Genomic DNA, 55,934 nt, shown 5'->3' on the forward strand with positions numbered 1-55,934 from the left:
GACGCTGCTCGGCCTGTTCCAGCCGCATCTGCTGCATCTGCATTGAGGCGGCTGGGCTCCGCTTGACCTCCGTCACCCTGACAGGGTCACGGAATTGGCTTGCTCAGTGTCATCAACCGCGCATGCGGGTGATCCAGTATTCCAGAGGCGGTCGTGCTTGAGCCGATAGGCCGCGGCGTACTGGGTCGCCCGGTCGAGCCGGGCGACGACAACAGCGGATGAGGACCAAGCTTCACATTCTGTCAGGATGACGGGCGTGAGAGCCGTGCCTAAGGCCTGATGAGATTAGGTTGAGCTGGAACGGCATCGAAAGTTCACCTCTCCCTTGGGAGAGGTCGATTTGCGCAGCAAATCGGGTGAGGGGTTGCGGTCTATCGAGAGAGCAAGAGCCCTCACCCGGATTGCTGCGCAATCCGACCTCTCCCCACCGGGGAGAGGTAAAGCAAGACCGCGCCAAGCCGATTCAACCAAAACTCATCCCGCTTTAGAGCACCTTGCTGGTCTGATGCACGCTTTTGCGGAAGCGGGCGATCAGGCGCAGCGTGCGCGCGGTCCAGCCGACGCCATCGCCACGGATCATGTCGAGGACCCGCTGCTTGACCGGTTCGACCAGCGCGGCAGCCTTGGCGCGCAGCGCCATGACGAAATCATAGAGCGCCTTGAACCAGGGCATCTCCAGCAGTTTTGACCGCGTCACGTCGAACAGGAAGGCCGTGACGCCGACGCCGACGATCTTGGCAAACAGGATCAGCGAAACCGCGCTGAACCAGTACTGGTTCGCGAGCAGCCAGAGCCCGACCAGCTTGAGCGGAAACAACGGGATCAGCGGCACGACGAAGACGATCAGCGTCATCGCCGGCGACAGCGAATCGACCCGGTCGGCGAGCCATTGCTTGAGCGCGCGCAGCGGGATCAATGCGACCACCCGGGCCACGATCGGCTCGAGGTGATCCCACAGCCAAGCCTCGATCAGGAAGATGATCGCAAGCAGGACCCAGAACGGCTGAAGCACGCGGCGCAACATCGCTTTGATCCTAAAGCGCGATGAGACCGGGTTGAATCATCACGCTTCAGCTCCTTGTTTGAGCATGATCTTCTCGGAAAACCGCTTCACACTTTTCCGGATCATGCTCCCTGTTTGAGCATGATCTTCCCGGAAAACCGCTTCACACTTTTCCGGATCATGCTCCCTGTTTGAGCATGATCCTTCCGAAAAACCGCTTCGCACTTTTCCGGATCATGCTGCAGCCCGGCTCGCGCCGGACGTTCGATCACATATGGATGGCGCGCTTGCCCACCGCAAGCGCGGCTTCCTTGATCGCCTCGGATCGCGTCGGATGGGCGTGGCAGGTGCGCGCCAGATCCTCGGCCGAACCGCCGAATTCCATCAGAACGCAGGCTTCGTGGATCATTTCGCCGGCTTCGATGCCGACAACGTGCACGCCGAGCACCCGATCGGTCTTCGCATCTGCGAGAATCTTCACGAAGCCGTCAGTGGTCTGGTTGACCTTGGAGCGGCCGTTCGCGGTGAACGGGAATTTGCCGACGGTATACGCGACGCCGGCCTGCTTGAGCTCTTCCTCGGTCTTGCCGACCGACGACACTTCCGGCGTGGTATACACAACACCTGGAATGACGTCGTAGTTCACGTGACCGGCCTGGCCCGCGATGATCTCCGCGCAGGCAACGCCTTCGTCTTCCGCCTTGTGCGCGAGCATCGGGCCTGCGACGACGTCGCCGATCGCATAGATGCCCTTCACATTGGTCGAGAAGTGCGAATCGATCCCGACGCGGCCGCGATTGTCGAGCGCAACGCCGGCTTCCTTCAGCCCGAGACCCTCGGTGTAGGGCACGCGGCCGATGCACACGAGCACGACGTCGGCTTCGATGGTCTCCGCGGCGCCACCGGCGGCCGGTTCGACCTTGGCCTGCAGCGTCTTGCCCGAGGTGTCGACCGAGGCGACCTTGGCGCCGAGCTTGAAGACAAAGCCCTGCTTCTCCAGGATACGCTGGAATTGCTTCGCCACCTCGCCGTCCATGCCGGGCAGGATGCGGTCGAGGAATTCCACCACGGTGACCTTGGCACCGAGCCGATGCCAGACCGAGCCGAGCTCGAGCCCGATCACGCCGGCGCCGACGATCAAAAGGCTGCCGGGCACCTTGTCCAGCGACAGCGCGCCGGTCGACGACACGATGCGCTTCTCGTCGATCTCGATGCCCTTCAGTCGCGCGATGTCGGAGCCGGTGGCGATCACGATGTTCTTGGTCTCGACGGTCTCGGACTTGCCGTCGCCGGACACCTCGACCTTGCCGGCACCGAGGATCTTGCCGGTGCCCTTCAGCACGTCGATCTTGTTCTTCTTCATCAGGAACTCGACGCCCTTGACGTTGCCGTCGATGCCCTGCTGCTTGAAGTTCATCATCGCCGGCAGATCGAGCTTCGGCGGCGGGACGCTGACGCCCATCTTGGCGAAGGAGTGTCCGGCTTCCTCGAACATCTCGGAGGCGTGCAGCAGCGCCTTCGAGGGCATGCAGCCGACATTGAGGCAGGTGCCGCCCAGCGTCGCGTTCTTCTCGACGACGGCAACCTTCATGCCGAGCTGCGCCGCGCGGATCGCGCAGACGTAACCGCCGGGGCCCGTGCCGATGACGACGAGATCGTAAGAAGCCATGATTGAGGTCCTGTAGCTAAGCTCTGTGACAGTTGGAGGACGCGATCCGATCGGAAGACGCGTCCCGCTGCGTGATCGTGTTCTAGCGACCGCCCGACACGTCGAGGATCGCGCTGGTGACGTAGGACGCCTCGTCCGAGATCAGCCAGACGATGGCGTTGGCAATCTCATCCGCGGTACCGACGCGCTTCATCGGCACCAGATGGGCAAGCCGATGCGCGCGATCGGGCTCGCCGCCGGCGGCATGGATATCGGTGTCGATCAGCCCGGGCCGGATGCCAGCGACGCGGATGCCTTCACCTGCGACCTCGTAGCCGAGGCCGACCGTGAAGGAATCGATCGCGCCCTTGGAGGCGGCGTAGTCGACATAGGTGTTGGGCGCGCCGAGCTTGGCCGCGACCGAGGACAGGTTGACGATGACGCCGCCCTTGCCGCCGTGCCTGGTCGACATCCGCTTCACCGCCTCGCGCGCGCACAGGATGCTGCCGGTGACGTTGACCGCCATCATCTGCTGGATGCGCTCGGCCGACATCTCGTCGACGCGCACGCCGCTCTTGCCGACGATGCCGGCATTGTTGACCAGCGCGCCGAGCGTGCCGAAGCCGTCGGCGGCCTTGAACAGCGCGAGAATATCCGCCTCGCTGCCGACGTCGCATTTCACCGCGATCGCCTTGCCGTTCTTGGCCTCGATCGCGGAGACGACTTCGTCCGCCGCAGCCTGATTGGTGGCATAGCCGACCACGATGCGGTAGCCGCGCGCGGCGGCTGCGAGCGCGGTGGCGCGGCCGATGCCGCGGCTGCCGCCGGTGATGACAACGACCTTGTCCGTCACATTGATCCCCAAACGTGAGTGCCCAATGGATCGCGACGCCCGAACCGATCGGGCGCCGCGCGCGAGATGGTCTTAGAGATCCAGCACCAGGCGGGCCGGATCCTCCAGGCTCTCCTTGACGCGCACCAGGAAGGTGACCGCTTCCTTGCCGTCGATCACGCGGTGATCGTAGGACAGCGCCAGATACATCATCGGCCGCACCTCGATCTTGCCGCCGACCACCATCGGCCGCTCCTGGATCTTGTGCATGCCGAGGATGCCGGACTGCGGCGCGTTGAGGATCGGCGTCGACATCAGCGAGCCGTAGATGCCGCCGTTGGTGATGGTGAAGGTGCCGCCCTGCATCTCGTCGATCTTGAGCTGGCCGTCGCGGGCGCGGCGGCCGTAGTCGGCGATCGACTTCTCGATCTCGGCGATCGACTTGTGGTCGCAGTCGCGCACCACCGGCACCACCAGGCCGCGGTCGGTGCCGACCGCAACGCCGATGTGATAGTAGTTCTTGTAGATCAGGTCGGAGCCGTCGATCTCGGCATTGACGGCCGGGATGTCCTTCAGCCCCTGCACGACCGCCTTGGTGAAGAAGCCCATGAAGCCGAGCTTCGAGCCGTGCTTCTTCTCGAACGTGTCCTTGTAGAGCGCGCGCAGCTTCATCACCTCGGTCATGTCGACCTCGTTGAAGGTGGTCAGCATCGCGGCGGTGTTCTGCACGTCCTTGAGGCGGCGCGCGATGGTCTGGCGCAGCCGGGTCATCTTCACCCGCTCCTCGCGCGCGGCATCGTCAGCCGGCGACGGCGCACGAACCTGCACGGCGGCGGCCGGCTGGTTGACCGGGGTCGGCGCCGAGGCGGCCTTCTCGATCGCGGCCAGCATGTCGCCCTTGGTGACGCGGCCGTCCTTGCCCGAGCCCGGAACGGTGGAGGCGTCGACGCCGCTTTCGGCGGACAGCTTGCGAACCGACGGCGCGAGCGGCGCATCGGCCGGCGGCACCTTGGGCGCGGCAGGCGCCGGAGCGGCAGCGGGCGCCGGCGCGGCGGCCTTGGCGGGAGCCGCAGCGGCGGCAGCGGGCTTGGCCGCAACGGCACCGTCATTGATCTGGCCGAGCAGCGCGCCGACGGCAACCGTCTCGCCGTCCTTGGCGATGATCTCGCCGAGCGTGCCGGCGACCGGCGCGGGCACCTCGATGGTGACCTTGTCGGTTTCCAGCTCCACCAACGGCTCGTCCACCGCCACAGCCTCGCCGGCCTTCTTGAACCAGCGGCCGATGGTGGCCTCGGTCACGGATTCGCCGAGCGTTGGAACGCGAATTTCAGTCATGGTCTTTTCCTCGATAACCCTGCGGTCGCAATAATGAGTCCGGCCACCATCCTCCAAAGCGGACGATCCGGTACTCCGTGACGACAGCGCTTGTGCTGGATGACGCGGGATACCGGATGCCCCGCTCCAGTGCGCAATTGCGCACAAGGCGGGGCATGGTGTTGGTGAAGGTCGTTAGTTCAGCGCGTCGTCCAGCAGCGCCTTGAGCTGCGCCAGGTGTTTCGACATCAATCCAGTAGCGGTCGCTGCCGAAGCCGGACGGCCGGCATAGCGCGGACGCTTGTTGGCTGCGTTGGTCTGGTTCAGCACCCATTCCAGATAGGACTCGATGAAGTGCCAGGAGCCCATGTTGCGCGGCTCTTCCTGGCACCAGACCATCTCGGCATTCTTGAAGCGACCGAACTCCTGCACCAGCGCCTTCAGCGGCACCGGGTAGAGCTGCTCGATGCGCATCAGATAGATGTCGTCGATGCCGCGCTTCTCGCGCTCCTCATACAGATCGTAATAGACCTTGCCGGAGCACAGCACGACGCGACGGATCTTGTCGTCCGGCACCAGCTTGATCTTCTCGTCCGGCAGCATCTGGGCGTCATCGTACAGGATGCGGTGGAACGTGGCGCTCTTGCCGAGTTCGTCGAGCCGCGACACCGCGCGCTTGTGGCGCAGCAGCGACTTCGGCGTCATCAGGATCAGCGGCTTGCGGATCTCGCGGTGCAGCTGGCGCCGCAGCACGTGGAAGTAGTTCGCCGGCGTGGTCGGATTGACCACCTGCATGTTGTCCTCGGCGCACATCTGCAGATAACGCTCGAGCCGCGCCGAGGAATGCTCCGGCCCCTGCCCTTCATAGCCATGCGGCAACAGGCAGACGAGGCCCGACATGCGCAGCCATTTGCGTTCGCCAGAGGAGATGAACTGGTCGAACACCACCTGGGCGCCGTTGGCAAAGTCGCCGAACTGCGCTTCCCAGAGCGCCAGCGCATTCGGCTCGGCCAGCGAGTAGCCGTATTCGAAGCCGAGCACGGCTTCTTCCGAGAGCAGCGAGTTGATGACCTCGTAATGGCCGGTGTCTTCGCCGCCAAGATGGTTGAACGGCGTGTAGCGGCTCTCGTCCTCCTGGTCGATCAGCACCGAATGGCGCTGCGAGAAGGTGCCGCGCTCGGAATCCTGGCCGGACAGGCGGACATGATGGCCTTCCTGCAGCAGCGTGCAGAATGCCAGCGCCTCGCCGGTCGCCCAGTCGATCCCGATGCCGCTGTCGATCGCCTTGGCGCGGTTGTCGAGGAAGCGCTGGATGGTGCGGTGGACGCGGAAACCGTCCGGCACCTTGGTGATCTTGCGGCCGATCTCCTTGAGCACGGCGAGATCGACGCCGGTGACGCCGCGGCGGGCGTCTTCTTCCTGGTCGGCGATCTTGAAGCCCGCCCACTTGCCGTCGAGCCAATCGGCCTTGTTCGGCTTGTAGCCGGCGCCGGCCTCGAACTCGGCATCGAGCCGCGCGCGCCAGTCGGCCTTGGCCTTGTCGACCTCGCCCTCGGTCATCACGCCATCGGCGACCAGCCGCTTGGCGTAGATCTCCAGCGTGGTCGGATGCGAGGCGATCTTCTTGTACATCACCGGCTGGGTGAACGCCGGCTCGTCGCCCTCGTTGTGGCCGTGGCGCCGGTAGCAGAACATGTCGATGACGACCGGCTTGTGGAATTTCTGCCGGAACTCGATCGCGACCTTGGCCGCGAACACCACGGCTTCCGGGTCGTCGCCGTTGACGTGGAAGATCGGCGCGTCGATCATCTTCGCGACGTCGGACGGATAGGGCGACGAGCGCGAGTAGCGCGGATAGGTGGTGAAGCCGATCTGGTTGTTGACGATGAAGTGCAGCGAGCCGCCGGTGCGGTAGCCCTTCAGGTCGGACAGGCTGAAGCATTCCGCCACCACGCCCTGGCCGGCGAATGCCGCATCGCCGTGCATCAGCAGCGGCAGCACCGAGATGCGCATGTCGGGCGGATCACCGTGCTGATCCTGCTTGGCGCGCACCTTGCCCATCACGACGGGATCGACGATCTCCAGATGCGACGGATTGGCGGTCAGCGACAGGTGGATGTTGTTGCCGTCGAACTCGCGGTCCGAGGAGGCGCCGAGGTGGTATTTGACGTCGCCGGAGCCTTCGACCGAGTCCGGATTGGCCGAACCGCCCTTGAATTCATGGAACAGCGCGCGGTGCGGCTTGCCCATCACCTGGGTCAGCACGTTGAGGCGGCCGCGATGCGGCATGCCGAACACGATCTCCTTCACGCCGAGATTGCCGCCGCGCTTGATGATCTGCTCGAGCGCGGGGATCAGCGATTCGCCGCCGTCGAGGCCGAAGCGCTTGGTGCCGGTGAATTTGGTGTCGCAGAACTTCTCGAAGCCGTCCGCCTCGATCAGCTTGTTGAGGATCGCGCGGCGACCTTCGGGCGTGAAGCTGATCTCCTTGTCCGGACCTTCGATGCGCTCCTGGATCCACGCCTTCTGCGCGGCGTTGGAGATGTGCATGAACTCGACGCCGAGCGTCTGGCAGTAGGTGCGCTCGCAGATCTGGACGATCTCGCGCAGCGTGCCGTATTCGAGGCCGAGCACATGGTCGAGGAAGATCTTGCGGTCGAAGTCGGCCTCGGTGAAGCCGTAGGAACGCGGATCGAGTTCCTCACGGTCGCGCGGCGCCTCAATGCCGAGCGGATCGAGCTTAGCGTGGAAATGGCCGCGCATCCGGTAGGCGCGGATCAGCATCAGGGCGCGAACCGAATCGCGGGTGGCCTGATGGACGTCGGCGTCGGACAGCTCGGCGCCCTTGGCCTGCGCCTTGGCGGCAAGCTTGGTGCCGACCGCCTTCTCGACCTGGGCCCAGTTGCCGTCGAGCGCCGAGGTCAGTTCGTCACGCGGCGTCACCGGCCAGTTGGCGCGGCCCCACGAGGCGCCTTCGGCATTCTTCTGCACGTCGGCCGGGGCGTCCTTCAGGCTCTTGAAGAAATCCTGCCATTCGGCGTCGACGGAGGATGGATCCTGCTCGTAGCGGGCATAGAGGTCGTCGATATAGGCGGCGTTGGTGCCCTGCAGGAATGAGGAGAGTGCAAAAGCGGCGTTCGCGTCTTGGCGAGACATGGGGCAGTCCTGGTGATTTTTTCGGTTCGCGCGTAGGAGACGGCGCAAGTGCCGGTCTGGGAAAGCGCGCCGGCTGGATGGATATCCTTTATCCTATCTAGGTCGGATATTCCTGCCTAAAAGAACCAAGAAATGAATATATTTTCAAATCTTATCAATGCCCTCGCGCAGCGTTGATATCCGCCGGCCGGCGCGGTTCCCGAAACGGGAACCGGCAGAAATCAACCCGATCCGCTGGAAAGTACCGCCCGACGGCGGTTACTTCAGCATCTCGGCGAGCGTGTGCCCAAGCCGCGCCGGCGACGGCGACACCTTGATACCTGCCGACTCCATCGCCGCAGTCTTGGAACCGGCGTCGCCCTTGCCGCCGGAGATGATCGCACCGGCGTGGCCCATGCGACGGCCGGGAGGTGCGGTAACACCGGCGATAAAGCCGACCATCGGCTTCTTGCGGCCACGCTTGGCCTCGTCCTTGAGGAACTGGGCGGCGTCTTCCTCGGCGGAACCACCGATCTCGCCGATCATGACGATCGACTTGGTGTTCTCGTCGGCCAGGAACATCTCCAGCACGTCGATGAACTCGGTGCCCTTGACCGGGTCGCCGCCGATGCCGACCGCGGTGGTCTGGCCGAGGCCCTCCTGGGTGGTCTGGAACACCGCCTCATAGGTCAGGGTGCCGGAGCGCGACACGATACCGACCGAGCCGGGCTTGAAGATGTTGGCCGGCATGATGCCGATCTTGCACTCACCGGCGGTCATCACGCCGGGGCAGTTCGGCCCGATCAGCCGCGACTTCGAGCCCGACAGCGAGCGCTTGACGCGCACCATGTCGAGCACCGGAATGCCTTCGGTGATGCAGACGATCAGCGGGATCTCGGCATCGATCGCCTCGCAGATCGCATCGGCCGCGCCCGGCGGCGGGACATAGACGACGCTCGCATCGGCGCCGGTCTTCTGGCGCGCCTCGGCGACGGTATCGAACACCGGCAGGTTGAGATGGGTCGAGCCGCCTTTGCCCGGCGCCACGCCGCCGACCATCTTGGTGCCGTAAGCGATCGCCGCTTCCGAATGGAACGTGCCGTTCTTGCCGGTGAAGCCCTGGCAGATGACCTTGGTGTTCTTGTCGATCAGGATGGACATGGTTCGAGATGCTTTCGCGAGACAGCGGTGAAGGAACTCTATGGTTTGAGCATGATCATATCGGAAAACCGGGGACCACTTTTCCGGATCATGCTCAGTGGATACGCCGGTACACGCCGGTGAGCACGTCGGCCCAGCCTTCCGCGTCAGGCGAGAATTGAATCTTCATGTTGTAGGTGTTGTCGTCGACGACCTCGTAGACGTGACGGGCATTGCCGCGCAGCGAGCCGCGCACCAGGACCAGCGACTTGCCCGCCCAGCCGCCGGAGGCGGGCGACGGCGGGTAGTAGCCGAGCGAATCGTGCCAGAACAATTTGTAGGCCCGGTCGTCGCGGTCGTAGGTGAAGACGCCGTGGGTGGCGAAGCTTTCCTTGCCGTTGCGGGTCTGCACGCTGTCCTGGATCAGATAGAAGCCGTTGAGCGCGATGCGCGCAACGACACGCGAGGTGGCCGGACCGCCGGCGGTCCAGCGCGACGGGTAGACCATCTCGTCGCCGTTCCACTCGCCCGCGAAAACCGCGAGCTTGCGGTGTTCCTCCAGCGGTGTCGGAGCGTCGAGATGATCGGCCATCATCAGCCTCCCTTGACGGCTTTCACGATCTTCTGTGCGGCGTCATCGAGATTGTCAGCGGGCACGACATTGAGGCCGCTCTCGCGGATGATCTTCTTGCCCTGCTCGACATTGGTGCCTTCGAGCCGCACCACCAGCGGCACCTTGAGGCCGACCTGCTTCACCGCGGCGACCACGCCCTCGGCGATCACGTCGCACTTCATGATGCCGCCGAAGATGTTGACCAGGATGCCCTTCACGTTCGGATCGGCGGTGATGATCTTGAACGCGGCCGCGACCTTCTCGACGCTGGCGCCGCCGCCGACGTCGAGGAAATTCGCCGGCTCCATGCCGTACAACTTGATGATGTCCATCGTCGCCATGGCAAGGCCGGCGCCGTTGACCATGCAGCCGATCGTGCCGTCGAGCGCGACGTAGTTGAGATCGTATTTCGACGCCTCGATCTCCTTGGCGTCTTCCTCGGTCTCGTCGCGCAGCGCGACCACGTCCGGGTGACGATAGAGCGCGTTGCTGTCGAACGACACCTTGGCGTCGAGCACGCGGAGCTGGCCCTGCTTGGTGACGACGAGCGGATTGATCTCCAGCATCGCCATGTCCTTGGCGGCAAACGCGGTGTAGAGCTGGGCCGTCAGCTTCTCGGCCTGCTTGGCAAGATCGCCCTTCAGCTTCAGCGCCTCGGCGACCGTGCGGCCGTGATGCGGCATGATGCCGGTGGCGGGATCGACCGAGAAGGAGACGATCTTCTCCGGGGTCGAATGCGCGACGTCCTCGATGTTGACGCCGCCTTCGGTCGACACCACGAAGGAAATCTCCGAGGTCTCGCGATTGACCAGGAGCGAGAGGTAGAACTCCTTGTCGATCTCGGAGCCTTCCTCGATGTAGAGGCGGTTGACCTGCTTGCCGTGCGGGCCGGTCTGCACCGTGACCAGCGTCGCGCCGAGCATCTGCTTGGCGTACTCGTCGACCTCGGCGACCGATTTGGCGATGCGGACGCCGCCCTTGTCGCCAGCTGAGGCTTCCTTGAACTTGCCCTTGCCGCGGCCGCCGGCGTGGATCTGGCTCTTCACCACCCAGATCGGACCCGGAAGCTGCTTGGCTGCCGCGTCAGCCTCTTCCGGTTTCAGCACCGGAACGCCGCGCGAGATCGGCACGCCGAATTCATGCAGCAGTGCCTTGGCCTGGTATTCATGGATATTCATGGAACGACGCTCCCAAACCCTCGTGCGGCGAACTTAACGTCAGCCCTGACGCTGGCATACCATATACCAATGCTCGCGCAACTACAAAATCCGCCAGAATTTCATCACCTTGCACCCGACAGGCGATCGGAATCGCCTATCGGGCCATTGCCGATCGAGATTACTTGCCGAGCAGATCGGGCGCGATCTTCTTGCAGGCGTCGACCAGGCCCTGCACCGCACCGACCGACTTGTCGAACGCCTCGCGGTCCTTGCCGGCCAGCTCGATCTCGACCACACGCTCGACACCCTTGGAGCCGATCACGGTGGGCACGCCGACATACATGTCCTTCACGCCGTACTCGCCGTTGAGATAGGCGGCGCAGGGCAGCACGCGCTTCTTGTCCTTCAGGTAGCTCTCGGCCATCGCGATCGCGGACGCGGCCGGCGCGTAGAACGCGGAGCCGGTCTTGAGCAGGTTGACGATCTCGGCGCCGCCGTTGCGGGTGCGATCGACGATCTCGTCGATGCGCGCCTGCGAGGTCCAGCCCATCTTGACGAGGTCGGGCAGCGGGATGCCGGCAACGGTCGAGTAGCGGGTCAGCGGCACCATGGTGTCGCCGTGGCCGCCGAGCACGAAGGCGGTGACGTCTTCGACCGAGACGTTGAATTCGTCGGCCAGGAAGTAGCGGAAGCGCGCCGAGTCGAGCACGCCGGCCATGCCGACCACCTTCTTGTGCGGCAGGCCGGAGGCCTTCTGCAGCGCCCACACCATCGCATCCAGCGGGTTGGTGATGCAGATGACGAAGGCGTCGGGCGCGTACTTCTTGATGCCGGCGCCGACCTGCTCCATGACCTTGAGGTTGATCGACAAGAGATCGTCGCGGCTCATGCCGGGCTTGCGCGGCACGCCGGCGGTGACGATGCAGACCTTGGCGCCGTCGAGCGCTTCATAGGAATTGGCGCCGACCAGGTTGGAGTCGAAGCCGTCGACCGGCGACGACTGCGCGATGTCGAGCGCCTTGCCCTGCGGCACGCCCTCGGCGATGTCGAACAGCACGACGTCTCCGAGCTCCTTGAGGCCAACGAGGTGCGCCAGCGTTCCGCCGATCTGTCCGGAGCCAATCAGTGCAATCTTGTCGCGTGCCATGGGAAATCAGTCCTTTGAACTGGTGCAGGAGGGAGGGTAGTCGGTTGCAAGGGTGGTTATCCCTTTCGAATGATCCATTCAAGTCAGGGCCTGCCCGATCGCAGGCCCTGCCTTGAATTCGATCAGGCATGCCAGCGACATCCGCCCGGAGACACGAAAAGTTGCTCCGAACCGGACCGCGCGCAAGACCAAAATCCAAGGCCGAACTTCAAGTCTCGACCAGGCCGGTCGACGCGCCGCTGGCCGAGGAGTCCTTCCGGCCGTGCGGCAGCGCCAGGTAGGACTCCGAACTCATCTCGATCAGGCGCGAGGACGTGCGCTTGAACTCCATCGCCTCAACGCCTTCGTCCGCAAGGTACAGCGACACCGGATCGGCCGCGGCCGAGGCCATCAGCTTCACGGCGTTGTCATAGAGCGTGTCGATCAGCGAGATGAAGCGCTTGGCGGCGTTGCGCTCGGCGTAGTCCATCACCGGAATGTGGTCGACCAGGATCGTGTGGTAGTCGTGCGCGAGCCTCAGATAGTCCGACGCGGCAAGCGGCTTTTCGCAGAGTTCGGCAAAGCTGAAGCGCGCGACGCCGTGCGACGAGCACGGGACGTGCAGCACGCGTCCCTTGATCGCGATGTCGCGCGACTTGCACGGCGCGTTGCCGGTCATCTTGCGCCAGGCCGCATCGAGCTCGGCATCGGCTGCTTGATCCGCCGGCACCAGCCACATCTTGACGCCGAACAATTTCTCCAGCCGGAAGTCGGTGCGCGCATCGAGCCGCAGCACGTCCATGTGGTCGGAGATCTGCGCGATGAACGGCAGGAACAGCGCGCGATTGAGACCGCCCTTGTAGAGATCCTCAGGCGCGACGTTCGAGGTCGCGACCACCACGGTGCCGAGATCGAACAGCTTGGCGAACAGCCGCCCGAGGATCATCGCATCGGCGATGTCGGTGACGTGGAATTCGTCGAAGCAGAGCAGCCAGGCTTCGTCGAAGATCGCCTGCGCGGTGAGCGCGATCACGTCGCCGTCGGCGATCTCGCCGCGCGCGATCTGCTGGCGGTAGCCGTAGATGCGCTCATGCGCCTCGGCCATGAATTCGTGGAAATGCGCGCGGCGCTTGTGCTCGACCGGGCTCTGCTGGAAGAACAGGTCCATCAGCATGGTCTTGCCGCGGCCGACCTCGCCATGGACATAGAGGCCGCGCGGCGGCTTGTCGTCCTTGTCGCCGCCGAACAGCCGTCCGAGCAGGCTCTGCTTGCGCTGCGGCTTGTAGCTCGCGAGCCGCTCCTCCAGCGCGCCGAACGCATCGGCGGCGGCGGCCTGCGCCGGATCAGCCTCGATCGCGCCGGAGGCGACCAGGGCGTTGTAGTGTTCGAGAAAGGAACTTGGCGAGGTGGACAGCATGAGCCCACCTTACGGCCCTAGTGCGCGGCAAATTGCAAGCCGTGAATTGTGCCAATGGGGTATGCAAGCGAAAGCCCTTGCATACCGGCCGGCCGCACGGGCCTCTCCGGCGTCAGGAAACGCGATCAGGAAACCCTACGCGCAGAGCTCGTAAGCATCCTCGACCACGTAGGGGCCGCCCCCCGTCGACGCGCGCGACGAGAACAGCACGAAGCGATCCGCCAGGAAGGTGCGGCTCGGGAAGTAGCCGCGCACGGACAGATAATCCGCGACGTCCTGGCTCGACGCATCATGCAGACGCGCGAGCGTGACATGTGGAGTGAATTTCCTGCCCTCGGGATCGAGCCCCATCCGCTGCATCATCCGCTCGAGTTCGGCCTGCAGTTCGATCAGCGGCCGGCTCGGCTCGACGGCGGCAACCACCGCGCGCGGCTTGCGTCCGCCGAAGCTCGACAGGCCCTGCAGTTTGACCTCGAACGGTTTGCGGTTCACCCGAAACAGCATCGTCGCGATCTCGTTGGCCCAGAGACCATCGATATCGCCGATGAAGCGCAGGGTGACGTGATAATTTTCGGGATCGATCCAGCGTGCGCCGGGAAGGCCACCACGCAAGCTGGAGAGGGATTGGCCGATATCGGCCGGAATTTCCAGACCAGTGAACAGACGCGGCATCGCTATAATCCTCGATGCTTGGCGCGGGTTTTGGGAGCCCGCACCCTGTAACAAGCCCGGCGACGAATCACCGATGCTTATTTGTACCCGAGATATGTGACTCTGCGAAGCACGAGGCGTTAACAGCTCGTAAACCTACGGACGCAACGCGGCGCGCTGCCTGTGTTTCAACTGCGTTGCCCTGATAATGCGCCGAGAAATGCCTCCACCGTAGGCAGGATATTCTTCACGACGATGTCCACACCTTCCGCGGTCGGGTGCATGCCGTCGGCCTGATTGATCTTCGGATTGGCCGCAACGCCATCGAGGAAGAACGGATAGAGCGGCACGCCGAAGGATTTCGCCAGATCCGGATAGATCGCATTGAACTTCGCCGCATACTCGCTGCCATAGTTCGGTGGCGCCAGCATGCCGCACAAGAGCACCGCGATCTTGCGCGCCTGCAACTTTGTGATGATGTCGGACAGCGCGGCGCGCGTCACCGCGGGATCGATGCCGCGCAAGGCGTCGTTGGCGCCGAGCTCGACGATCACGGCATCGGTTCCATCGGCCACCGACCAATCGAGCCGCTCGCGGCCGCCCGAGGCGGTATCGCCGGACACCCCGGCATTGGTCATCTCGACCTTTATCCCCTTGGCTTCCAAGGCTTTTTGTAGTCGGACCGGAAATGCCGCCTGGGCCGGAAGGCCGTAACCGGCGCTCAGGGAATCGCCCAGAACCACCATTTTGATCGGTCTCACCGGACCTTTCCCCTGGTCTTGCGTCTGCGCGCTCGCCGCCGTCATCAAGCCCATAAGCAACACGAGTATGTGCACGAAGATTCGCAACCGGGCCTCGACCGCAGCGGCGGAAGTGCCATATGACCGAACCATGGACAGTCTCATCGAATCCTCTTCACTGACCGACGTCGAGCCGGACACCATTGCCGTCAGGAACGTCAATCTCTCGCTCGGCACCGGCGCGGCACGGGTTCATATCCTCAAAGATATCAGCCTTCGTGTGGCAGCGGGTGAGGCCATCGGCCTGATCGGCCCGTCGGGCTCGGGCAAGTCGACCTTGCTGATGGTGATGGCGGGGCTCGAACGTCCTGACAGTGGAGAAGTGGTCGTCGACGGCACCTCGTTCAATGCCCTCGACGAAGATGCGCTGGCACGCTTCCGCGGCCGCCAGGTCGGCATCGTCTTCCAGTCGTTCCACCTGATCCCGACCATGACCGCGCTGGAGAACGTCGCGGTGCCGCTCGAACTCGCCGGCAATCCGGATGCCGCCGCGCGCGCTGCGCAGGAGCTGCAATCGGTCGGGCTCGGCGAACGGCTGCATCACTATCCGACGCAGCTCTCCGGCGGCGAGCAGCAGCGCGTCGCGATCGCACGCGCGCTTGCGCCCGATCCCACGATCCTGGTCGCCGACGAGCCGACCGGAAATCTCGACGAAACGACCGGCAAGCAGATCGTCGATTTGCTGTTCACCAAGCACGCCGAGCGCGGCATGACCCTGGTGCTGGTGACGCATGATCTCGCGCTCGCGCAGCGCTGCGACCGCGTGGTGCGGCTGCGCTCCGGCCGGATCGACGGACAATCAGCCACATGAGCTTTGCGTCCGAAGTCGCGGTGCAGAGCCGCGCGTCGTCGCTTGCCTTCCGTTACGCGCTGCGCGAGTTGCGCGGCGGCCTGCGCGGATTCTACGTCTTCATCGCCTGCATCGCGCTCGGCGTGATGGCGATATCAGGCGTCGGCTCGGTTGCCGCCAGCCTTGGCGACGGCCTGTCGCGCGAGGGCCGCACGCTGCTCGGCGGCGATGTCGCGTTCTCGCTCATTTCGCGCGAGGCCAAGCCCGACGAGGTGGCGTATCTGCGCACCCGCGGCGAGGTTTCGATTGCAGCCACGCTGCGCGCGATGGCCCGCAGCAGCGTCGGCAAACTGGCGCTGGTCGAGCTCAAGGCGGTCGACGGCAGATATCCGATGCTCGGCGAACTGACGCTCGAGCCGAACATGCCGGTCGCCGATCTGCTCGCCGAGCGCGACGGCGTTTTTGGCGCGGCGGCCGACTCGACCTTGCTGGCGCGGCTCGACCTGAAGCTCGGCGACCGCGTCAGCATCGGCAGCGCGACCTACCAGATCCGCAGCGTCGTCGTGGCCGAGCCCGACAAGCTCGCCGGCGGCGTCGGCCTCGGCCCGCGCTTCCTGATCAGCGAAGCCAGCCTGCGCGCCACCGACCTGTTGCAGCCCGGCAGCCTGGTGCGCTGGATCTACCGGGTGAAGCTGCCCGACGGCGCCAACGACGATCGCGCCACCACCGCACTGATCGACGGTGCGCGCGCCGCGGCACCGGAGGCCGGCTGGGAGGTGCGCAGCCGCAGCAACGCCTCGCCGCAGCTCGAGCGCACCATCAACCGTTTCACCCAGTTCCTGACCCTCGTTGGTCTTGCTGCGCTCTTGGTCGGTGGCGTCGGCGTCGCCAATGCGGTGAAGAGCCATATCGACCGGCGCCGCGACGTCATCGCCTCGTTCAAGGCGCTCGGCGCCACCGGGCGCGACGTCTTCACGATCTACTGCACGCAAGTGGTGGTGCTGGCGGGAATCGGCTCGGTGATCGGCCTGGTGCTCGGCGCCGCGCTACCCTTCGTCATCGTCGGCCTGTTCGGCAAGCTGCTGCCGCTGCCGGTGGTGCCTGCCCTGCATCCCGACGAACTCGCGCTCTCCTTCATCTACGGCCAGCTCACCGCGCTGGCGTTCGGGCTGTGGCCGCTCGGCCGGGTCCATGACGTGCCGGTCGCGGCGCTGTTCCGCGAGACCGTCGCCAGCGAGTGGCACCGGCCACGCTGGAGCTATCTGGCGCTGATGGCCGTGGTGGTCGCGCTCCTGATCGGCGTCGCGATCGGGCTCGCCTATGACAAGCGGATCGCCACGGTGTTCGTCGCCGCCTCGATCGCGGTGTTCCTGCTGCTGCGCGGGATCGCCGAGATCCTGATGGCGGTGGCGCGGCGGCTGCCGCGCAGCCGCATGACCATGCTGCGGCTCGCCATCGCCAACATCCACCGGCCGGGCGCGCTGACGCCGTCGGTGGTGTTGTCGCTGGGGCTCGGGCTCGCGGTGCTGGTCACCATCACCCAGATCGACGGCAATCTGCGCCGACAATTCCTGGCCGCGCTGCCGGAGCGGGCGCCGTCGTTCTTCTTCATCGACATCCCCTCCACCGAAGCGGGCCGCTTTGCCGCCTTCCTCGGCCAGATCGCACCGGGCTCAACCGTCGAGGACGTGCCGATGCTGCGCGGGCGCATCGTCGCCGCGCGCGGCGTCAAGGCCGACCAGCTCAAGCCGTCGGTCGATTCCGAGTGGGTGCTGCAGAGCGACCGCGGCCTGACCTATACCGGCGAAATTCCCAAGGGCTCGAAGATCGTCGAGGGCGAATGGTGGGGCCCGGACTACAGCGGGCCTCCGCTGGTCTCGATGGAGAAGAAGATCGCCGACGGCCTGGGCCTGAAGATCGGCGACGAGATCGTGGTCAACGTGCTCGGCCGCGACGTTCCGGCGAAGATCGCCAATCTGCGCAACATCGACTGGCAGGGCCTCGGCATCAATTTCGTGCTGGTGTTCTCGCCGAACGCCTTCAAGGGCGCGCCGCACAGCCACGTCGCGACCCTGACGGAGCCGCATGCGAGCTCGACCCAAGCGAGCTCGACCGACGACGCACGCATCATCAAGCAGGTCGCCGACACGTTCCCGATGGTCACCAGCGTCCGGGTCCGCGAGGCGCTGGAGACGGTCGGCAGCGTCGTCAGCAACCTGGTGCTGGCGATCCGCGGCGCCAGTGCCGTGACGCTGATCTCGGCGATCCTGGTGCTGGGCGGCGCGCTCGCCGCCGGGCACCGCCACCGCGTCTATGACGCCGTGATCCTCAAGACGCTCGGCGCCACCCGGGTGCGGCTGCTCGGCGCCTACGCGCTGGAGTATCTGATGATCGGTTTTGCAACCGCGATTTTTGGGGTGATCGCCGGCTCGGTCGCGGCCTGGCTGATCGTGACGCGGCTGATGACGCTGAGTTTCATCTGGCAGGCCGGCAGTGCCGCCGCGGTCGTGGTCGCCGCGCTGGTCGTCACGGTCGGCCTGGGGCTGGCCGGCACGCTGCTCGCGCTGAACCAGAAGCCCGCCTCGGTGTTGCGGAATTTGTGACAATTTGTAGCGGTGGCGGCGCCGTTTTGCCTAATAATGCTAGGCCAGAGCGACATTCAGCCGCGCGTGGAAGCTTGCCTCGGATGTGTTAATTTCCCACATATCAATCGGGTCGGATGGCCGGTTTGAATGACACGGAATTAATGCTCCGCAAACCGCACCATCTGAGTTAGATTTACGACCGGCGCCGCAAATCCCTTGCGCTCCACCGGGACCAACCACGGGAATTCGACCATGTCGGACCTAGACCGCAATTACGCTTCTCCTTTCGGCCGGGCCGCCGGGCGCATTGACGCTGCGGCCGTCGACGCCGGTCTGCGCGCCTACATGCTGCGCATCTACAACTACATGAGCATCGGCCTCGCCATCACCGGCCTGGCCGCGCTCGGCGTCTACATGGGCGCGGTGACGACCGACCAGTCGGCCGCCGTCGCCAAATTCGGCAACGCCTATCTGACGCAGTTCGGCTACGCGATGTTCGTGAGCCCGCTGAAGTGGCTGTTCATCCTCGCTCCCTTGGCGATGGTGTTCGTCATCTCGGCCGGTATCAACCGCCTGCAGCCCGCGACCGCCCAGCTGCTGTTCTGGGTATTCTCGGCGCTGATGGGCCTGTCGCTGTCGTCGATCTTCCTGGTGTACACGCACACCTCGATCGTGCGCGTGTTCTTCATCACCGCGGCGACGTTCGGTGCGCTTAGCCTCTACGGCTACACCACCAAGCGTGACATGAGCGGCATGGGCTCGTTCCTGTTCATGGGCCTGATCGGCATCATCATCGCGAGCCTGGTCAACCTGTTCCTGGCGAGCTCGGCGCTGCAGTTCATCGTCTCGGTGGTCGGCGTGCTGGTGTTCGCGGGCCTCACCGCCTGGGACACCCAGCGGCTGAAGAACGACTACATCTACGGCTACGCCTCGCAGGGTGGCGTGATGGCGGAGCGTGCGGCAATTACGGGTGCGCTGTCGCTCTACCTGAACTTCATCAACCTGTTCACGCTGCTGCTGCAGCTGCTCGGCCAGCGCGACTAAGCGCCTCGAGCGAACCGATCGATCCAAGCCCCGGCCTCACCGCCGGGGCTTTTGTTTTGCGCAACTGAAAACACGGCTGCGAAGCCGGCCGGCGCGGCTTACACCAGCGACAGCTTGCGATCGATGACGAGCAGCACCCGCTCGAGTTCGTGGCCACGGCGCAGGATCAGGCCGGTCGGCGAAATCACGCTGTACATGCCCTGCTTGCGCGCCAGCCGGGGATCCTTCTCGATCCGGTAGATCGGCATCTCGGACGCCCGCCGGAACACCGAGAACACGGCGCGGTCCTTCAGGAAGTCGATCGCATAATCGCGCCACTCGCCATCGGCGACCATGCGGCCGTAGAGATTGAGAATGCGGTTGAGTTCAAGTCGATTGAATGTCACGCGGTTGGCTTGGGGGATCGCTGCGGCGGGGCGCGCCGCGGCGCGACTCCCGCTCGGATCGGTGTCCTCCGAGATCAAACTCATCGAGCGCCTCCTTGTCATCCCGGTGACGATCGGGTTCCGAAGGCCGGTGCCCCCAACTTCGGGATCGTCACGAGAGTGACATGATTGCGCTAAGCGCCGGGGCCCGCAAGGGCCCATTCGCAACGCAACCAGGCCTTAACCACGGTCAGGCGCGACGGATTGTCCCGAAAACCGAAGAGTCACGGGAACGTTAGCAGAATCATATTGCTGCCCCACTTCCGCCCATCGCCTGCCCCGCTGCCCTGCAAAAAGATAATCCTGCGTTGGCCCGGTCCTTTCGGTTCCGGATTCCTCAGCCCCCAGCCCCCCGGGGCCGTCGGGATCGGGCCTGTTCGCAGGGGAGTTAATCCCAACACTGGGCCAACGAAAGTTGGTCCTTTTTGTTTTTGGGGACCTGCTCGACCGCACGCGATCGAGATGCGTGCGCAAGCCTTCAGCGCTCGCTCTTCAGCAAATCATCGGATGTATGTTGGTCGCCGCGCCAGCCTGCGCGCGGCCGCGCAGACGGCAACCCGCGCAGCAACGCGCTAAAGCGCGATGAGATTGGGTCGAATCGTCATCGCGCTTTAGCTCTTTGTTTGAGCATGATCTTCTCGGAAAACCGCTTCGCACTTTTCCGGATCATGCTCTAGTGAAGCGAGGTGAATGCGGCGCCGAGCATCGGTCCCGGCTTGTCGCGATTGCCGTCCTGGACGTACACCGCCGCGGCATCGACCCCATCGCGCGTGATGTTCTCCAGCGGCACCGTCCAGCTGCCGGACGAGCCGTTCCAATCGCCGACCTTCAGGAGATTGCGCACCACATTGTGGTAGGTGATCTCGTGGCCGCGGTTCTCGCCGCGCGCGATCGAGATCGGCACCGACTTCGAGATCGAGCAGATCCAGACTTCGCCGCGCGACACCGCGGGAGACTTCGATGCCGCGACCGACACGTTGATCTGCTTGCCGGTCAGCGTCATCGTCACCGGCACCGACATCACGGTGCCGCCCTTCTCGGTGCTCTTGATGGCGTCCTCGATGCTGGCGCGATCGCTGCCGATCACATGCGCGGAGCCGTTGACCACGGCCTGCGGCGTGTAGACGTCGCGATCGCCGCGCATGTGGGAATAGGCCTTCTGGCGCGCGCTGAAGCGCGAATCGGCCAGCGTGTCCTTCCAGCCGAGATAGTCCCAATAGTCGATCGGCATGCTCAGCGCGATGACGTTGGGGTCCTTCGCGAGATCACCGATGATCTTGTCCGCGGGCGGACAGGACGAGCATCCCTGCGAGGTGAAGAGTTCGACGACTGCACGCGGATCGGCGTGAGCGGGGCGTATGATCGCGACGATCGCGCAGATACCGAGCGCACCGGACCATCGCGAAATCGAATTATAGGCCATCATCGCTGTCATACTGCGAACCAGTCGTGATGATTTCCATCCGTAATTGTACGGAGCATGAAGTCTGTCCCTGAACTTGCGTGCCCCAAAACGCGAGAAAGCGGCCTTTTCATAGGCCGCCTTCTTTTTAGCCGCCACTCACTAAGCAGTGAGGCACGGATCACAATTCCGCGTTGGAGCACGGCCCAAATAGACCATGCTCCAACAAAAGGCCCTTTAGGCCGCGAGTTTGCGCAGCACGTAATGCAGGATGCCGCCGTTGCGATAGTAGTCGAGCTCATCCAGCGTATCGATGCGGCAGAGCAGCGGGACATCCCGCTTGCCGCCGTCGGCGGAGACGATCTCGGCGGTCAGCGTCTGGCGCGGCTTCAGATCGCCCTGCAGCCCACGGATCGTGACCTTCTCGTCACCCTTGAGGCCGAGCGAGGACCATGAGGTGCCGTCCTGGAAGGTGAGCGGAAGCACGCCCATGCCGACCAGGTTGGAGCGATGGATGCGCTCGAAGCTCTGGCAGATCACCGCGCGCACGCCGAGCAGGCGGGTGCCCTTGGCGGCCCAGTCGCGCGACGAGCCGTTGCCGTATTCGGCGCCGGCGAACACCACGAGCGGCACGCCTTCCGCCTGATACTTCATCGCGGCATCGTAGATCGACATCTGCTCGCCGTCGGGCCAGTGCTTGGTCAGACCGCCTTCCGGAATATTGCCGTCGGCGCCCTTCAGCATGAAGTTCTTGATGCGGATGTTGGCGAAGGTGCCGCGCATCATCACTTCATGGTTGCCGCGCCGCGTGCCGTACTGGTTGAAGTCGGCGGGACGCACCTGGTGCTCGCTGAGGAACTTGCCGGCGGGCGAGGTCAGCTTGATCGATCCGGCCGGCGAGATGTGGTCGGTGGTGATCTTGTCGCCGAACATCGCGAGGATGCGCGCGTCGACCACGTCGGTGACCGGGTCGGGCTGCTTCTTCATGCCTTCGAAATAGGGCGGATTCTGCACATAGGTCGAGCTCATGTTCCAGCGATAGGTCTCGCTTTCCGTGGTCTTGATCTTGCGCCAGTTGGTGTCGCCCTTGAACACGTCGGCGTACTTCTTCTTGAAGATCGTCGCGGTGACGTACTTCTTCACGAAGGCGTTGATCTCCTTGGCGGTCGGCCAGATATCCTTGAGGAACACCGGCTTGCCGTCCTTGCCGATGCCGAGCGGCTCGACCGCGAGATCCTTGGTCACGGTGCCGGCCAGCGCGTGCGCGACCACCAGCGGCGGCGAAGCGAGGTAGTTCGCCTGCACGTCGGGCGAGACGCGGCCTTCGAAGTTGCGGTTACCCGACAGCACGGCGGCGGCGACGATGCCGTTTTCGTTGATGGACTTGGAAATATCTTCCGGCAGCGGGCCGGAATTGCCGATGCAGGTGGTGCAGCCGAAGCCGACCAGGTTGAAGCCGACCTTGTCCAGATCGGCCTGCAGGCCGGAATTGGCGAGATACTCCGCGACCACCTGGCTGCCCGGTGCGAGCGAGGTCTTCACCCACGGCTTGGCCTTGAGGCCCTTGGCGGCCGCCTTGCGCGCCAGCAGGCCGGCGCCGATCAGCACGCTCGGGTTCGAGGTGTTGGTGCAGGAGGTGATCGCGGCGATCACGACGTCGCCATGGCCGAGATCGAAGTCGCGGCCCTCGACCGCGTAGCGCTTCTGCTCGCCCTCGGGCTTCTTGTATTCGCCGACCAGCGCGGTGGCGAAGCCGGTCGACACCGCCGGCAGCGCGATGCGGCCTTCGGGGCGCTTCGGTCCGGCCATCGACGGCACGACGTCGGCGAGGTCGAGCGTCAGCGTGGTGGTGAACACCGGGTCAGCGGACTTGGCGGTGCGGAACAGGCCCTGCGCCTTGGCATAGGCCTGCACCAGCTTGACGCGATCCGCCTTGCGGCCCGAGGTCTTCAGGTAATCGATGGTCGCGGCATCGACCGGGAAGAAGCCGCAGGTCGCACCGTATTCGGGCGCCATGTTGCCGATCGTCGCCTTGTCCGCGACCGACAGGAAATCGAGGCCCGGGCCGAAGAACTCGACGAACTTGCCGACCACGCCGAGCTTGCGCAGCATCTGGGTGACGGTCAGCACGAGGTCGGTCGCGGTGACGCCCTCCTTGAGCTGGCCCTTGAGCTTGAAGCCGACCACTTCCGGCAGCAGCATCGACAGCGGCTGGCCGAGCATGCAGGCTTCCGCCTCGATGCCGCCGACGCCCCAGCCGAGCACGGCAAGGCCGTTGACCATCGTGGTGTGCGAGTCGGTGCCGACCAGCGAGTCCGGATAGGCGACCTCGAAGGTGCCGGTCTTCCTGCCGACCGTCATCTTCTCCTTCTTGGTCCACACCGTCTGCGCGAGATATTCCAGATTGACCTGATGGCAGATGCCGGTGCCGGGCGGCACGACCGAGAAGTTCGAGAACGCCTTCTGGCCCCACTTCAGGAACTCGTAGCGCTCCTGGTTCTGCTTGTATTCCTCGGTGACGTTCTTCGCGAACGCCTTGTTGTCACCGAAGAAGTTGACGATGACCGAGTGGTCGATGACGAGATCGACCGGCACCAGCGGATTGATCTTCTCGGCATCGCCGCCGAGGTTCTGCATCGCGTTGCGCATCGCCGCGAGATCGACCACGGCCGGAACGCCGGTGAAATCCTGCATCAGAACGCGCGCCGGGCGGAACGCGATTTCGTGCTCGAGCTGGCGCTTCTTCAGCCACTTCGACACCGCAACGATGTCTTCCTTCTTGACGGTGCGGCCGTCCTCGTTGCGCAGCAGGTTCTCGAGCAGAACCTTCATCGAATACGGCAGCTTCGAAATACCCTTCAGTCCGTTCTTCTCTGCCAGGGGCAGGCTGTAATAGACGTAGGACTTGGCGCCGACCTTCATGGTCTTGCGGCATTTGAAGCTGTCGAGTGAGGTCATGCGAGGAATCCCAATTCTCAGTTATACCCGGCAAGGGTAACTAAACACCGGCGAACGACACTGGCCGAGGGATGGCCCGGAGGGTGGCTTGCGGCCGCCGATTGTGTGTGCTGCATCAAGTTCCGGGCTTATAGAACCTTTCTAGAAGCACCGCCACACCGACAAGTGTGCGACGGCGTTGCGCGACCCAAAAATTCTCACGCGGTAGCGAAAGATTTCAGAGGGCTGTGACAAGACGAACCATGCGGCTCTCGGGACGAAATCTGAAATGCGTGCGCGGCGGGCGCGAGGTGTTCTCCAACCTCGATTTGTCAGCCGCAGCAGGCGAGGCGCTTGCCGTCACCGGCCCCAACGGCGCGGGCAAGACCTCGCTGCTGCGCGTCCTCGCCGGGCTATTGGTTCCGGCCGAAGGGACGATCACGCTCGAGGGCGGCGACGCCGAGCTCAGCCTGCCCGAGCAGGCTCACTATCTCGGCCATCGCGACGCCTTGAAGCCGGCACTGAGCGTCATGGAAAATCTTTCCTTCTGGCGGGAATTCCTCGGCGGTGAGACCAAGGATGCCGGCGGGTGCCTGGCAGCCGTGGGGCTCGACCACGCCGCGCATCTGCCGGCGGCCTACCTCTCGGCAGGCCAGCGCCGCCGCCTCTCGATCGCTCGCCTGCTCTCGGCTCGCCGGCCGGTGTGGCTTCTCGACGAGCCGACATCGGCGCTCGATACGGCCGGACAGGCGTTGTTCGTCGCCCTGATGCGCGACCATCTCGCCAGCGGCGGCCTGATCGTCGCAGCGACCCATCTGCCGCTCGGCATCGACGCGCGCGATCTGCGGATGGGAGGGACGGCATGAGCAAACCCTCCCATCTCTCGTCGCAGCGCTCAGGTCTCTCCGTCCCCTCCCCCCTTGCGGGAGGGGGTCAGGGAGAGGGGTGCCACACGATGCGCTCTGTCCTTGGATTTCACCACGATGAGCGATCGAGATTGTCGGAGCAGCGATCGCGTCGACGATCTCGCCCGGGGCCACCCCTCTCCCCCGCCCTCCCCCGCAAGGGGGGAGGGAGCGCACCGATCGCGCAGAACGATATCGGCTCACGTAGCGATCACCGCGGAGGCACTGCATGAGCGCGCTGGCCGCATTGATCCGGCGCGACATCCGGATCGCGCTGCGTGTCGGCGGCGGGGCGCTGATCGGGGTGCTGTTCTTCCTCACCGTCACCGTGCTGATGCCGTTCGCGGTAGGTCCGGATCTCGCGCTGCTGTCGCGGCTCGGCCCCGCCATCCTCTGGCTCGGCGCGCTGCTGGCGAGCCTGCTCACGCTCGACCGGCTGTTCACGGCCGATCACGAGGACGGCTCGCTCGACCTCATCGTGATGAGCCGGACGCCGCTGGAACTGGCCTGCGCGGCCAAGGCGCTGGCGCACTGGATCGCCGCGGGCCTGCCGCTGATCATCGCCACCCCGGTGCTCGGCCTGCTGCTCAATCTCGACGGCACGGCGACACTTGCCGTTGCGGCGACCCTGCTGGCCGGAACGCCGGCGCTGACCTTCACCGGCATGATCGGCGCGGCATTGGCCGTGACGCTGCACCGCGGCGGACTGCTGCTGGCGGTGCTGGTGCTGCCGCTGTCGATCCCGGTGCTGATCTTCGGCGTCGCAGCCTCGCAGGCGGCGATATCGGGGCCGCTGCCGTTTGGAACACCGTTCTCGATCCTCTGCGCGCTGTCGCTTGCCAGCCTCGTGATCGGCCCGTTTGCGGCCGCTGCCAGCCTGCGGCACGGGCTGGATTGATATGAGCCAGATCAAATCTTTTCGAGAGGAATTGGGCCAATTGCCTGCGACACAGCGGACGACTATCAGGGTGCCATGAAGCTGACCGAGACGCTGACCGACCTCGCCAACCCGACCAGGTTTCTGGCGCTGACTGCGCGCATCCTGCCGTGGCTCGCAGGCGCGACCGCGATCCTGCTCGCGATCGGGCTCTACCAGTCGGCGGTGGCGCCCGATGACTACCAGCAGGGCGCCACCGTGAAGATCATGTTCATCCACGTACCGAACGCGTGGCTGTCGATGTTCGTCTGGGGCGTGATGAGCGTCGCCGCACTCGGCACGCTGGTGTGGCGGCATCCGCTCGCCGACGTCGCCGCGAAAGCCGCGGCGCCGATCGGCGCCGCCTTCACCTTCCTCGCGCTGGTCACCGGCTCGCTGTGGGGCCGGCCGATGTGGGGCACTTATTGGGAGTGGGATGCCCGCCTGACTTCGGTGCTGATCCTGTTCCTGATGTATCTCGGCCTGATCGCGCTGTGGCGGGCGGTGGAGGATCCCTCGCGCGCGGCGCGGGCGGCGGCGGTCCTGACCCTGGTCGGCGCGATCAACATTCCGATCATCAAGTTCTCGGTCGACTGGTGGAACACGCTGCATCAGCCGGCTTCCGTGCTGCGCATGGGCGGCTCGACGCTCGACAAGGCGTTCCTGTGGCCGCTCTTGGTGATGGCGATCGCGTTCTCGCTGCTCTTCATCACCCTGCACCTCGCGGCAATGCGCAACGAGATCCTGCGCCGGCGCGTGCGCAGCCTGCAGATGATGCAGGCCAGCCGCGTCACGTTCACGAACGAGGGTGCAGGCAGCGCGTCCAACGAAATCGGAGCGGCGTGACGATGTCGCTTGGTCCCTACGCCCCCTTCATCGTGACGTCCTATGCGCTGGTCGCCGCAGTCGTGCTGCTGCTGATCATCTGGATCATCACCGACTATCGCCGCCAGCAGGCACGCCTCAAGGAGATCGAGGCCAGCGGCGTCACGCGCCGCTCCGGCCGCCGCGCGGCAGACACAAGATGAGCGAGCAGGCGACCAGCAATCCGCCGCAAGCCCGCCGCCTGCTGGTGGTGCTGCCGCTCGTGATCTTCCTCGGCCTCGCCGGGCTGTTCCTGCTGCGGCTCTATGGCGGCGATCCCTCGAAAATTCCGTCGGCACTGATCGGCCGGCCGGCGCCGCAGACCGCTTTACCCGCGCTCGACGGCCTGGAGAAGGACGGCGCGCCCGTCCCCGGTCTCGATCCCGCCGCGTTCAAGGGCAAGGTCTCCATCGTCAACGTCTGGGCGTCCTGGTGCGTGCCCTGCCACGACGAGGCGCCGCTACTCACCGAGCTCGGCCGCGACAAACGCTTCCAGATCATCGGCATCAACTACAAGGACTCGCCGGAGAATGCGCGGCGCTTCCTCGGCCGCTACGGCAACCCGTTCGGCATCGTCGGCGTCGACGGCAACGGCCGCGCCTCGATCGAATGGGGTGTCTACGGCGTACCCGAAACCTTCCTGGTCGGGCGCGAGGGCACCATCGTCTACAAGCTGGTCGGACCGGTGACGCCTGAGAACGTCAACAGCGTGCTCAAGGTCGAGATCGAGAAGGCGCTGCACGCCGGACAGTAAGCGCACCGACATTCAGCGTTGCCGTGAACCGCTGCTGAACGGCGAGCGAAAATGCCTGCGGCAAAATACTTCGACACGTTTATCTGCGGTTCATTTCGCGGCCACGGCAACGCCACGAATGCACCCCCAACTCAGCAGCGTTGACATCAACGTTCCTCTGGAGGGGACATATGCGCAAGACCACACTCGCTTCACTTCTCGCCACCGCACTTACGCTCGGCATGCTGACGGCCACGCCGTCGATGGCCCAGGGCGTTCAGCCGGCTACGCCTGCCGCCAAATCGGAAGTCAGCAAGATGGCTCCCGCGCCGAAGGCCGTGACGCCCGACGCGAAGACGACGGGGATGGCGAAGGACGACCTGCTCGACGTCAACAGCGCCAGCGCCGACCAGCTCGACGCGCTGCCCGGTGTCGGCAAGGCCTACTCGGCCGCGATCATCAAGGGCCGTCCCTACAAGGGCAAGGATGAACTGGTGCAGAAGAACATCCTGCCGCAGGCGACCTACGACAAGATCAAGGACAAGATCATCGCCAAGCAGAAGAGCTGAGAAGCATGATCCGGAAAAGTGCGAAGCGGTTTTCCGAAAAGATCATGCTCAAACAAGAAACCAAAGCGCGATGACGATCCAACCCAATCTCATCGCGCTTTGAGGCCTCGGACGCAGCGCGGCGCAATCGCCCGCGCTGCGTTCCGATCTACTTCCGCAAATCGCCGGCGTCCGCCTCGCTGGTTTCCAGCGAGACCGGCTCAAGGTGATAGCGCTTGGTCAGCGGCATCTGCGCGATGGCGAAGATCATGGTCAGCGGCGTCACGCCGAACACCTTGAAGTTCACCCAGAAATCCGTGGTCTGGGTCCGCCAGACGATCTCGTTGAGGATGGCCATGCCGGCGAAGAACAGCGCCCAGCGCATGGTGAGGATGCGCCAGCCCTGCGGCGTCAGATTGAACATCTGGTCGAACATCACGGCGATGAAGGAACGGCCGAACAGCAGCCCGCCGCCGAGCACGGCCGCGAACAGGCCGTAGATGATGGTCGGCTTGACCTTGATGAAGGTCTCGTCGTGCAGCACCAGCGTCAGGGTGCCGAACACCAGGACGATCGCGCCGGTCACCAGCGCCATGATCGGTACGTGTTTCGTCACCACATAGGATGCGATCATCGCCGCCACGATCGCCACCATGAACGCAGCCGTGGCGACGAACAGGTGGTACTTGGCGTTCGCGACGAAGAACACGAGCAGCGGACCGAGCTCGGTCGCAAGCTTGAACAGCGGATGTGGCTGGGTCTTGTCCATTAACCCTCGGTGCTGGTTTGAGGCATGATTTTCGGGATCATGCCTCGATCCCGGCAATCGCCTTGGCAAAATCCTTCGCGGTGAAGGGCGCGAGGTCCTCAACGCCTTCGCCGACGCCGATGAAATGCACCGGCAGCTTGTGCTTCTCCGACAGCGCAACAAGGATGCCGCCGCGTGCGGTGCCGTCGAGCTTGGTCATCACGAGGCCGGTGACGCCTGCCGTACGATGAAACGCCTCGACCTGCGACAGCGCATTTTGTCCCACCGTGGCGTCGAGCACGAGCAGCACCGCGTGCGGTGCCGACGCATCGACCTTCTTGATGACGCGCACGACCTTTTCGAGCTCGTTCATCAGCTCGGACTTGTTCTGCAACCGGCCGGCGGTGTCGATCAGCAGCACGTCGCGCGTCTGCTCCTTGGCTGCGGTCAGCGCGCTGAAGGCGAGGCTTGCCGAATCCGAGCCTTGCGCGCCCGCAATGACCGGCGACTTGGTACGCTCGCCCCAGACCTTGAGCTGCTCGATCGCCGCGGCGCGGAAAGTGTCGCCGGCGGCCAGCATGACCTTGCGGCCCTCGGCCGAGAGTTTCGCCGCCAACTTGCCGATCGTCGTGGTCTTGCCGGAGCCGTTGACGCCGACGACCAGGATGACGAACGGCTGCTTCGAGCCATCGATCTCGAGCGGCTTCGCCACCGGCGCCAGCACCTTCTCGACCTCGGTCGCAACCACGCCCTTGACCTCGTCGGCGGAGATCGCCTTGTCGTAGCGGCCCTTGCCGACCGCCTCCGCAATGCGGACCGCGACATCGGTCCCGAGATCGGCGCGCAGCAGCACATCCTCGATATCGTCGAGCATGGCGGAATCGAGCTTGCGCTTGGTGACGAGGTCAGCGACCGCGGTCCCGATCGAACTCGAGGTCCGCTTCAGGCCGCCCTTCAGGCGCTGCCACCAGCTCTGTTTTGGAGTTCCTGCAGTGGTATCGTTCATGGCGCGGACGTGTTAGCCGTTTCGGCTCACAAACGAAAGTCTCGACGAATTGATCGATGTTCCCCAATTGACCGCGGAAGAAATCCTGGGCCGGGTGCTCCACCGCGACGGGTTGATGCTGGTGATCGACAAGCCGGCCGGCATGCCGGTGCATCGCGGCCCCAAGGGCGGCCCCAATCTGGAGGCCTCCTTCGACGCGTTGCGGTTCGGCCTGCCGCGGCCGCCGGTGCTGGCGCATCGGCTGGACAAGGACACCTCCGGCTGCCTCGTCCTGGGACGCCACCGCAAGGCGACCGCCTCGCTCGGGCTGCTGTTCAAGCACAGCAAGATCTCGAAGACCTACTGGACCGTGGTCGAGGGCGGCCCGGCCGAGGATGAAGGCACCATCGACATGCCACTCGGCCGGCTCAACGCCGAGCGCGGCTGGTGGCAGAAGCCGGATCCGGACGGGCAGAAGGCGATCACCAACTGGAAGGTGCTGGGGCGCGGCGAGGGCCTCGCCTGGCTGGCGATGGAGCCGGTCACCGGCCGCACCCATCAGCTGCGGGTGCACTCATCAGCGATGGGCTGGCCGATCGTCGGCGACAATATCTATGGCAATGGCCCCCGCTTCGGCGAGCCGACCCTGCATCTGCATTCCCGCGAGATCGGCATCCCGATTTCCCGCAACAAGGACCCGGTCCATGTGGTCGCGCCGGCGCCGGCGCATATGCACCAGCGGCTCAAGGCATGCGGCTGGAACGGAGAGTGATCTCCGTGGTTTTACGGACCGTTATCCTTTACGGAACTTTCAGCTCCATCCGGTAGTCCTGCAGGCGGCTTAGAAAAGCGCATCACGACGGGCTCAGGACGAGCAATGCTGACTGCCGAGCAGGCAATTGTCGACGAAGTCGAGGCGGCGATACGCGCCGGCTCCGCCGAAAAATGCATCGCCACCGCCAAACGCGTCACCGACCTCTTCCTCACCTCCGCCGGCAGCTTCAACAGTGAACAGGTCGAGCTGTTCGACAACGTGCTCGAACGGCTGGTCAAGACCATCGAGCTCCGGGCGCTTGCCGACATCAGCGCCCGGATGGCGCTTGCCGAGATCAGCGAGCAGCTCGCACCGGTGACCCAGGCACCGCCCGCGATCATTCGCCGTCTCGCTGGCAATGACGAGATCAGGATCGCGCGGCCGGTTCTGCAGGAGTCGTCGCGGCTCAGTGCGGACGATCTGATCGAGATCGCGCAGACCAAGAGCGAGCAGCATCTGCTCGCCGTCGCCGGTCGCTGGTGGCTGAAGGAAGTCGTCACCGACGCATTGCTGGCGCGTCGCTTTGCCAGTGTGAGCCATCGCCTGGTCAACAATCCCGGCGCCAAGGTATCGCCGGACGGATTTGCCGTCATCCTCGCGCAGGCCGAGCACGATCCGGTCCTCGCCGTCGAGACCGGCATCCGCGCCGATCTGCCGTCGGAGCTCCGGCTTCAGCTGCTGCGCCGCGCAACGGAGGAGGTTCGCAGCCGTTTGCTGGAACGCGCCCCGCCGTATCTGTTCGAGGAGATCCGGCACGCGATCGCCGCGGTCGCCGCCGGCGTCGAGCGCGACATGTCGCAGGTCCGCGATTTCACCGCAGCCAGGCGTCACATCGCAAGGCTGAAGGACAACGGCGACCTCAACGAGGCCGCTTTGCTCGGCTTCGCCAGGCAGCGAAGATATGAAGAGACCGTTGTTGCGCTAGCGGGCCTCGCACAGTCGAGCATCGAGGTGATCCGCTCCCTGATGCAGAGCCTGCGCAGCGAAGGCCTGCTGGTGCCGTGCCGCGCGGCCGGCCTGAGCTGGGAGACCACCGTCGCGGTGATGGAATGCCGCTATACGACCGGCTCGATGGGGCCGGTCGAGCTTGCCCATGCGAAGGGCCAGTTCATGAAAATGACCCGCGAAAACGCCGACCGCCTGCTGCGGTTCTGGCAGGTTCGCGCGTCGCAACCGGCAAGGCCCGGCGGACGCACGCACTGAGTGCGCTACGAATGAGCTTTGCTAAGCTCTATCCATCCTACACCACCCCTCTATTCCCTCGTCATTCCGGGGCTCGCGAAGCGAGAACCCGGAATCCATTCTTCGACGAACTATGCGGCCCCATGGATTCCGGGCTCTCGCCTTCGGCGAGCCCCGGAATGACGATGGAGAGACGCGCGCCGTCATGTCCGGCCACGGTCAGTCGCCGCACCATGCCCGGCACATCGCCATCGATCGCGACCGGCAGGAAATGTTCGGTGCGGCCCTGCCGCTCGCTCTCGATCAGCACCTCGCGCGTCGCGCCGACTTCGGCCCCGAGCCGACGCACCAGCGCAGCTTCGCCTGCCGCGCGCAGCCGCTTGGCGCGCTCCCTGATCGCCTCGCCTGCGACCTGCGGCATCCGTGCCGCCGGCGTGCCGGGGCGCTTCGAATAGGGAAACACATGCAGGAAGGTGAGGTCGCATTGTTCGACCAGATCGAGCGAGCGCGTGAACATATCCTCGGTCTCGGTCGGGAAGCCCGCGATGATGTCGGCGCCGAAGGCGATGTCCGGCCGCAGCCGGCGCACCTGCGCGCAGAAATCGATCGCGTCCTGGCGGGAATGCCGGCGCTTCATCCGCTTCAGGATCATGTCGTCGCCGGACTGCAGCGACAGATGGAGATGCGGCATCAGCCTGATGTCGTCGGCGATGACATCGAGCAGGTCGCGATCGGCCTCGATCGAGTCTATCGACGAGATGCGCAGCCGTCGCAGCTCGGGCACGTGGCGCAGGATCTGCCGGGTCAGCTGGCCGAGCTTCGGCGCGCCCGGCAGGTCGGCGCCATAGCTCGTCAGATCGACGCCGGTCAGCACGATCTCGGCGTGGCCGCGCTCGACCAGCATGCGGACCTGATCGACCACCGCGCCCATCGGCACCGAGCGCGAATTGCCGCGGCCATAGGGGATGATGCAGAAGGTGCAGCGATGGTCGCAGCCGTTCTGCACCTGCACGAATACCCGCGGCAGCCCGCGCGCGTAGCCGTCGAGCAGATGCGGCGCCATCTCGGTCACCGCCATGATGTCGGCGACCGCGACCTTCTCGCTGGCGCCGATATCGAATGCAGCGCGCGTCGCCTGCCAGGCGGCGCCGCGCAGCTTCTCGTCATTGCCGACGACGCGATCGACCTCGGCCATCTCGGCGAATATTTCGGCCTGCGTCTGCGCCGCGCAGCCGGTGACCACGATGCGCGCATTGGGCCGTTCGCGTTTCAGCTTGCGGATCGACTGCCGGGCCTGTGCCACCGCCTCGTTGGTAACGGCGCAGCTGTTGATGACGATGGTGTCGGCAAGTCCCGCCTGCTCGGCCTCGCGGCGGATCACTTCGGATTCGAAGGCGTTGAGGCGACAGCCAAAGGTGACGACATCGACGCCCATAACCGATCCCCAACGCCCTGATCAGGCGACGCTGGCGAACAGCGCCGGATCGAAGCGGCCCTCATATTCGAAATCGGCGGTGCCGGTCATCAGCACGTGATCGTCGCGCTCGCGCCACTCGATGCCGAGCTTGCCGCCGGGCAGCGTGATCTCGACGATCCGGTTGGCGCGCTTCAGCCGCGCCGCCGCGACCGCCGTCGCACAGGCCGCCGAGCCGCAGGCCCGGGTGAGGCCGGCACCGCGCTCCCAGGTGCGGATCGTGATGTGGTCGCGATCCACGATGTGCGCGAGCGTGATGTTGGCGCGTTCCGGGAAGATCGGATGGTTTTCCAGCAGCGGCCCGAACCGTTCGAGGTCGTAGGCGTTGACGTCGTCGACCCAGAACACCGCGTGCGGATTGCCCATCGAGACCACCGAGGGGGAATGCAGCACCGGATTGTCGATCGGCCCGACCTGCAGCTCGATGTAGCGGGTGTCGCGAAATTCCTCAGCCAGCGGAATGTCCTGCCAGCCGAACTTCGGCGCACCCATGTCGACAGTATAGAGATCGGGCGTCGGCCCCTGCCAGCAATTGAGCAGGCCGGCGCGGGTCTGGAACGTTGCCGTGGTCTGGCCAGTCTTCTCGAAGATCCGCCGCACCACGCAGCGCATGCCGTTGCCGCAGGCGCCGGCCTCAGAGCCGTCATTGTTGTAGATCGTGATGTACGCCTCGGTGCCGTCGAGCCGCGGCGGCTGCAGCACCATCAACTGGTCATAGGGCGCTCCGGCCGGCGAGGCCACGGCGCGCGCCTCCGCCGCCGAGACGACTGCCCGACCTGGTGCCTCTGAATCGCGCAGGTCGACGACGACGATCTCGTTGCCGATGCCGTTCATCTTGGCGAATGCGTGATTGGCGAGCGCGCTCATCGATTTTCCCAAATTCTGCCCGGTTATATGGCGAGAGGTGGCCGATTAGCCAGCCTGAATGGCCCTATGACACATCTGTCATGGGACGAATGCAGAACTCGCGTGTTAGGAATATCGCACCTCGCGGACCGTGCGCGCCGGGACAGATCGAGCGGCCGTCTGAGGAAGGGGATGGAGAAATACCAATGAACCGTATCAACACGCTCCGCGCGGCCCTGGTCGCGCTGCTCCCTTTGGCCGCGATCGCACTGGCAAGCCCGGCGCCTGCCCAGTCGCCGTCCGCCTCGCCCGCTCCCGCGGCGAGCCCGAGCCCGACCCCCGCCCCGACCCCGTCGGCAACGCCCGTGCCACCGCCGGCCGAGACCAAGTCGCCGGCTGACAGCCCGGCCGCGTCGCAATCTCCGACGCCGCCGCCGGCCGCCCCGGTCCAGACCGCCGACCCGTTCGGCGAGTCGTTCACCTTGGAGCCCAAGAAGGTCGTGATGCTGAAGGGCACGGCCAATTGGGATTCCGCCTTCGACGCGCTGATCGAGGCGTTCAAGCAGCTCACCGCCCTGCTCGACAAGGACGGCATCAAGCCGTCGGGCAACCCGATGATCGTCTACACCTCGACCGACGACACCGGCTTCACCTTCATCGCGGAAATCCCGATCGATCAGGACGCGAAGAACCTCGGCAAGAACATGAGCATGGGCAATTCGCCCGACGGCAAGGCGCTGAAGTTCGTCCACCGCGGTTCCTACGACAACATGGACAACACCTATGAGGCGATCACCAATCACCTCGACGACAAGAAGCTCGAAGCCAAGGACACCTTCATCGAGGAATACATCACCGATCCGCTGAAGACCGCCGAAGACAAGCTTGTAATCAACGTCTACGTACCCTTGAAGTGAGCCCAATGACCCATCGCCTTCCGTTCGCCGCCGCTCTCCTCGCAACCACCCTGCTCGCTGCACCCGCAATGGCCGATTCCGACTTCCCGCCGGCGATCTCGGTCACCGGCGAGGCCACCGTATCGGCGGCGCCCGACCAGGCGCAGCTCGACGCCGGCGTCACCACGGACGCCAAGACTGCGCGCGAAGCCTCCGACGCCAACAATGTGACGATGGGCAAGGTGCTGGCGGCGCTGAAGGCCGCGGGGATCGCGGAGAAGGACTACCAGACCTCGCGGCTGTCGCTGCAGCCGCAATTCGCCAACCGTCCGCCGTCGTCGCCGAACGCGCCGCCCAGCATCGTCGGCTACCATGCGAGCAACCGCGTCACGATCAAGCTGCATGACGTCAGCAAGGTCGCCGGCGTCATCGACGTCCTGGTCGGCGCCGGCGCCAACGATATCGGCGCGCTCAATTTCTCGGTGTCGCAGGCCTCGAAGCTGCTCGACGACGCACGCGAAAAGGCGATCGCCGACGCCCGCCGCAAGGCCGAGATCTACGCCAAGGCCGCCGGCGTCACGCTCGGCGCGCCGCTGAACATTTCGGAAGTCGGCTCGGCGCCGGTGCCGATGTTCCGCGCCAAGATGGCCACGGCCGGATTCGCCGCGGCACCGACGCCGGTCGCGCAGGGCGAGGAAACCCTGACGGTGAATGTGAGCGTGTCGTGGGCGATCAAGGAGAAATAAGAGTTACTGTCGTCCCGGCGAAGGCCGGGACCCATAACCCCAAATATTGATTGTTGCGCGACGCTGGGGCTGCGCTTCCGTTCGCAACCAAACTCGGTGGTAATGGGTCCCGGCCCCCGTGCGCAATTGCGCACTAGGCCGGGACGACAGCTGCTAAATCTCGAACACCTGCCCCGGCTTCAACGCCACGAATTTCTCGCGCGGCACTTTCGCCGCATCCAACGCCTCGCCGAGCGCGATCGCGGGCGCGTCGATCGCTTCGTCGGTCAATTGGAACGTACCGTGGTGATGCGCCAGCGCCTGGGCGGCGCCGCAATCGGCCAGCGCCTTCACCGCATCCTCCGGGTTCATGTGCTGGTCCTGCATGAACCAGCGCGGCTCATAGGCGCCGATCGGCAGGATCGCGAGCCTTAAGGGTCCGTGCGCGTCGGCCACACGGCGGAAATGCCGGCCGTCGCCGTAGCCGGAATCGCAGACGATGTAGAGCTTGCCGGCCGGCGTCTCCAGCACGAAGCTCGCCCACAGCGCCTTGTTGCGATCGAACAGGCCGCGCGCCGACCAGTGCCGCGTCGGCACCAATGTCGCGGCAACGCCGTTGCCAAGCTCAACGCGCTGGTACCAGTCGAACGCCTCGGCCTTGATCGCGGTGTCGGACGCACGCATCGTGATGTCGTTCCCGAGCGGCGTTACCACGCGAGGGCCGAACGCAGACGTCAGCTTCGAAAGCGTCGCAACGTCGAGATGATCGTAATGGCCGTGCGACACCAGCACGACATCGATCTTGGGCAATTTCTCGAACGCGATGCCGGGATCGTTGTGCCGCTTGGGACCTGCGAAGCTGAACGGCGAGGCGCGCATCGACCACACCGGATCGACCAGGATGTTGAGGCCGCCAGTCTGGATCAGCCAGCTGGCATGGCCGACGAAGCACAGCCGCACCTTGTCGCCCTCGACGCGCGGCGGCGGCGTATCGGCATGGGGGCTTGGCGCCCATTCCGGCCAGACCTCGCGCTTGCGGCGCCCCCCGAACTGCCAACGCAGCACCTCGCCCAGCGATTTCGGCGGCGAACCATCCGGATCAAAGAAGTGCAGGCCGTCGAAGTGATCCGAGACGGGGCCGTCATAGGTTTTCATGTAAGTCATCCAGATCGAGGGCACGCCGATCGCAGCGGCGGCTCCGGTCAAGGTTGCAAGAACGCGGCGGCGGGTGATGGGCAAGCGGGTTCCCGAACAGGAGGCAGGCTCCGCTTATATGGGTGACCGCGGCGAATTCGGAACCAGCTCGGCAAATCGACGTGATTTCAGTATCTTAAAGCTGGAGCTGCGCCGACTGCGGCGAAACTTTCCTTGACTTTGCCGCCCCGGCAGCGTTTAACGCCGCGACTTTCTCGGAAAGCTTCGTCTTTTCGACCCGCCGACTGGTCCTGGAGGCCAGAGGCCCACGCCCGACAGCGCGATGCGCCCTCGGGCGCGAAAGTGTTTGGACCATCGTCTTGGTACACCGTCTTGGCACGGTGCCGAGGCAGACTATGTGGTCATCACGCGCGAACGCGCGGGGATGGCCCGAAGCGAGTGACGCGCGCTCACGGGCGCAACGAAGGACAACGGCATTGTTCGACAATCTGTCGGAACGGCTTGGTGGCATTCTCGATCGTCTGACGGGGCGCGGTGCGCTGACCGAAAAGGACGTCGATGCCGCGATGCGCGAGGTGCGCCGCGCGCTGCTCGAAGCCGACGTCGCGCTCGAGGTGGTCCGCAGCTTCATCGACCGGGTCCGCGAGCAGGCGATCGGCGCCACCGTCGTCAAGTCGGTGACGCCGGGCCAGATGGTGGTCAAGATCGTCCATGACGAGCTGGTCGCCACGCTCGGTTCCGACGGCCAGACCATCGACATCAACTCCGTGCCGCCGGTGCCGATCATGATGGTCGGTCTGCAGGGCTCCGGTAAGACCACCACCACCGCCAAGCTCGCACGCCGCATGGTCCAGCGCGACAAGCGCAAGGTGCTGATGGCCTCGCTCGACGTCTACCGCCCGGCGGCGATGGAGCAGCTCGCGGTGCTCGGCCGCGACCTCGACATTCCCACGCTGCCGATCGTCGCGGGCCAGATACCGCCGCAGATCGCGAAGCGCGCGCTCGAAGCCGGCAAGCTCGGCGGCTACGACGTCGTGCTGCTCGACACCGCCGGCCGCACCACGCTCGACGAAGACATGATGAAGGAGGCGGCCGAGATCAAGGCCGCCGCCAACCCGCACGAAGTGCTGCTGGTTGCCGACTCGCTCACCGGCCAGGACGCGGTCAACCTCGCGCGCGCGTTCGATGAACGCGTCGGCCTCACCGGCATCGTGCTGACGCGCGTCGACGGCGACGGCCGCGGCGGCGCCGCGCTGTCGATGCGCGCAGTCACCGGCAAGCCGATCAAGCTGATCGGCACTGGTGAAAAGACCGACGCGCTGGAAGACTTCCATCCGAGCCGCATCGCCGGCCGCATCCTCGGCATGGGCGACGTCGTCTCGCTGGTCGAAAAGGCCGCCGCCAACATCGACGCCGAGAAGGCCGCGCGCACCGCCGAGCGCATGCGCAAGGGTCAGTTCGACCTCAACGACATGCGCGAGCAGCTGCAGCAGATGGCCAACATGGGTGGCATCGGCGGCCTGATGGGCATGATGCCCGGCATCTCCAAGATGAAAAACCAGATCGCGGCCGCCGGCATCGACGACAAGATTCTGAAGCGCCAGGTCGCGATCATCGATTCGATGACGCGGCAGGAGCGCAAGAACCCCGATCTGTTGAAAGCGAGCCGCAAGAAGCGCATCGCGGCGGGCGCCGGCCAGAGCGTCGAACACGTCAACAAGCTTTTGAAGATGCACCGGAACATGGCCGACATGATGAAGGCCATGGGAAGCGGCAAGCGCGGCCCGCTGGCCGGCATCGCGCAGGCGATGGGCTTTGGCGGCGGTATGAAGCCGCCGTCGCCGGAAGAGATGAAGGCGCTCGCCGAGAAGATGCAGGGCGGCGCCGGCGGCGGCCTGCTCAATCTGCCGAAGGATCTGCCGGCCGGGCTGCGCGGCGGCCTGCCGAACGTGCCGGGCCTGACCGGGCTTTCCGGCAAGCCGATGCTGCCGGGCCTCGGCGGCTTTCCGGGCAAGAAGAAATGAGGAATTCGTCGCGACGGCTCAGATGCCGGCGCGACGCGGAATGCCAATCAATCGAACACATCGACCTTTGAAGGAGAACTGAATGTCCGTTGTTATCCGCCTCGCTCGCGCAGGCACCAAGAAGCGTCCTGTCTATCACGTCGTCGTCGCCGACTCGCGCTTTCCGCGCGATGGCCGCTTCATCGAGCGTCTCGGCCACTTCAATCCGCTGCTGCCGAAGGACAACGAGGCCCGCCTGAAGCTCGACATGGAGAAGGTGAAGGCCTGGCTCGCCAAGGGCGCGCAGCCGTCGGATCGCGTGACCCGCTTCCTCGACGCCGCCGGCGTCAAGAAGCGCGCGCCGCGCAACAACCCCGAGAAGGCCGTGCCACGCAAGGAGCGCAAGGCGCAGGCCGAAGCCGCCGCCAAGGCCTAAGCTGAACGGCGACCACGGTGGCTGCCCCGGTCTGTGTCGCCCGTATCGGCGCTGCGCATGGCGTGCGCGGCGCCGTCCGGCTGTGGACCTTCACCGAAGATCCGCTGGCCGTCAGGGATTACGGCCCGCTGATGACCAAGGACGGCGCGCGCCAGTTCGAGGTCATGCATGCGCGCGAGGCCAAGGACCATCTGGTGGTGACGCTGAAGGGCGTCGCCACCCGCGATGACGCCGAACGGCTCAACGGCCTCGAGCTCTACGTGCCGCGCGACCGGCTGCCGGACACCGATGACGGCGAGTACTACCACACCGATCTGATCGGGCTCGCTGCGGTGACGACGGCAGAGCAGCCGCTCGGCAAGGTGATCGCGATCCATAATTTCGGCGCCGGCGACATCATCGAGATCGCCCCGCCGCAGGGCGCGACGATGCTGCTGCCCTTCACCAATGCCGTGGTGCCGACGGTCGATCTTGCCGGCGGCCGCGTCGTGATCGACATGCCGCAGGAAATCGACGGCGACGATCCGTCGGCCGCCTGACCTGCAATCACCCTCAGCCCGTCATCCGGCCCTGTTGCTCGAGCCAATCGCAGAACACCGCGCTGTGCGGATCGTTGCTGCGCCCCGCCGGAAAATAGGCGAAATAGCTCCGCGCCGGCAGGCTGATGGCAGGAAACGGCGTCACCAGGCGGCCCCCCGCGAGATCGTCCGCGATCAGCGCGGTCGGTCCCATCGCGACGCCGAGGCCATCGAGCGCGGCCTGGATCGTCAGGTAGAAATGATCGAAGGTCAGCGCCGCTGCCGGCTCGAGCGCGGAGTGCCCCGCTTCAGTCAGCCAGTCGCGCCACAGCCGCGGCATCGAGGTGACATGCAGCAGCGTGTGCCGTGAGAGGTCCGCGATCTCGTGCAGCGGCAATTGCTCCAGCAACGACGGACTGCACACCGGCAATCTTCGCTCCGACACCAGGAAGCGGGACGAGAAGCCGTGAAACGTATCCGGCCCGCCGCGGATCACGACGTCGAAGGATTCAGGCAGCGCGTCGACCGGATCATTCGACGTGCTCAAGCGCACCTCGATATCCGGATGCTCGGCGCGAAACCGGCTCATCCGCGGCAGCAGCCAGCGCAGGCTGAAGGTCGCGAGCGCATTGACGCGCAACACCGCGACAGCGGCATCGCCGCGCCGCTCGCGATGCTGCTGCACGGCCGCGGAAATCCGGTCGAGCGCCGGCGCGAATTCCGCAAGCAAGGCCGCGCCCGCCGGCGTCAACACCACGCGACGCACCGAGCGCCGGAACAGCGCCGGCGCACCCAGCCATTCCTCGAGCAGGCGGATCTGCTGGCTGACCGCGCCATGAGTCACACTGAGCTCGGCAGCGGCTTCCTTGAAGCTGCCGAGCCGTGCGGCGGCCTCGAAGGCACGGACCGCATTGAGCGGCGGCAGGCTGCGGCGTGGGACGAACATGTCCACCTAATACCAGATTTTCTAACGCATGATCCGATTATTACTGATTTGTGACAAGCGCTTTGCCGACGCATAGTGCTTGCAAGCTTCTTGTATTTCTTCTCTTTCCGGAAATCTCTCCCGATGCCCAGCTGCGCAAACTTTAGATTTTCTGGCTCCGGACGGCTGCAATGAGCGTATCCGCCGAAGCCGGCGCATCCTCCTCCGGCAGCGTCAGGGCAACCCGCACGCTGACGGTGACCGGGCTCAACCATGCCCTCCACGACGGCTATACCGACCTCATCTACGTGCTGCTGCCGGTCTGGCAGGCCGAATTCGCGCTGAGCTACGGGCTGCTCGCGCTGCTGCGCGGGCTCTATGCCGGCGCGATGGCCGGCTTGCAGATTCCAGTCGGGCGGATCGCGGAGCGGATCGACGGCAAGATCATCCTGATCGCGGGCACCGCACTATCGGCGCTCGGCTACGTGTGCGCGGGATTCTCCGGCGGCGTGATCGGACTTGGCCTGGCGCTGGCGCTCTCCGGCGCCGGCTCGAGCACGCAGCATCCGATCGCATCCGCTGCGGTGTCGCGCGCCTATGGCGCGGGTGCGCGCGGGCCGCTCGGCATCTATAATTTCTCGGGCGATCTCGGCAAGGCGGCGATCCCGGCGCTGACCTCGATCCTGCTGGTGATCATGTCGTGGCGGCACACGCTGCTGGTGCTTGCCTTGGCGGGCCTCCTGGTCGCGGCCTGCATCGCGCTCTGGATGCCGACGGTCGGCAAGGGCGCCGAGCACAAGCCAACCGCCACATCGCGCCACGAAGGTGCGGGCCGCGGCTTCCATTGGCTGCTCGCGATCGGAATTCTCGACACGGCGGTGCGGATGGGCTTTCTCACCTTCCTGCCGTTTCTGTTGCGCGACAAGGGCGCCGCGCTGCCGACCAACGGTCTCGCGCTGGCACTGGTGTTCATCGGCGGCGCCGCGGGAAAATTCAGCTGCGGCTGGCTCGGCGCGCGCGTCGGCACGCTGCGCACCGTGCTGATCACCGAAGGCGGCACGGCAGCGCTGATCATTGCGGTGCTGGTATTGCCGCTGGCGCCGGCGATCGCGCTGCTGCCGCTGCTCGGCGTGATGCTCAACGGCACCTCCTCGGTGCTCTATGGCACGGTGCCCGAGCTGACGCCGCCGCATCAGACCGAACGCGCCTTCGCGTTGTTCTACACCGGGACGATCGGATCGGGCGCGATCGCGCCTGTTATCTACGGCCTGCTCGGCGACGCACTCGGTCCGACACTGGCGACGGCTGCAACCGCGCTGACGGCACTGGCGATCTGTCCGCTCGCGGTGGCGCTGGCGCGGCATCTCGCCGGCGAAACTAACACGCGCAGCGCCGACGCCTGACGCCGCATTTTGCAGCGTCGATCTGGCGCGGTCGCGTCCGCGCAGTACATAGTCCGTTGTCGATGAGGACGGCCAACGGAAAGCAAAACAATGACAAGCACGCACAAGGCCTGGCGGCTGCACGCCCATAATGACCTCCGCTTCGAGGATGTGCCGACACCGAAGCCCGCACCCGATGGCGTCGTGGTCCGGATCGAAGCCGGCATGGTGCTGTCCTACACCAATAAGCTGCTGTCGGGCGCGCTGCCCTACAGCCTGCCGCCGATGCCGTTCGTCCCGGGCACCAACGCGATCGCGCGCGTCGTCACGACCGGCGAGAACGTCACGCATGTGCGGAGCGGCGACCGCGTGTTCCTCAGCCCGCATCTGCGCGGCGACGTGCCGGATCGTGATCCGCCGCAGATCCTGATCGGCCTCACCGCGACAGTGACGACGCCGGAGGCGTTCGCGTTGCAGGCACGCTGGCGCGACGGCGTATTTGCGGAGATCGCGCATTGGCCGGCCGCCTGCGCCACGCCGCTCACCAATCTCGACGACAAGCCGGCAACCGAGCTGATCGGATTGGCAAAGCTGATCGTGCCGTTCGGCGGCTTGCAGCGCTCCGGCCTGCGCGGCGGACAGACCATCATCGTCAACGGCGCGACCGGCTATTTCGGCTCGGGCGGCGTGATGCTCGCGGTCGCGATGGGCGCAGGCCGCGTCGTCGCCGTCGGACGCAAGCAGGCCGCACTCGAGCAATTGCGCGATGCATTCGGCCCGCGGGTCATTCCCGCCGTCGTGAGCGGCGATGCATCGGCCGATCTTCAGACCATCCGCCGTGCCGCCGGCGGCAGCACCGATGTCGCACTCGATTTGCTCGGCGCCGCGAAGAGCACCTCGACCACGCTGTCCTGCCTGCGCGCGCTCAAGCGCGGCGGCCGCATGGTGCTGATGGGCAGCGCCGAAGTGCCGCTTGAACTGTCCTTCCGCGAGATGCTGGCCAATGACTGGGAGGTGGTCGGGCAGTTCATGTACGATCGCACTGCGCCGGGCCAGCTTGCCGCCCTCGCCGCCGAGGGCGTGCTCGATCTGCGCAAGATCAACGTCGCGACCTTCGCCCTCGCCGACTTCCGCCGTGCGGTGGACGCGGCCGCGATGATGCAGAGCCTCGATCTGACGGCCGTGGTGCCGTAACCCGCAATCAAAAGACAACATTAAATTTAGGCAAGGTCGCAACCGGAATGCCGACAAATGCTTGCGCCGGATTCCCGGCTCAGGCACGCTGTGGTTGTTTGAGCAAACTTGTACCAACCCTCCGCGACGCGCTGGATTTCGTCCATCGTTGATCTTCAGGCATCAGAGACATTCAATGTTGCGCAGCCCTGTCTTCGCGACCATCGCTCTCCTTGCGACGGTCGGCCCCCTTTCGGCCCAGACGCCGGCCCCATCACCACCAGCGGCTGCAGCGCCTGCCGCTGAAACGCCGAACAGCCCGGAACCGATGGAAGACGCCCAAACCGGCGATCACTGGACCTACCAGGTGCGGGACGACATTACCGGCGACATCAAGTCGACCACCACCTACACCGTGACCGACGCCTCGGCTTCGGAGATCAACATCCGCTTTTCGTTGCTCGGGAATCCGGTCGTTGGCTACCAAACATTCGACCGAACCTGGGATCTGACGAACAATGGCATCTGGCGATTTTCGCCCAATGATGGCACCGGCATCCGGCCGCCGCTTACGGTGGGCAAGAGCTGGTCATTCAAGAACACCGCGCTCAACACCAAGGCCGGTAACAGCCTGAAGCGCTCCGGGACGGCCAAAGTTGTCGCGCAGGAAAGCGTGACGACCAGCGCAGGCACGTTCGACACTTTCAAGATTGAAACCACCCTACAGGAAGACAACGCCGCTGACGCAACCAAGAAGCTGCAATTCGTGCTGGAGACCTGGTACGCGCCTGCCATCGATCATTGGGTCAAGCGCAGCTCGATCACGCGTTCGGACGGACGAATCCGGGACAAGAGCACGGCGGAGCTGGTCGATTATGGCCGACGCTAGATCAGCCGCTGGATTGATACGCCATACGGACCGCGCCGATCGCCGGCCATTTGGACGAGGGAAAGTTATGCTCCGCTACGCCGCCATTGCAGCGATTGGCCTGTTCGCCAGCCAGGCCTCAGCACAACAATCGCCGGGTGGCGCCGAAGCGACAGCTGCACCGTCGTCGACTGCCAAGCCGGCCGTCGTCATGGAAGAGCCGTTGCCGGGCGACTTCTGGACCTACGAGACGAGGGATGAGATCAGCGGCACCGTGAGCGGCGTTCGCAACAACCTGGTGACCGAGGTGACCCCTACCGAAATCAGCGTCCGCTACAGCGTCAAGGACAAGCCGATCGAGGGGCTTTATGTCTACGATCGATCCTGGAATCTGAAGAGCTCGGATTCCTGGACCTACCGACCGCATGAGGGCATCGGAATCCATGCGCCGTTGAAGGTCGGCGCGACCTGGCACTCCGAAGGTGACAACGTCAACACCAGCAATGGCAGCACCTGGAAGAACGCCGTCCACTCCAAGGTCGTTGGTCAGGAATCTGTGGTCACGAAGGCCGGCGTCTTCGAGACATTCAAGATCGAAACCACCATTTCCAGGCGCCCGACCAACGATCCGACTCGAAAGGTCGAGATTGTCGAACAATCCTGGTACGCGCCGGCGGTCGATCATTGGGTCAAGCGCACGTCCGTGACGCGCAGCAACAACCACGTGATGGCGAGCAACTCCATGGAGCTGGTGGAATACGGCCGCAAGAAATAGCCCGGCCCCGCTGAGTTCGCGCTGCTCCGGCGGACCGAACGTTGATGCAGAGCCTCGACCTCACGGCCGTGGTGCCGTAACCAGAGGCCATGACATCGCAAGAGACCCCGGCCGAAGCGACACCATGGCGCGCCACCGTACTGACCCTGTTCCCGGACATGTTTCCGGGGCCGCTCGGCGTCAGCCTGGCCGGCAGGGCGCTGGCGTCGGGCCTCTGGGCGCTGGAGGCGCACGATATCAGGGCGTCGGCGACCGACAGGCATCGCAGCGTGGACGACACGCCGGCAGGCGGCGGTCCGGGCATGGTGCTGCGCGCCGACGTGCTGGCGGCGGCGATCGACGCCGCTGACGTCGCCCCAGGCCGGCCGCGCCTGCTGATGAGCCCGCGCGGTCGGCCATTGACCCAGACCCAGGTCATGGAACTTGCCGCCGGGCCCGGCCCCCTGATCGTCTGCGGCCGCTTCGAGGGCATCGACCAGCGGGTGATCGAGGCGCGGGGGCTCGAGGAGGTCTCGATCGGCGATTATGTGCTGTCCGGCGGCGAAATCGCCGCGATGACCCTGATCGACGCCTGCGTCCGCCTGCTGCCGGGGGTGATGGGGAAGCTGGCCTCGGGAACCGAGGAGAGCTTCTCCGAAGGACTACTGGAATACCCCCAATACACCCGTCCGCAGGAGTTCGAGGGCCGCCAGATCCCGGAAATCCTCGTTTCCGGCGATCATGCCAAGGTCGCGGCCTGGCGGCTGGCCCAATCCGAGGCCCTCACGGCGGCCCGGCGGCCCGATCTCTGGGCCAGGCGTGCCGGCCAAAAAGCCGCGCCGCGACGGACAAAAAACACGACAGACGGGTGACAAACCCTGCGCTTTGCCTTATAGGCACGGCCTAATCCGCACACGCGCAGGATAGATGGACGTTTGCGCAGCCCGCCAAAGGCTGGGCGCGCCGCCGATGGAGATTTCGATGAACCTTATTCAGCAGCTCGAAAAAGAGCAGTTCGACAAGCTCGCCGCCACCAAGACCATTCCGGAATTCGGGCCCGGCGACACCGTCATCGTCAACGTGAAGGTGGTCGAAGGCGAGCGCACCCGCGTGCAGGCCTATGAAGGCGTTTGCATCGGCCGTTCCGGCCAGGGACTCAACGAGAGCTTCACCGTGCGCAAGATTTCGTACGGCGAGGGCGTCGAGCGCGTCTTCCCGGTGATGTCGCCGATGATCGACTCGATCAAGGTCGTGCGTCGCGGCAAGGTGCGTCGCGCCAAGCTCTATTACCTGCGCAACCTGCGCGGCAAGTCGGCCCGCATCGTCGAGAAGCAGGACCGCCAGACCGCCGTCGGCGAGTAAACGTTTCCCTTAAAAGGGGATGTGACCAAAAGCGCGGGGCCTGCCCCGCGCTTTTTCGTTGCGGCATACCTATCTGACGTAGCACCCCGCGCATCGATCGATTGTCGCGGGCGCGAGCCCTGTGTTAGAAATTTAGAATGGTTCCGGATCAAGCAAACCAGTGCTGCCCAAGTCAGACCTGCAAGCGCGTCGTGATCGACGATCGCTCGCGGCTGCCCGGCCGCTTCTTCGGGCGGTTTGCGACGTCGGCAACGTCTGAGCTTAGACGCGCAGCGTAACGCTGCCTGGACGCTTTCGCCTGCTCGCGCGCTCAAGACGCGCTCACACCATTCAACACTGAATTTCTTCTGGAGCTGAAGCTCATGTCAAGACCGACCACGCTGTACGACAAGATCTGGAACGACCATCTGGTCCATGAGGCCGAGGACGGCACCTGCCTGCTCTACATCGATCGCCATCTGGTGCACGAGGTGACCTCGCCGCAGGCGTTCGAAGGCCTGCGCGCCGCCGGCCGCAAGGTGCACGCGCCCGAGAAGACGCTCGCGGTCGTCGACCACAACATCCCGACCACCGATCGCTCGAAGCCGAACCCCGACCCCGAGAGCATCGAGCAGATGCGGGTGATGGCGGAGAACGCCAAGGAATTCGGCATCGAATATTACAACGAGTTCGACAAGCGTCAGGGCATCGTCCACGTCATCGGCCCGGAGCAAGGCTTCACGCTGCCCGGCACCACCATCGTCTGCGGTGACAGCCACACCTCGACGCATGGCGCGTTCGGCGCGCTCGCGCATGGCATCGGCACCTCAGAGGTCGAGCACGTGCTGGCGACGCAGACGCTGATCCAGAAGAAGGCCAAGAACATGCGCGCGATCGTCGACGGCAAGTTGCCCGAAGGCGTGACCGGCAAGGACATCATCCTGGCGATCATCGGCGAGATCGGCACCGCCGGCGGCACCGGCTACGTGCTGGAATATGCCGGCGAGGCGATCCGTGCACTGTCGATGGAAGGCCGCATGACGGTCTGCAACATGTCGATCGAGGGCGGCGCGCGCGCCGGCCTGGTGGCGCCCGACCAGAAGGCGTTCGACTTCCTGCGCGACCGCCCGAAGGCGCCGAAGGGTGCCGCCTGGGATGCCGCGATGCGCTACTGGGAGACGCTGCGCTCCGACGAGGGCGCGCATTTCGACCACGAGCTGCGGCTGGACGCGGCCAAGCTGCCGCCGATCGTGACCTGGGGCACCAGCCCCGAGGACGTCATCTCGATCACCGGCTTCGTGCCGGATCCGGACAAGATCGCGGACGAGGCCAAGCGGCTCTCCAAGCATCGCGCGTTGAAATATATGGGCCTGACCGTCGGCACCAAGATCACCGACATCAAGCTCGACCGCGTCTTTATCGGCTCCTGCACCAACGGCCGCATCGAAGACCTGCGCGCTGCTGCGAAGGTCGCCGAAGGCAAGACGGTCAACGCCAACGTCAACGCGATGATCGTGCCGGGCTCGGGCATCGTGAAGGAGCAGGCGGAAGCCGAAGGCCTCGACAAGATCTTCATTGCGGCCGGCTTCGAATGGCGCGAGCCGGGCTGCTCGATGTGCCTGGCGATGAACCCGGACAAGCTGAAGCCGGAAGAGCGCTGCGCCTCGACCTCGAACCGCAACTTCGAGGGCCGCCAGGGCTTCAAGGGCCGCACCCATCTGGTGTCGCCCGCGATGGCCGCGGCCGCCGCGATCGCCGGTCACTTCGTCGACGTCCGCGACTGGCGGTAAGGCAAGCGCGGTTTTTGCCTCAAGCTCGAGCCGTTGCGGAAACGGCTCGTTAACGGCGCGCACGCACACTGCCTCCTTGCGAAACAAGCCTTCGCTGGGAGTGCGTGCCGTGGCCGACAAACCCGAATTCGTCGATATGATCAGCGAGGCGACGCGGCAGAAGCACCGCCGTCGCGGAGCAGCGCGCATCATCGATCCGCTTCCCGAGGTCAAGGAGACCTCCCGCCTCAGCCATTGGCCGCCGGAGCGGTGGACGCAATGGCGGATGGAGAACCTGACGCCCTGGAAGATCAAATCCTGGAAGCTGAAAAACTGGGATTAGCCTGAAAAGTGAACGGGCGCCGCGAGGCGCCCGCTGTCGTTTTCAGGCGTCACCAGTAGACCCGGTACGGCCGCCAATAGTGCCGGTGATGCCACCACGGCCGGCAGATTCGGCGCGGCCCGTAATAGGTCCAGATCACCCGGCAACGATGGTGATGGTAATAGGCCGGGTAATAATAGGGATAGTAGGACGATCCGTAGAAGTAGCGGCGATGGTGGAAGTGCCGCCGGTAATAGGGCCGGTAGCCGTAACGGTAACCGCCGCCATGGAAACGGTGGTAGCCACCATAATGGCGATGGAAGCCGCCATAGCGATAGCCGCCGTGAAACGCCGGCGCGGCGCGGAAGCCGCCACCATGGAAGCCGCGGAAACCGCCGCCATGGAAACCACCGCCGTGAAATCCACCGCCGTGGAAACCACCGCCATGAAATCCGCCGCCGCCGTGACCGCCGCCACCGCCATGCCGAACCTGGGTCGTCATGGCATCGGCCGCAGATTTTGCCGCGGGCACGGTGCCCGGGCTCGCCACCGACAGCGCTTCGGCGCGTTGCTGCGAGGCGATCGACAATGCCAAGACCGCGGCCGCCGCAACACCGAGACGGCGCAGCAGCCCGCACCGCAAAGTGCTCTCCCTCATCTCTGATCCTCCCTGACAACAGCGATGACAGCCGCGCTGCATGGCAGCCGGTCGCATTGCGTTCATTGCAGTCGCTCCCGGCACGACGCTAGAAACGCGCAACTGAATGCGCCATGAACGCGCAAGGCGCGTGCGGCAAAAAGTCCGGAGGGGAACGTCGGTGACTGTCTATGTGATCGTGCAACTCAAGATGACCGACCGCGCCGCTTATGATCGGTATCAGGCACGCTTCTTCGATGTGTTCAGGAAGTTCAACGGGCGGCTGCTGTCGGCCGACGAACATCCCGCGGTCCTTGAAGGCAATTGGGACCGCGACAAGCTGGTGCTGATGTCATTCCCTGACGAGGCGGCATTCCGCGCCTGGTCGGAATCGCCCGAATACGTCGAGATCTCCCGGGATCGCAAGGCCGGTGCGCAAGGCATTGTGCTGCTAGCGAAGGGCTTTGCACCATGACACTGCCGAAGCGGCTCCGATTGGAGCCGCTCTCCTGTTGCGCCATTTGTGCCGCGCATCGTGCGACGTGGTTCGTCACCAGTACGGGCCGAACCCGAAGCCAAAGGTGAACGGCGCCGGCGCCGCGTAGGGGTAGGGCTGATAATAATAAGGCCGTCCATAGTAATAGGAGCCGTACGGCCGATAGGCCGGATAGGGCTGGTAGTACGGTCGGTAATAGGAACGGTAGCCGCGGTGATAATGGTGGCGGTGGTGATGGTAATGGCGATGATGGCGCTGGGCGCTGAAGTCCGTCGCCTTGCCCGCTTGCCCTTGTGCCGCAGCCTGCGGCTTGGCTGATGCCGCGGCCTTTGCCGAGGCCGGCGCCGTCAACGCGAATGCACAAGCGACAGCGGCAACACCGATCCATCTCATCATGATCAACTCCTGCAGATTGCGATCGAGATCATCTCGCGCGCGCGAATCTGCCGGTTTGATGGCTGAGAACGACGACAGGCCCGCTGCTCACGGGCCTGTGTCTCAACTGCGCTGATACGCCGCGCGATCAGCGGCGCCAGTGGCGGCGATGGCCCCAGCCACGGTGATGCCCGCGATGCCAGCCGCGGTGCCAGCCATGACCACGACCATGGCCATAGCGTACCTGCGTGGTGGTCTGGTTCGCATTGTCCTGAACCGTTGCGGCGGTGCCTGGCGTCGTGAGCGACATCGCGCTCGCGCGCTCGGCCGGCGCCGCCAAGACCAGCACGGCACCGATCGCCGCAAGCCCCAGAACCTTCATCACCTTCATGCGCTAATCTCCTTGATTGCTGGATGTCACGTCCTGCAACGACGACTCGCATTCGAATCGACCCCCGTTGCCGCGACGCAGATCGCAAGCACAATGCGGATGACGTGAGCGGGAAGTGAATAACTGCGCCACGATGATGAATGCCGCTGACGCGCTCAGGTTCCGCCGCAGCGCGTGATTTTTCGCGCGCTCGCGAAACCCGGCATCGGCTACCGTCGTATCTTGCGTGTTTCTGTTGCCGGAGATTGCCGTGATGCAATCGAACGTGAGCGGCCACCTGACATCTGCCGTAGGCACTGCTGTACAGGTTCCGGCAGACTCATCAGCAACGAGGCGACGCTTCGGATACCTCGCGCTGCTCGCGTCGGCGATCTGGCTGGTATCCGACATCGCAGCGGCATCGCAAGGCCCGGGCACCGGCACTGGCACCGCCGGCCCGCTGACGCGGCTCGCCATGGCCATCATCGTCTATGGCGCATCGGCGCTCGTGGTCGGTGCCGGACTGATCCGCGCGCTACGCAAATGACCCGAAATGTGCGCCGCTTCGGACCATGCTCTAGCCGCGCTTGTACTGCCGCAGCCGGAAGGCGAGCGCGATGTAGAGACAGCCGAAGAAGATCGCAAACCAGGCAATCATCCAGACTACCGCCAGAGCACCGGCGCCTGGCTGCACCATCAGAATGACGCCGAAGGCAATCGACAGGATTCCGTTGAGGATGAGCAGCCATTCGTTCTGCAGCACGCTGCGCAGCGCGATGGCGCCCCAGATCTGGGTTGCACCGATGACGATGGCCCAGGCGGCGATAAACATCAGCAGCACGACCGTGGTCATTCCGGTGTACCAGAACGCCACCACGCCGGCGAGGATGCTGGCGATGCCGCTGAGGCCCAGCCACCAACGCGGGCCGGCGTCGCCGCCGGAGGCGTTGAGGGCAGCCCATATCGCAATCACACCGTCGCTCAGCGCGTAGGCGCCCCACAGCCAGGTCAATGTGATCAGCGTCAGGCCGGGCCAAATGATCGCCAGAATGCCAAAGGCGACGGCGGCCAGGCCGCGCAACAGCAGAAGCCACCAATTATCCGCGAGTGAGCGCAACAGTCCAGGAAGAGGAAGATCGTTCCCCGGTCCGCTCCGAGCATGCGTATCAGCCATCATACGTCTCCATCGGGTTCTATCGGAGGCGCTTGCCGTTGCGGCAATCGCCTCCGTTGGGAAGCGATTCAGTTGGCGTATTCGAACGCGGGCGATGCCTTCAAGGCGTCCTTGGTCGCGCCGGGCAGGATCAGCTTTTCGCCATCCAGCTTGAACTGCGAGACCGGAACGGCGACGTTGTGCTTGGCGACCGCCAGGAACCCGCCGGCATTGATGATGGCGTAAGAGACCGACTTGTCGGGCGTGACGATGATGTCCTCGATCGCACCGATGCGCTCATCCATGTTGTTGTAGACCGGATGCCCCAGGATCAGACGCTTGGCGCTCCAGCCGACCGTCACGTCGCGCAGTTCGCCGTAACTGACGCCGAGCAGCGTCGATCCGGCGACTTGTGCCAGGGCAACGACCGGCATCGTCAAACCGATGCCGACGATGAAAACCATAATCCTACGCTTCATGAGAATCTTCCCGATGTGGTCACGTTGGTTATTGACCGGATCGGGGCCCAGTTGACGGGCCCCGCACAGCAGCGATGGGTTATTTCGCCGAAGCCGCGTCGGCATCCTGGCGGGCAAGCCAAGCCTCGAGCGAAGCCTCCTCCGCCTCGTCGAGGGCGGCGACGGCAACGTCCGAAGCGGCTGCGGCATACCGTTCGGCCTTGGCGGCGCGATCCTGCAGCTTGCTGAGTTCGCGGTTCGCCTTCCATTCGGCGATCCTGTCGCCGGTGGCGGTCTTCTTCTGATCGGCCCACTCCTTGATGTCGGCCTGAGCGGCCGCGATCTTGCTGCGGCCTTGTTCGACGCGCTTGTGAACCCGGTCGAGATGGCTCTGCACGTCCTGCTCGACGTGTGCCGCCTTGCCGCTGATCTTTGCCTTCAGACCCTCCAGGCCGCTGTCGGCCATGGTGAGCTTTTGCCGAAGATCTTCGCAGAACTGATCGATGCGTTCGCCCATTTTGAGCCTCCTGTCACGAGTCGGGATCGCAATCAGGAGTAGACGGCCGCGCGGTTCGCGAAACGGTTGGATCCGGCCAAACAACCGGTGCCATCCGGCCAATCGTTCGGCCGATCAGGCCGGCATCGCGGCTTTGCCGGAAATATTCCTGTAGGCTTGCGGTGCCGCGTTGGTCCAGCGGCGGAACGCCTGCCTGAAATTGGCGGCATCGCTGAAGCCCAGCGACTCCGAGATGGCCTCGACGGTCAGGTCGGTATCGCGCAGATATTTGATGGCCATGTCCATTCGCAACTGATCCACCAACTCGCGAAACGACGTGCCCTCCTCGCGCAGCTTCCGTCGCAGCGTGCGCTCGCCCATGTTTACGTCGTGGGCGATCTGAGCAAAGTTGAGCGGTCGCATCAGATTGGTCAGGAGGACGCGCCGGACCTTGCCGGCGACCCCGGCGCCAAGCTTGAGCTCATCCATCAGATGATCGCACAGCCCGACCACCGTCGCGTAGGTGATCTCGTTCCCAAGCCTTGGCGTGCCATCGAGCCAGGTCGCGTCAAACACGATCCGGTTGTCGGGTTGGCCGAACGACACCGGACATCCAAAGACTTCCGGATACTTCGCCGCATCGTCGGGCCGAGGGTATGTCACGTGGAGCTCTCTTGCCGCAAACGACGAGCCCATGACGTCGCGCTGAAGCGAGATGCAAATGCCGAACTGCGTTTCCAACACGAACCTGTAGAGGGAGGCATCCATGCGCGAATGCGGCATCGGATTGATGGTCCAGACTCCGCAACCGCCCTCTTCCTTGAAATGAAGTTCGGCGAGCGGCGTCGCGAGCTGATGGTACTTCTCGGCAAACTGCATGGTCTGGCGATAATCCATGCTGCTGAGGATCGCGAACCCATACATCCCATATGCCGAGAGATGAAACCGCAAGCCCGCGTGATATGAGAAGTGAGGATCGTGCGAGAGCCTGTCGGCGTTGCGGTAGCCCTCAATCACCTGATTGAGCGAGATCCGCGTCGCGGGCGAGGAGATTGCCTCACTGGAGAGGTGCACGCCTGCAAGCGCATCCCGCGCAGGGATTCCCTCCGCGGCCAGCGCGTCGATGATCATGGCGAGCTTGATGACCGGGTAAACCTTGTCGTCCGGGCCCGGCGGGATCATCGCGGCATCGGCCAAGCTGACGCCCAAGTCCTAGCCCGGCCGCCAGAAGCAGTTCATGCGCGGCGTGATCACGGTGCCGCTCGGCCGGTGCTCCTGCACATAGGTCGCGGTGCAATCGCGCACGGCGTTCGGACCGGGATTGTAGCGCGGGATCACATCCGGTTCCCAATGATCGGGCCGGGAGCGGTAGATCGGTACGCGCCTCAACCGGCGGTGCTCGACCACCCGCTCGCGTGCGACCGGCGCCGTCTCACCGATGCGCGCTTCAGCCGCCGCACTCTGCGCCCGGGCCCCTTCGGCCGGAAGCAGGAGCCCGACTGATGCTGCCAACAGCGCTGCCGCCACGATCCTTTTCATCACGCCACCCGAGCCCCGATTATCGGCCGCACGGTCTCCCATTGCGCCGCCAAGGTCAACTGCACTGGCGCCGCCGATAGCACTCGCGCTAAAGGAGTGTCATGTGGACCACAGCAAAGGCCCCCTCGCTGGCCGAGATGGAAGCCATGGCGCACGAGATTTTCGAGCGCCTGCCTCGGACGTTCCGGGCCCTCTGCGAGGGCCTGATCATCCGTGTCGACGACTTCCCGACCGACGAGGTGCTCGACGAGATGCAGGCCGAGAGCGAATTCGACTTGCTCGGCCTGTTTCACGGCATCGGCCTGCCGCAGCAGAGCCATGGCGACGTGGCCCGGCTGCCCAACCTGGTCTGGCTCTACCGCCGGCCGATCCTCGACTATTGGGCGGAACACGACGAGACCCTCGGCCACATCGTGCGCCACGTGCTGATCCACGAAATCGGCCACCATTTCGGCCTCTCCGACGCCGATATGGAGGCGATTGAGGCCGATGCGGGGTAAAGCGTTTTCGAGCGAAGTGGCCCCCGGTTCGCGTGAAGAAAACGCGTCAAAACAAGAATCTGGAGCCCGTTCCGCTCCATCGGAGCGGAATGGGCTCCAGCTTTGCAGAAATGAGCCTTTTACCGCTGTCACATTCGCGATAAACAACCGGCCCGTATCCCCTAGTTTTTGCCCGGGAAGAGCACCGATGGACAAGTTCACCACGCTGGAAGGCGTCGCGGCACCGCTGAAGATCATCAATGTCGACACCGACATGATCATTCCGAAGCAGTACCTCAAGACCATCAAGCGCACCGGCCTTGGCAAGGGGCTTTTCTCCGAGCAGCGCTACAAGGATGACGGCAGCGAGAACCCCGATTTCGTCCTCAACCAGTCCGCCTATCGCAATGCGAAGGTGCTGGTCGCCGGCGACAATTTCGGCTGCGGCTCGAGCCGCGAGCACGCGCCCTGGGCGCTGCTCGACTTCGGCATCCGCTGCGTGATCTCGACCTCGTTCGGCGACATCTTCTACAACAACTGCTTCAAGAACGGCATCCTGCCGATCCGCGTGTCGCAGGAAGACCTCGACAAGCTGTTCGACGATGCCGAGCGCGGCGCCAACGCGACGCTGACCATCGACCTCCCCAGCCAGGAGATCCGCGGCCCCGACGGCGGCAAGGTCAAGTTCGAGATCGATCCGTTCCGCAAGCACTGCCTGATCAACGGTCTCGACGACATCGGCCTGACGATGGAGAAGAAGAAGTCGATCGACAGCTTTGAAGCCAAGCTCAAGGAGCGTGCCTGGGCTTGAGCTCGGCGCATGATCATCGCGCCCCGGTGCCGTCAGGCGCCGGGGCTTTTCTTTGCAGCGCTACCCGTTCGCACACCAGTGATAGCTGACGCGCATGCTGCCTGACATCGTCACCTTCTGGCACGGTTCGATGGACGCGCTGCGCCGGACCTGCCTGCGCTCGCAGCTGGCGGCCGGGCACAAGGTCACCGTCTATAGTTTCGATCCCGTCCCCGGCCTGCCCGATGGCGTCGGCAATGCCGCAGCCGAAGCGGTGTTGCCATATGCGTTCTCGGAGAGGCTGCGTCCGGCCGAGCCGGACGGTTCGTGGCGCGACTGGACCATCCTGCAATTCAGCGACTTCTTCCGGATGCGGCTGATGAAGCAGCGCGCCGGCCTCTGGCTCGATGCCGATGTGCTGTTGCTCAAGCCCGTCGAGATCGACCCGGCAAAGCCCTATTTCGCCTGGGAGCGGCCGCGGCAGCTCGGCAACTCCGTGCTGTATCTGCCGCACAACGATCCGATCGTGCGCGCCTTCGAAGCGCTGATGCAGCAGGATGAGCTGACGCCGGACTGGCTGGCGCTGCGTCACCGCCTGACCTTCGCGATGCGCCGGCTGCGTGGCAAATCCAATCGCCTCTCCGACATCCGTGTCGCGATCTTCGGCCCGGCCGCGCTCACCGCGCTCGCGCGCCGCGAAGGCGAACTACAGCACGCGCTGCCGAAGCAATCGTTCTACGCGGTGCACGCCGAACCAAAACTGTTCTTCGAGCCGTCGGATTTTTCGCGCTATTTGAACGATCCGGGCATCATCGGCCTGCACATCTCGCCGAAGGG

The 55,934-nt window shown here is 64.8% G+C and carries 58 protein-coding genes and 1 pseudogene (2 of these 59 only partly in view); 30 read left to right on the plus strand and 29 right to left on the minus strand.

Annotation, left to right across the window (positions count from 1 at the left end; translation table 11 throughout):
* Positions 1–46: the final stretch of a DUF4337 domain-containing protein gene (locus JQ507_32230; protein ID QRI69474.1), read on the plus strand. The gene continues 545 nt to the left of window position 1, outside the view; only the last 46 of its 591 coding nucleotides appear in the window; its start codon lies off the left edge, out of view; it ends in the stop codon at positions 44–46.
* A 438-nt stretch (positions 47–484) separates the two neighbouring features.
* On the opposite strand, the gene JQ507_32235 is transcribed toward JQ507_32230, so the two are convergent.
* From JQ507_32235 to JQ507_32290, 12 genes are all read right to left on the minus strand, one after another.
* Positions 485–1,024 carry a hypothetical protein gene (locus tag JQ507_32235; protein QRI69475.1) on the minus strand — a complete coding sequence of 180 codons (540 nt, stop codon included), beginning with the start codon at positions 1,022–1,024 and terminating at the stop codon, positions 485–487.
* Positions 1,025–1,271: 247 nt separating this feature from the next.
* The gene (locus JQ507_32240) at positions 1,272–2,672 is read right to left on the minus strand and encodes a dihydrolipoyl dehydrogenase (GenBank protein QRI69476.1); all 1,401 of its coding nucleotides are present in this window, start codon (positions 2,670–2,672) and stop codon (positions 1,272–1,274) included.
* A gap of 82 nt (positions 2,673–2,754) precedes the next feature.
* Entirely contained in the window at positions 2,755–3,504 is a 750-nt protein-coding gene (locus JQ507_32245) for an SDR family oxidoreductase (protein ID QRI69477.1), read from the minus strand.
* Between the two features lie 72 nt (positions 3,505–3,576).
* Complete coding sequence (gene odhB / locus JQ507_32250) at positions 3,577–4,818, minus strand: 2-oxoglutarate dehydrogenase complex dihydrolipoyllysine-residue succinyltransferase (protein QRI69478.1); 1,242 nt, start codon at positions 4,816–4,818, stop codon at positions 3,577–3,579.
* Between the two features lie 174 nt (positions 4,819–4,992).
* Positions 4,993–7,953, minus strand: a complete 2,961-nt coding sequence (locus JQ507_32255) for a 2-oxoglutarate dehydrogenase E1 component (GenBank protein ID QRI69479.1) — start codon at positions 7,951–7,953, stop codon at positions 4,993–4,995.
* Between the two features lie 258 nt (positions 7,954–8,211).
* Positions 8,212–9,093 carry a succinate--CoA ligase subunit alpha gene (gene sucD / locus JQ507_32260; protein ID QRI69480.1) on the minus strand — a complete coding sequence of 294 codons (882 nt, stop codon included), beginning with the start codon at positions 9,091–9,093 and terminating at the stop codon, positions 8,212–8,214.
* Positions 9,094–9,187: 94 nt separating this feature from the next.
* Positions 9,188–9,667 carry a DUF1579 family protein gene (locus JQ507_32265; GenBank protein ID QRI69481.1) on the minus strand — a complete coding sequence of 160 codons (480 nt, stop codon included), beginning with the start codon at positions 9,665–9,667 and terminating at the stop codon, positions 9,188–9,190.
* On the minus strand, positions 9,667–10,863 hold the full coding sequence (gene sucC / locus JQ507_32270) for an ADP-forming succinate--CoA ligase subunit beta (GenBank protein ID QRI69482.1): 1,197 nt from the start codon (positions 10,861–10,863) through the stop codon (positions 9,667–9,669). The genes JQ507_32265 and sucC overlap by 1 nt, the downstream gene beginning before the upstream one ends.
* Positions 10,864–11,023: 160 nt before the next feature.
* A complete protein-coding gene (gene mdh, locus JQ507_32275) occupies positions 11,024–11,992 on the minus strand; it encodes a malate dehydrogenase (GenBank protein ID QRI69483.1) in 969 nt (322 codons plus the stop codon).
* Between the two features lie 208 nt (positions 11,993–12,200).
* Positions 12,201–13,388: an AFG1 family ATPase gene (locus tag JQ507_32280; protein QRI69484.1), complete on the minus strand. Its 1,188-nt coding sequence runs from the start codon at positions 13,386–13,388 to the stop codon at positions 12,201–12,203.
* A gap of 135 nt (positions 13,389–13,523) precedes the next feature.
* Entirely contained in the window at positions 13,524–14,060 is a 537-nt protein-coding gene (thpR, locus tag JQ507_32285; protein QRI69485.1) for an RNA 2',3'-cyclic phosphodiesterase, read from the minus strand.
* 167 nt (positions 14,061–14,227) lie between these two features.
* Positions 14,228–14,875: an arylesterase gene (locus JQ507_32290; GenBank protein QRI73607.1), complete on the minus strand. Its 648-nt coding sequence runs from the start codon at positions 14,873–14,875 to the stop codon at positions 14,228–14,230.
* Between the two features lie 55 nt (positions 14,876–14,930).
* On the opposite strand from JQ507_32290, the gene JQ507_32295 reads away from it, so the two are divergent.
* The 3 genes from JQ507_32295 (at position 14,931) to JQ507_32305 (ending at position 19,258) form a co-directional block, all read left to right on the plus strand.
* Positions 14,931–15,650 (plus strand): ABC transporter ATP-binding protein, encoded by a 720-nt coding sequence (locus tag JQ507_32295; protein QRI69486.1) that lies wholly within the window; start codon positions 14,931–14,933, stop codon positions 15,648–15,650.
* Positions 15,647–18,232 (plus strand): ABC transporter permease, encoded by a 2,586-nt coding sequence (locus tag JQ507_32300; GenBank protein QRI69487.1) that lies wholly within the window; start codon positions 15,647–15,649, stop codon positions 18,230–18,232. Before JQ507_32295 ends, JQ507_32300 begins: the two co-directional genes overlap by 4 nt.
* Positions 18,233–18,466: 234 nt before the next feature.
* Positions 18,467–19,258 carry a Bax inhibitor-1/YccA family protein gene (locus tag JQ507_32305; GenBank protein QRI69488.1) on the plus strand — a complete coding sequence of 264 codons (792 nt, stop codon included), beginning with the start codon at positions 18,467–18,469 and terminating at the stop codon, positions 19,256–19,258.
* Positions 19,259–19,356: 98 nt separating this feature from the next.
* Here JQ507_32305 and JQ507_32310 read toward each other — a convergent pair whose 3' ends face one another.
* The 3 genes from JQ507_32310 to acnA all read right to left on the minus strand — a co-directional run bounded on the left by JQ507_32310 (position 19,357) and on the right by acnA (position 24,043).
* Positions 19,357–19,728: a DUF2794 domain-containing protein gene (locus tag JQ507_32310; protein ID QRI69489.1), complete on the minus strand. Its 372-nt coding sequence runs from the start codon at positions 19,726–19,728 to the stop codon at positions 19,357–19,359.
* Between the two features lie 628 nt (positions 19,729–20,356).
* Positions 20,357–21,118: a DUF1223 domain-containing protein gene (locus JQ507_32315; GenBank protein ID QRI69490.1), complete on the minus strand. Its 762-nt coding sequence runs from the start codon at positions 21,116–21,118 to the stop codon at positions 20,357–20,359.
* A 204-nt stretch (positions 21,119–21,322) separates the two neighbouring features.
* Complete coding sequence (gene acnA / locus JQ507_32320) at positions 21,323–24,043, minus strand: aconitate hydratase AcnA (protein ID QRI69491.1); 2,721 nt, start codon at positions 24,041–24,043, stop codon at positions 21,323–21,325.
* Between the two features lie 242 nt (positions 24,044–24,285).
* Between acnA and ccmA the strand changes: the two genes are divergently transcribed.
* The 6 genes from ccmA (at position 24,286) to JQ507_32350 (ending at position 28,009) form a co-directional block, all read left to right on the plus strand.
* A complete protein-coding gene (gene ccmA, locus JQ507_32325) occupies positions 24,286–24,888 on the plus strand; it encodes a heme ABC exporter ATP-binding protein CcmA (protein ID QRI69492.1) in 603 nt (200 codons plus the stop codon).
* 268 nt (positions 24,889–25,156) lie between these two features.
* Positions 25,157–25,825, plus strand: a complete 669-nt coding sequence (ccmB, locus tag JQ507_32330) for a heme exporter protein CcmB (GenBank protein ID QRI69493.1) — start codon at positions 25,157–25,159, stop codon at positions 25,823–25,825.
* A gap of 75 nt (positions 25,826–25,900) precedes the next feature.
* On the plus strand, positions 25,901–26,689 hold the full coding sequence (locus JQ507_32335; GenBank protein ID QRI69494.1) for a heme ABC transporter permease: 789 nt from the start codon (positions 25,901–25,903) through the stop codon (positions 26,687–26,689).
* A gap of 2 nt (positions 26,690–26,691) precedes the next feature.
* Positions 26,692–26,871, plus strand: coding sequence for a heme exporter protein CcmD (gene ccmD, locus JQ507_32340; protein ID QRI69495.1), 180 nt, complete (start codon positions 26,692–26,694; stop codon positions 26,869–26,871).
* Entirely contained in the window at positions 26,868–27,461 is a 594-nt protein-coding gene (locus JQ507_32345) for a DsbE family thiol:disulfide interchange protein (GenBank protein QRI69496.1), read from the plus strand. Before ccmD ends, JQ507_32345 begins: the two co-directional genes overlap by 4 nt.
* Before the next feature lie 170 nt (positions 27,462–27,631).
* Positions 27,632–28,009: a helix-hairpin-helix domain-containing protein gene (locus JQ507_32350; GenBank protein QRI69497.1), complete on the plus strand. Its 378-nt coding sequence runs from the start codon at positions 27,632–27,634 to the stop codon at positions 28,007–28,009.
* 148 nt (positions 28,010–28,157) lie between these two features.
* On the opposite strand, the gene JQ507_32355 is transcribed toward JQ507_32350, so the two are convergent.
* Positions 28,158–28,757 (minus strand): septation protein A, encoded by a 600-nt coding sequence (locus JQ507_32355; GenBank protein ID QRI69498.1) that lies wholly within the window; start codon positions 28,755–28,757, stop codon positions 28,158–28,160.
* 37 nt (positions 28,758–28,794) lie between these two features.
* Positions 28,795–29,742, minus strand: coding sequence for a signal recognition particle-docking protein FtsY (gene ftsY, locus JQ507_32360; GenBank protein QRI69499.1), 948 nt, complete (start codon positions 29,740–29,742; stop codon positions 28,795–28,797).
* 49 nt (positions 29,743–29,791) lie between these two features.
* Here ftsY and JQ507_32365 point away from each other — a divergent pair, with 49 nt between their 5' ends.
* Together JQ507_32365 and JQ507_32370 are read left to right on the plus strand one after the other, a co-directional pair.
* A complete protein-coding gene (locus tag JQ507_32365; protein ID QRI69500.1) occupies positions 29,792–30,493 on the plus strand; it encodes an RNA pseudouridine synthase in 702 nt (233 codons plus the stop codon).
* 105 nt (positions 30,494–30,598) lie between these two features.
* On the plus strand, positions 30,599–31,738 hold the full coding sequence (locus JQ507_32370; GenBank protein ID QRI69501.1) for a DUF2336 domain-containing protein: 1,140 nt from the start codon (positions 30,599–30,601) through the stop codon (positions 31,736–31,738).
* A gap of 169 nt (positions 31,739–31,907) precedes the next feature.
* Here JQ507_32370 and mtaB read toward each other — a convergent pair.
* Together mtaB and JQ507_32380 are read right to left on the minus strand one after the other, a co-directional pair.
* Positions 31,908–33,152 (minus strand): annotated as a pseudogene (mtaB, locus tag JQ507_32375) (tRNA (N(6)-L-threonylcarbamoyladenosine(37)-C(2))-methylthiotransferase MtaB).
* Positions 33,153–33,173: 21 nt separating this feature from the next.
* Positions 33,174–34,058, minus strand: coding sequence for a diaminopimelate epimerase (locus JQ507_32380; protein QRI69502.1), 885 nt, complete (start codon positions 34,056–34,058; stop codon positions 33,174–33,176).
* Between the two features lie 185 nt (positions 34,059–34,243).
* Between JQ507_32380 and JQ507_32385 the strand changes: the two genes are divergently transcribed.
* Together JQ507_32385 and JQ507_32390 are read left to right on the plus strand one after the other, a co-directional pair.
* Positions 34,244–34,954: a GyrI-like domain-containing protein gene (locus JQ507_32385; GenBank protein ID QRI69503.1), complete on the plus strand. Its 711-nt coding sequence runs from the start codon at positions 34,244–34,246 to the stop codon at positions 34,952–34,954.
* A 5-nt stretch (positions 34,955–34,959) separates the two neighbouring features.
* Positions 34,960–35,679, plus strand: a complete 720-nt coding sequence (locus JQ507_32390) for an SIMPL domain-containing protein (protein ID QRI69504.1) — start codon at positions 34,960–34,962, stop codon at positions 35,677–35,679.
* 153 nt (positions 35,680–35,832) lie between these two features.
* Here the strand turns inward: JQ507_32390 and JQ507_32395 are convergent, their stop codons facing one another.
* Positions 35,833–36,897: an MBL fold metallo-hydrolase gene (locus JQ507_32395; protein QRI69505.1), complete on the minus strand. Its 1,065-nt coding sequence runs from the start codon at positions 36,895–36,897 to the stop codon at positions 35,833–35,835.
* A 392-nt stretch (positions 36,898–37,289) separates the two neighbouring features.
* On the opposite strand from JQ507_32395, the gene ffh reads away from it, so the two are divergent.
* The 3 genes from ffh (at position 37,290) to rimM (ending at position 39,791) form a co-directional block, all read left to right on the plus strand.
* A complete protein-coding gene (gene ffh, locus JQ507_32400; GenBank protein ID QRI69506.1) occupies positions 37,290–38,837 on the plus strand; it encodes a signal recognition particle protein in 1,548 nt (515 codons plus the stop codon).
* A gap of 82 nt (positions 38,838–38,919) precedes the next feature.
* On the plus strand, positions 38,920–39,252 hold the full coding sequence (gene rpsP, locus JQ507_32405) for a 30S ribosomal protein S16 (protein QRI69507.1): 333 nt from the start codon (positions 38,920–38,922) through the stop codon (positions 39,250–39,252).
* 17 nt (positions 39,253–39,269) lie between these two features.
* Complete coding sequence (gene rimM / locus JQ507_32410) at positions 39,270–39,791, plus strand: ribosome maturation factor RimM (protein ID QRI69508.1); 522 nt, start codon at positions 39,270–39,272, stop codon at positions 39,789–39,791.
* Between the two features lie 13 nt (positions 39,792–39,804).
* Here rimM and gcvA read toward each other — a convergent pair whose 3' ends face one another.
* Complete coding sequence (gene gcvA / locus JQ507_32415) at positions 39,805–40,716, minus strand: transcriptional regulator GcvA (GenBank protein QRI69509.1); 912 nt, start codon at positions 40,714–40,716, stop codon at positions 39,805–39,807.
* A gap of 170 nt (positions 40,717–40,886) precedes the next feature.
* Between gcvA and JQ507_32420 the strand changes: the two genes are divergently transcribed.
* The 8 genes from JQ507_32420 (at position 40,887) to JQ507_32455 (ending at position 48,325) form a co-directional block, all read left to right on the plus strand.
* The gene (locus tag JQ507_32420; protein ID QRI69510.1) at positions 40,887–42,098 is read left to right on the plus strand and encodes an MFS transporter; all 1,212 of its coding nucleotides are present in this window, start codon (positions 40,887–40,889) and stop codon (positions 42,096–42,098) included.
* Between the two features lie 90 nt (positions 42,099–42,188).
* Positions 42,189–43,271, plus strand: a complete 1,083-nt coding sequence (locus JQ507_32425) for a zinc-binding dehydrogenase (protein ID QRI69511.1) — start codon at positions 42,189–42,191, stop codon at positions 43,269–43,271.
* A 175-nt stretch (positions 43,272–43,446) separates the two neighbouring features.
* Positions 43,447–44,139 (plus strand): hypothetical protein, encoded by a 693-nt coding sequence (locus JQ507_32430; protein QRI69512.1) that lies wholly within the window; start codon positions 43,447–43,449, stop codon positions 44,137–44,139.
* A 67-nt stretch (positions 44,140–44,206) separates the two neighbouring features.
* Positions 44,207–44,893: a hypothetical protein gene (locus JQ507_32435; protein ID QRI69513.1), complete on the plus strand. Its 687-nt coding sequence runs from the start codon at positions 44,207–44,209 to the stop codon at positions 44,891–44,893.
* An 89-nt stretch (positions 44,894–44,982) separates the two neighbouring features.
* Positions 44,983–45,744, plus strand: a complete 762-nt coding sequence (gene trmD / locus JQ507_32440) for a tRNA (guanosine(37)-N1)-methyltransferase TrmD (protein ID QRI69514.1) — start codon at positions 44,983–44,985, stop codon at positions 45,742–45,744.
* Positions 45,745–45,853: 109 nt separating this feature from the next.
* Positions 45,854–46,234: a 50S ribosomal protein L19 gene (gene rplS / locus JQ507_32445; GenBank protein QRI69515.1), complete on the plus strand. Its 381-nt coding sequence runs from the start codon at positions 45,854–45,856 to the stop codon at positions 46,232–46,234.
* 362 nt (positions 46,235–46,596) lie between these two features.
* Positions 46,597–48,003: a 3-isopropylmalate dehydratase large subunit gene (leuC, locus tag JQ507_32450; protein ID QRI69516.1), complete on the plus strand. Its 1,407-nt coding sequence runs from the start codon at positions 46,597–46,599 to the stop codon at positions 48,001–48,003.
* Between the two features lie 109 nt (positions 48,004–48,112).
* The gene (locus JQ507_32455) at positions 48,113–48,325 is read left to right on the plus strand and encodes a hypothetical protein (protein ID QRI69517.1); all 213 of its coding nucleotides are present in this window, start codon (positions 48,113–48,115) and stop codon (positions 48,323–48,325) included.
* 49 nt (positions 48,326–48,374) lie between these two features.
* On the opposite strand, the gene JQ507_32460 is transcribed toward JQ507_32455, so the two are convergent.
* Positions 48,375–48,962 carry a hypothetical protein gene (locus JQ507_32460; protein QRI69518.1) on the minus strand — a complete coding sequence of 196 codons (588 nt, stop codon included), beginning with the start codon at positions 48,960–48,962 and terminating at the stop codon, positions 48,375–48,377.
* A 160-nt stretch (positions 48,963–49,122) separates the two neighbouring features.
* Here JQ507_32460 and JQ507_32465 point away from each other — a divergent pair, with 160 nt between their 5' ends.
* Positions 49,123–49,416 (plus strand): DUF1330 domain-containing protein, encoded by a 294-nt coding sequence (locus tag JQ507_32465; protein QRI69519.1) that lies wholly within the window; start codon positions 49,123–49,125, stop codon positions 49,414–49,416.
* A 75-nt stretch (positions 49,417–49,491) separates the two neighbouring features.
* Here the strand turns inward: JQ507_32465 and JQ507_32470 are convergent, their stop codons facing one another.
* Both JQ507_32470 and JQ507_32475 read right to left on the minus strand, forming a co-directional pair.
* On the minus strand, positions 49,492–49,833 hold the full coding sequence (locus JQ507_32470) for a hypothetical protein (GenBank protein QRI73649.1): 342 nt from the start codon (positions 49,831–49,833) through the stop codon (positions 49,492–49,494).
* Positions 49,834–49,960: 127 nt separating this feature from the next.
* Positions 49,961–50,203, minus strand: a complete 243-nt coding sequence (locus JQ507_32475; GenBank protein ID QRI69520.1) for a hypothetical protein — start codon at positions 50,201–50,203, stop codon at positions 49,961–49,963.
* Between the two features lie 253 nt (positions 50,204–50,456).
* Here JQ507_32475 and JQ507_32480 point away from each other — a divergent pair, with 253 nt between their 5' ends.
* On the plus strand, positions 50,457–50,729 hold the full coding sequence (locus JQ507_32480; GenBank protein ID QRI73650.1) for a hypothetical protein: 273 nt from the start codon (positions 50,457–50,459) through the stop codon (positions 50,727–50,729).
* Between the two features lie 30 nt (positions 50,730–50,759).
* On the opposite strand, the gene JQ507_32485 is transcribed toward JQ507_32480, so the two are convergent.
* From JQ507_32485 to JQ507_32505, 5 genes are all read right to left on the minus strand, one after another.
* On the minus strand, positions 50,760–51,356 hold the full coding sequence (locus JQ507_32485; GenBank protein QRI69521.1) for an HdeD family acid-resistance protein: 597 nt from the start codon (positions 51,354–51,356) through the stop codon (positions 50,760–50,762).
* Between the two features lie 68 nt (positions 51,357–51,424).
* A complete protein-coding gene (locus JQ507_32490; GenBank protein ID QRI69522.1) occupies positions 51,425–51,814 on the minus strand; it encodes a PRC-barrel domain-containing protein in 390 nt (129 codons plus the stop codon).
* Between the two features lie 79 nt (positions 51,815–51,893).
* The gene (locus JQ507_32495) at positions 51,894–52,310 is read right to left on the minus strand and encodes a hypothetical protein (GenBank protein QRI69523.1); all 417 of its coding nucleotides are present in this window, start codon (positions 52,308–52,310) and stop codon (positions 51,894–51,896) included.
* Between the two features lie 114 nt (positions 52,311–52,424).
* Positions 52,425–53,486, minus strand: coding sequence for an AraC family transcriptional regulator (locus JQ507_32500; protein QRI69524.1), 1,062 nt, complete (start codon positions 53,484–53,486; stop codon positions 52,425–52,427).
* A gap of 15 nt (positions 53,487–53,501) precedes the next feature.
* Complete coding sequence (locus tag JQ507_32505; GenBank protein ID QRI69525.1) at positions 53,502–53,828, minus strand: hypothetical protein; 327 nt, start codon at positions 53,826–53,828, stop codon at positions 53,502–53,504.
* Between the two features lie 101 nt (positions 53,829–53,929).
* On the opposite strand from JQ507_32505, the gene JQ507_32510 reads away from it, so the two are divergent.
* The 3 genes from JQ507_32510 to JQ507_32520 form a co-directional block, all read left to right on the plus strand.
* Positions 53,930–54,328, plus strand: a complete 399-nt coding sequence (locus JQ507_32510; GenBank protein ID QRI69526.1) for a metallopeptidase family protein — start codon at positions 53,930–53,932, stop codon at positions 54,326–54,328.
* A 187-nt stretch (positions 54,329–54,515) separates the two neighbouring features.
* Complete coding sequence (gene leuD, locus JQ507_32515; protein QRI69527.1) at positions 54,516–55,118, plus strand: 3-isopropylmalate dehydratase small subunit; 603 nt, start codon at positions 54,516–54,518, stop codon at positions 55,116–55,118.
* Positions 55,119–55,212: 94 nt separating this feature from the next.
* Positions 55,213–55,934 carry the 5' portion of a hypothetical protein gene (locus tag JQ507_32520; protein ID QRI69528.1) on the plus strand. Its footprint extends 67 nt past the window's final position, so only the first 722 of its 789 coding nucleotides appear in the window; it begins with the start codon at positions 55,213–55,215; its stop codon lies beyond the right edge, outside the window.

The sequence above is a fragment of the Bradyrhizobium sp. PSBB068 genome, from assembly GCA_016839165.1.
GTDB lineage: Bacteria > Pseudomonadota > Alphaproteobacteria > Rhizobiales > Xanthobacteraceae > Bradyrhizobium.

Coding starts and splice junctions, on each gene's coding strand:
- JQ507_32235 (QRI69475.1), bottom strand. CDS start 1,024: ATGTTGCGCCGCGTGCTTCAGCCGTTCTGGGTCCTGCTTGCGATCATC.
- JQ507_32240 (QRI69476.1), bottom strand. CDS start 2,672: ATGGCTTCTTACGATCTCGTCGTCATCGGCACGGGCCCCGGCGGTTAC.
- odhB (QRI69478.1), bottom strand. CDS start 4,818: ATGACTGAAATTCGCGTTCCAACGCTCGGCGAATCCGTGACCGAGGCC.
- JQ507_32255 (QRI69479.1), bottom strand. CDS start 7,953: ATGTCTCGCCAAGACGCGAACGCCGCTTTTGCACTCTCCTCATTCCTG.
- sucD (QRI69480.1), bottom strand. CDS start 9,093: ATGTCCATCCTGATCGACAAGAACACCAAGGTCATCTGCCAGGGCTTC.
- JQ507_32265 (QRI69481.1), bottom strand. CDS start 9,667: ATGATGGCCGATCATCTCGACGCTCCGACACCGCTGGAGGAACACCGC.
- sucC (QRI69482.1), bottom strand. CDS start 10,863: ATGAATATCCATGAATACCAGGCCAAGGCACTGCTGCATGAATTCGGC.
- mdh (QRI69483.1), bottom strand. CDS start 11,992: ATGGCACGCGACAAGATTGCACTGATTGGCTCCGGACAGATCGGCGGA.
- JQ507_32280 (QRI69484.1), bottom strand. CDS start 13,388: ATGCTGTCCACCTCGCCAAGTTCCTTTCTCGAACACTACAACGCCCTG.
- thpR (QRI69485.1), bottom strand. CDS start 14,060: ATGCCGCGTCTGTTCACTGGTCTGGAAATTCCGGCCGATATCGGCCAA.
- JQ507_32295 (QRI69486.1), top strand. CDS start 14,931: ATGGACAGTCTCATCGAATCCTCTTCACTGACCGACGTCGAGCCGGAC.
- JQ507_32300 (QRI69487.1), top strand. CDS start 15,647: ATGAGCTTTGCGTCCGAAGTCGCGGTGCAGAGCCGCGCGTCGTCGCTT.
- JQ507_32305 (QRI69488.1), top strand. CDS start 18,467: ATGTCGGACCTAGACCGCAATTACGCTTCTCCTTTCGGCCGGGCCGCC.
- JQ507_32310 (QRI69489.1), bottom strand. CDS start 19,728: ATGAGTTTGATCTCGGAGGACACCGATCCGAGCGGGAGTCGCGCCGCG.
- JQ507_32315 (QRI69490.1), bottom strand. CDS start 21,118: ATGACAGCGATGATGGCCTATAATTCGATTTCGCGATGGTCCGGTGCG.
- acnA (QRI69491.1), bottom strand. CDS start 24,043: ATGACCTCACTCGACAGCTTCAAATGCCGCAAGACCATGAAGGTCGGC.
- ccmA (QRI69492.1), top strand. CDS start 24,286: ATGCGGCTCTCGGGACGAAATCTGAAATGCGTGCGCGGCGGGCGCGAG.
- ccmB (QRI69493.1), top strand. CDS start 25,157: ATGAGCGCGCTGGCCGCATTGATCCGGCGCGACATCCGGATCGCGCTG.
- JQ507_32335 (QRI69494.1), top strand. CDS start 25,901: ATGAAGCTGACCGAGACGCTGACCGACCTCGCCAACCCGACCAGGTTT.
- ccmD (QRI69495.1), top strand. CDS start 26,692: ATGTCGCTTGGTCCCTACGCCCCCTTCATCGTGACGTCCTATGCGCTG.
- JQ507_32345 (QRI69496.1), top strand. CDS start 26,868: ATGAGCGAGCAGGCGACCAGCAATCCGCCGCAAGCCCGCCGCCTGCTG.
- JQ507_32350 (QRI69497.1), top strand. CDS start 27,632: ATGCGCAAGACCACACTCGCTTCACTTCTCGCCACCGCACTTACGCTC.
- JQ507_32355 (QRI69498.1), bottom strand. CDS start 28,757: ATGGACAAGACCCAGCCACATCCGCTGTTCAAGCTTGCGACCGAGCTC.
- ftsY (QRI69499.1), bottom strand. CDS start 29,742: ATGAACGATACCACTGCAGGAACTCCAAAACAGAGCTGGTGGCAGCGC.
- JQ507_32370 (QRI69501.1), top strand. CDS start 30,599: ATGCTGACTGCCGAGCAGGCAATTGTCGACGAAGTCGAGGCGGCGATA.
- JQ507_32380 (QRI69502.1), bottom strand. CDS start 34,058: ATGAGCGCGCTCGCCAATCACGCATTCGCCAAGATGAACGGCATCGGC.
- JQ507_32385 (QRI69503.1), top strand. CDS start 34,244: ATGAACCGTATCAACACGCTCCGCGCGGCCCTGGTCGCGCTGCTCCCT.
- JQ507_32390 (QRI69504.1), top strand. CDS start 34,960: ATGACCCATCGCCTTCCGTTCGCCGCCGCTCTCCTCGCAACCACCCTG.
- rpsP (QRI69507.1), top strand. CDS start 38,920: ATGTCCGTTGTTATCCGCCTCGCTCGCGCAGGCACCAAGAAGCGTCCT.
- gcvA (QRI69509.1), bottom strand. CDS start 40,716: ATGTTCGTCCCACGCCGCAGCCTGCCGCCGCTCAATGCGGTCCGTGCC.
- JQ507_32420 (QRI69510.1), top strand. CDS start 40,887: ATGAGCGTATCCGCCGAAGCCGGCGCATCCTCCTCCGGCAGCGTCAGG.
- JQ507_32425 (QRI69511.1), top strand. CDS start 42,189: ATGACAAGCACGCACAAGGCCTGGCGGCTGCACGCCCATAATGACCTC.
- JQ507_32430 (QRI69512.1), top strand. CDS start 43,447: ATGTTGCGCAGCCCTGTCTTCGCGACCATCGCTCTCCTTGCGACGGTC.
- JQ507_32435 (QRI69513.1), top strand. CDS start 44,207: ATGCTCCGCTACGCCGCCATTGCAGCGATTGGCCTGTTCGCCAGCCAG.
- trmD (QRI69514.1), top strand. CDS start 44,983: ATGACATCGCAAGAGACCCCGGCCGAAGCGACACCATGGCGCGCCACC.
- rplS (QRI69515.1), top strand. CDS start 45,854: ATGAACCTTATTCAGCAGCTCGAAAAAGAGCAGTTCGACAAGCTCGCC.
- leuC (QRI69516.1), top strand. CDS start 46,597: ATGTCAAGACCGACCACGCTGTACGACAAGATCTGGAACGACCATCTG.
- JQ507_32460 (QRI69518.1), bottom strand. CDS start 48,962: ATGAGGGAGAGCACTTTGCGGTGCGGGCTGCTGCGCCGTCTCGGTGTT.
- JQ507_32470 (QRI73649.1), bottom strand. CDS start 49,833: ATGATGAGATGGATCGGTGTTGCCGCTGTCGCTTGTGCATTCGCGTTG.
- JQ507_32475 (QRI69520.1), bottom strand. CDS start 50,203: ATGAAGGTGATGAAGGTTCTGGGGCTTGCGGCGATCGGTGCCGTGCTG.
- JQ507_32480 (QRI73650.1), top strand. CDS start 50,457: ATGCAATCGAACGTGAGCGGCCACCTGACATCTGCCGTAGGCACTGCT.
- JQ507_32485 (QRI69521.1), bottom strand. CDS start 51,356: ATGGCTGATACGCATGCTCGGAGCGGACCGGGGAACGATCTTCCTCTT.
- JQ507_32490 (QRI69522.1), bottom strand. CDS start 51,814: ATGAAGCGTAGGATTATGGTTTTCATCGTCGGCATCGGTTTGACGATG.
- JQ507_32495 (QRI69523.1), bottom strand. CDS start 52,310: ATGGGCGAACGCATCGATCAGTTCTGCGAAGATCTTCGGCAAAAGCTC.
- JQ507_32505 (QRI69525.1), bottom strand. CDS start 53,828: ATGAAAAGGATCGTGGCGGCAGCGCTGTTGGCAGCATCAGTCGGGCTC.
- JQ507_32510 (QRI69526.1), top strand. CDS start 53,930: ATGTGGACCACAGCAAAGGCCCCCTCGCTGGCCGAGATGGAAGCCATG.
- leuD (QRI69527.1), top strand. CDS start 54,516: ATGGACAAGTTCACCACGCTGGAAGGCGTCGCGGCACCGCTGAAGATC.